Source organism: Streptomyces sp. NPDC033165 (assembly GCF_055577965.1).
In genome coordinates this window covers 1-57,671 of the sequence record NZ_JBVIPK010000004.1, presented here as the reverse complement: position 1 = coordinate 57,671, position 57,671 = coordinate 1, and the positions used below count along the sequence as shown (strand labels likewise).

Annotated in this window: 43 protein-coding genes and 2 pseudogenes (1 of these 45 running past the window's edge); 13 read left to right on the top strand and 32 right to left on the bottom strand. The window is 72.0% G+C overall.

Annotated features, from left to right (window positions below):
- On the top strand, positions 1–352 hold the 3' end of the coding sequence (locus ACZ5WC_RS11485) for a DNA gyrase/topoisomerase IV subunit A (RefSeq protein WP_468540596.1). It extends 2,102 nt beyond the left edge of the window; 352 of the gene's 2,454 nt are visible here — the last part of the coding sequence; its start codon lies off the left edge, out of view; it ends in the stop codon at positions 350–352.
- Positions 353–388: 36 nt separating this feature from the next.
- Here the strand turns inward: ACZ5WC_RS11485 and ACZ5WC_RS11480 are convergent, their stop codons facing one another.
- Positions 389–1,537, bottom strand: a complete 1,149-nt coding sequence (locus ACZ5WC_RS11480; RefSeq protein ID WP_468540967.1) for a CobW family GTP-binding protein — start codon at positions 1,535–1,537, stop codon at positions 389–391.
- 174 nt (positions 1,538–1,711) lie between these two features.
- Positions 1,712–1,914, bottom strand: a pseudogene (locus ACZ5WC_RS11475) (substrate-binding domain-containing protein); the annotation flags it as partial.
- 396 nt (positions 1,915–2,310) lie between these two features.
- On the opposite strand from ACZ5WC_RS11475, the gene ACZ5WC_RS11470 reads away from it, so the two are divergent.
- Positions 2,311–3,990 (top strand): ATP-binding protein, encoded by a 1,680-nt coding sequence (locus ACZ5WC_RS11470; RefSeq protein WP_468540595.1) that lies wholly within the window; start codon positions 2,311–2,313, stop codon positions 3,988–3,990.
- Entirely contained in the window at positions 3,987–4,661 is a 675-nt protein-coding gene (locus tag ACZ5WC_RS11465; RefSeq protein ID WP_468540594.1) for a response regulator, read from the top strand. Before ACZ5WC_RS11470 ends, ACZ5WC_RS11465 begins: the two co-directional genes overlap by 4 nt.
- Before the next feature lie 75 nt (positions 4,662–4,736).
- Here ACZ5WC_RS11465 and ACZ5WC_RS11460 read toward each other — a convergent pair whose 3' ends face one another.
- The 3 genes from ACZ5WC_RS11460 to ACZ5WC_RS11450 form a co-directional block, all read right to left on the bottom strand.
- Positions 4,737–6,329 carry a solute symporter family protein gene (locus ACZ5WC_RS11460; protein ID WP_468540593.1) on the bottom strand — a complete coding sequence of 531 codons (1,593 nt, stop codon included), beginning with the start codon at positions 6,327–6,329 and terminating at the stop codon, positions 4,737–4,739.
- Positions 6,326–6,784, bottom strand: coding sequence for a DUF485 domain-containing protein (locus ACZ5WC_RS11455; RefSeq protein WP_468540966.1), 459 nt, complete (start codon positions 6,782–6,784; stop codon positions 6,326–6,328). Before ACZ5WC_RS11455 ends, ACZ5WC_RS11460 begins: the two co-directional genes overlap by 4 nt.
- A gap of 230 nt (positions 6,785–7,014) precedes the next feature.
- Positions 7,015–9,141 (bottom strand): DNA gyrase/topoisomerase IV subunit B, encoded by a 2,127-nt coding sequence (locus ACZ5WC_RS11450; protein WP_468540592.1) that lies wholly within the window; start codon positions 9,139–9,141, stop codon positions 7,015–7,017.
- 447 nt (positions 9,142–9,588) lie between these two features.
- Between ACZ5WC_RS11450 and ACZ5WC_RS11445 the strand changes: the two genes are divergently transcribed.
- Complete coding sequence (locus tag ACZ5WC_RS11445; protein WP_006128079.1) at positions 9,589–9,822, top strand: DUF7455 domain-containing protein; 234 nt, start codon at positions 9,589–9,591, stop codon at positions 9,820–9,822.
- Positions 9,823–9,981: 159 nt separating this feature from the next.
- Here ACZ5WC_RS11445 and ACZ5WC_RS11440 read toward each other — a convergent pair whose 3' ends face one another.
- From ACZ5WC_RS11440 to ACZ5WC_RS11410, 7 genes are all read right to left on the bottom strand, one after another.
- The gene (locus tag ACZ5WC_RS11440; protein ID WP_468540591.1) at positions 9,982–10,812 is read right to left on the bottom strand and encodes a S1 family peptidase; all 831 of its coding nucleotides are present in this window, start codon (positions 10,810–10,812) and stop codon (positions 9,982–9,984) included.
- A gap of 171 nt (positions 10,813–10,983) precedes the next feature.
- Positions 10,984–12,531 carry an RNA polymerase sigma factor gene (locus ACZ5WC_RS11435; protein WP_468540590.1) on the bottom strand — a complete coding sequence of 516 codons (1,548 nt, stop codon included), beginning with the start codon at positions 12,529–12,531 and terminating at the stop codon, positions 10,984–10,986.
- Between the two features lie 324 nt (positions 12,532–12,855).
- Entirely contained in the window at positions 12,856–13,743 is an 888-nt protein-coding gene (locus ACZ5WC_RS11430; RefSeq protein ID WP_468540589.1) for a FadR/GntR family transcriptional regulator, read from the bottom strand.
- 160 nt (positions 13,744–13,903) lie between these two features.
- The gene (locus tag ACZ5WC_RS11425) at positions 13,904–15,829 is read right to left on the bottom strand and encodes an ABC transporter ATP-binding protein (RefSeq protein ID WP_468540588.1); all 1,926 of its coding nucleotides are present in this window, start codon (positions 15,827–15,829) and stop codon (positions 13,904–13,906) included.
- Positions 15,830–15,982: 153 nt separating this feature from the next.
- Positions 15,983–16,741: an NUDIX hydrolase gene (locus ACZ5WC_RS11420; protein WP_468540587.1), complete on the bottom strand. Its 759-nt coding sequence runs from the start codon at positions 16,739–16,741 to the stop codon at positions 15,983–15,985.
- 159 nt (positions 16,742–16,900) lie between these two features.
- Entirely contained in the window at positions 16,901–19,000 is a 2,100-nt protein-coding gene (locus tag ACZ5WC_RS11415; protein ID WP_468540586.1) for a glycogen debranching N-terminal domain-containing protein, read from the bottom strand.
- A 171-nt stretch (positions 19,001–19,171) separates the two neighbouring features.
- Positions 19,172–20,593 (bottom strand): DUF4192 domain-containing protein, encoded by a 1,422-nt coding sequence (locus tag ACZ5WC_RS11410; protein ID WP_468540585.1) that lies wholly within the window; start codon positions 20,591–20,593, stop codon positions 19,172–19,174.
- Positions 20,594–20,924: 331 nt separating this feature from the next.
- Here ACZ5WC_RS11410 and ACZ5WC_RS11405 point away from each other — a divergent pair, with 331 nt between their 5' ends.
- A complete protein-coding gene (locus tag ACZ5WC_RS11405; RefSeq protein WP_468540584.1) occupies positions 20,925–21,326 on the top strand; it encodes a hypothetical protein in 402 nt (133 codons plus the stop codon).
- 50 nt (positions 21,327–21,376) lie between these two features.
- Here ACZ5WC_RS11405 and ACZ5WC_RS11400 read toward each other — a convergent pair whose 3' ends face one another.
- Entirely contained in the window at positions 21,377–23,536 is a 2,160-nt protein-coding gene (locus ACZ5WC_RS11400) for a RecQ family ATP-dependent DNA helicase (RefSeq protein WP_468540583.1), read from the bottom strand.
- A 318-nt stretch (positions 23,537–23,854) separates the two neighbouring features.
- Between ACZ5WC_RS11400 and ACZ5WC_RS11395 the strand changes: the two genes are divergently transcribed.
- A complete protein-coding gene (locus tag ACZ5WC_RS11395) occupies positions 23,855–24,496 on the top strand; it encodes a hypothetical protein (RefSeq protein ID WP_468540582.1) in 642 nt (213 codons plus the stop codon).
- Positions 24,497–24,572: 76 nt separating this feature from the next.
- On the opposite strand, the gene ACZ5WC_RS11390 is transcribed toward ACZ5WC_RS11395, so the two are convergent.
- The 6 genes from ACZ5WC_RS11390 to ACZ5WC_RS11365 all read right to left on the bottom strand — a co-directional run bounded on the left by ACZ5WC_RS11390 (position 24,573) and on the right by ACZ5WC_RS11365 (position 30,397).
- Positions 24,573–25,211 carry a hypothetical protein gene (locus ACZ5WC_RS11390; protein WP_468540581.1) on the bottom strand — a complete coding sequence of 213 codons (639 nt, stop codon included), beginning with the start codon at positions 25,209–25,211 and terminating at the stop codon, positions 24,573–24,575.
- Positions 25,212–25,275: 64 nt separating this feature from the next.
- Positions 25,276–25,986 (bottom strand): ribonuclease HII, encoded by a 711-nt coding sequence (locus ACZ5WC_RS11385; protein WP_468540580.1) that lies wholly within the window; start codon positions 25,984–25,986, stop codon positions 25,276–25,278.
- 96 nt (positions 25,987–26,082) lie between these two features.
- Positions 26,083–27,795 (bottom strand): DUF4153 domain-containing protein, encoded by a 1,713-nt coding sequence (locus ACZ5WC_RS11380; protein ID WP_468540579.1) that lies wholly within the window; start codon positions 27,793–27,795, stop codon positions 26,083–26,085.
- Between the two features lie 225 nt (positions 27,796–28,020).
- Positions 28,021–28,929, bottom strand: coding sequence for an ADP-ribosylglycohydrolase family protein (locus ACZ5WC_RS11375; RefSeq protein ID WP_468540578.1), 909 nt, complete (start codon positions 28,927–28,929; stop codon positions 28,021–28,023).
- A gap of 12 nt (positions 28,930–28,941) precedes the next feature.
- Positions 28,942–29,601 (bottom strand): histidine phosphatase family protein, encoded by a 660-nt coding sequence (locus ACZ5WC_RS11370; protein ID WP_311121846.1) that lies wholly within the window; start codon positions 29,599–29,601, stop codon positions 28,942–28,944.
- A 190-nt stretch (positions 29,602–29,791) separates the two neighbouring features.
- Positions 29,792–30,397 carry a YdbC family protein gene (locus ACZ5WC_RS11365; RefSeq protein WP_468540577.1) on the bottom strand — a complete coding sequence of 202 codons (606 nt, stop codon included), beginning with the start codon at positions 30,395–30,397 and terminating at the stop codon, positions 29,792–29,794.
- 98 nt (positions 30,398–30,495) lie between these two features.
- Between ACZ5WC_RS11365 and ACZ5WC_RS11360 the strand changes: the two are divergent.
- The 3 genes and pseudogenes from ACZ5WC_RS11360 to ACZ5WC_RS11350 all read left to right on the top strand — a co-directional run bounded on the left by ACZ5WC_RS11360 (position 30,496) and on the right by ACZ5WC_RS11350 (position 32,631).
- A pseudogene (locus ACZ5WC_RS11360) lies at positions 30,496–31,455 on the top strand (DUF1152 domain-containing protein).
- Positions 31,456–31,643: 188 nt separating this feature from the next.
- On the top strand, positions 31,644–32,180 hold the full coding sequence (locus ACZ5WC_RS11355; protein WP_468540576.1) for a TerD family protein: 537 nt from the start codon (positions 31,644–31,646) through the stop codon (positions 32,178–32,180).
- 271 nt (positions 32,181–32,451) lie between these two features.
- Positions 32,452–32,631, top strand: a complete 180-nt coding sequence (locus tag ACZ5WC_RS11350; RefSeq protein ID WP_468540575.1) for a hypothetical protein — start codon at positions 32,452–32,454, stop codon at positions 32,629–32,631.
- A gap of 94 nt (positions 32,632–32,725) precedes the next feature.
- On the opposite strand, the gene ACZ5WC_RS11345 is transcribed toward ACZ5WC_RS11350, so the two are convergent.
- Both ACZ5WC_RS11345 and nrdR read right to left on the bottom strand, forming a co-directional pair.
- Positions 32,726–35,623: a vitamin B12-dependent ribonucleotide reductase gene (locus tag ACZ5WC_RS11345; protein WP_468540574.1), complete on the bottom strand. Its 2,898-nt coding sequence runs from the start codon at positions 35,621–35,623 to the stop codon at positions 32,726–32,728.
- Between the two features lie 170 nt (positions 35,624–35,793).
- Positions 35,794–36,306, bottom strand: coding sequence for a transcriptional regulator NrdR (gene nrdR / locus ACZ5WC_RS11340; protein WP_096628540.1), 513 nt, complete (start codon positions 36,304–36,306; stop codon positions 35,794–35,796).
- Positions 36,307–36,785: 479 nt separating this feature from the next.
- Between nrdR and lexA the strand changes: the two genes are divergently transcribed.
- Positions 36,786–37,583: a transcriptional repressor LexA gene (gene lexA, locus ACZ5WC_RS11335; protein WP_026242273.1), complete on the top strand. Its 798-nt coding sequence runs from the start codon at positions 36,786–36,788 to the stop codon at positions 37,581–37,583.
- A gap of 125 nt (positions 37,584–37,708) precedes the next feature.
- On the opposite strand, the gene ACZ5WC_RS11330 is transcribed toward lexA, so the two are convergent.
- From ACZ5WC_RS11330 to ACZ5WC_RS11310, 5 genes are all read right to left on the bottom strand, one after another.
- Positions 37,709–39,679 carry an ATP-dependent DNA helicase gene (locus ACZ5WC_RS11330; protein WP_468540573.1) on the bottom strand — a complete coding sequence of 657 codons (1,971 nt, stop codon included), beginning with the start codon at positions 39,677–39,679 and terminating at the stop codon, positions 37,709–37,711.
- Between the two features lie 38 nt (positions 39,680–39,717).
- Positions 39,718–41,733 carry an IucA/IucC family protein gene (locus ACZ5WC_RS11325; protein ID WP_468540572.1) on the bottom strand — a complete coding sequence of 672 codons (2,016 nt, stop codon included), beginning with the start codon at positions 41,731–41,733 and terminating at the stop codon, positions 39,718–39,720.
- A 60-nt stretch (positions 41,734–41,793) separates the two neighbouring features.
- On the bottom strand, positions 41,794–42,621 hold the full coding sequence (locus ACZ5WC_RS11320) for a GNAT family N-acetyltransferase (RefSeq protein ID WP_468540571.1): 828 nt from the start codon (positions 42,619–42,621) through the stop codon (positions 41,794–41,796).
- Positions 42,622–42,704: 83 nt separating this feature from the next.
- Entirely contained in the window at positions 42,705–44,609 is a 1,905-nt protein-coding gene (locus tag ACZ5WC_RS11315) for an IucA/IucC family protein (protein WP_468540570.1), read from the bottom strand.
- 28 nt (positions 44,610–44,637) lie between these two features.
- Entirely contained in the window at positions 44,638–46,032 is a 1,395-nt protein-coding gene (locus ACZ5WC_RS11310; protein ID WP_468540569.1) for a diaminobutyrate--2-oxoglutarate transaminase family protein, read from the bottom strand.
- Positions 46,033–46,333: 301 nt separating this feature from the next.
- Here ACZ5WC_RS11310 and ACZ5WC_RS11305 point away from each other — a divergent pair, with 301 nt between their 5' ends.
- Both ACZ5WC_RS11305 and ACZ5WC_RS11300 read left to right on the top strand, forming a co-directional pair.
- Positions 46,334–47,557 (top strand): trypsin-like serine peptidase, encoded by a 1,224-nt coding sequence (locus tag ACZ5WC_RS11305; RefSeq protein WP_468540568.1) that lies wholly within the window; start codon positions 46,334–46,336, stop codon positions 47,555–47,557.
- A gap of 198 nt (positions 47,558–47,755) precedes the next feature.
- Entirely contained in the window at positions 47,756–48,931 is a 1,176-nt protein-coding gene (locus tag ACZ5WC_RS11300) for a trypsin-like serine peptidase (RefSeq protein ID WP_468540567.1), read from the top strand.
- Between the two features lie 94 nt (positions 48,932–49,025).
- On the opposite strand, the gene hflX is transcribed toward ACZ5WC_RS11300, so the two are convergent.
- The 6 genes from hflX to miaA form a co-directional block, all read right to left on the bottom strand.
- Positions 49,026–50,546 carry a GTPase HflX gene (gene hflX / locus ACZ5WC_RS11295; RefSeq protein WP_311121836.1) on the bottom strand — a complete coding sequence of 507 codons (1,521 nt, stop codon included), beginning with the start codon at positions 50,544–50,546 and terminating at the stop codon, positions 49,026–49,028.
- A gap of 131 nt (positions 50,547–50,677) precedes the next feature.
- Positions 50,678–52,123 carry a M1 family metallopeptidase gene (locus ACZ5WC_RS11290; RefSeq protein WP_468540566.1) on the bottom strand — a complete coding sequence of 482 codons (1,446 nt, stop codon included), beginning with the start codon at positions 52,121–52,123 and terminating at the stop codon, positions 50,678–50,680.
- Between the two features lie 84 nt (positions 52,124–52,207).
- Positions 52,208–54,457 (bottom strand): RelA/SpoT family protein, encoded by a 2,250-nt coding sequence (locus tag ACZ5WC_RS11285; RefSeq protein ID WP_468540565.1) that lies wholly within the window; start codon positions 54,455–54,457, stop codon positions 52,208–52,210.
- A gap of 177 nt (positions 54,458–54,634) precedes the next feature.
- Positions 54,635–55,507, bottom strand: coding sequence for a diaminopimelate epimerase (gene dapF, locus ACZ5WC_RS11280; protein WP_468540564.1), 873 nt, complete (start codon positions 55,505–55,507; stop codon positions 54,635–54,637).
- A 93-nt stretch (positions 55,508–55,600) separates the two neighbouring features.
- The gene (locus ACZ5WC_RS11275) at positions 55,601–56,050 is read right to left on the bottom strand and encodes a hypothetical protein (RefSeq protein WP_096628521.1); all 450 of its coding nucleotides are present in this window, start codon (positions 56,048–56,050) and stop codon (positions 55,601–55,603) included.
- A gap of 107 nt (positions 56,051–56,157) precedes the next feature.
- A complete protein-coding gene (miaA, locus tag ACZ5WC_RS11270; RefSeq protein ID WP_468540563.1) occupies positions 56,158–57,096 on the bottom strand; it encodes a tRNA (adenosine(37)-N6)-dimethylallyltransferase MiaA in 939 nt (312 codons plus the stop codon).
- A gap of 125 nt (positions 57,097–57,221) precedes the next feature.
- Here miaA and ACZ5WC_RS11265 point away from each other — a divergent pair, with 125 nt between their 5' ends.
- The gene (locus ACZ5WC_RS11265) at positions 57,222–57,464 is read left to right on the top strand and encodes an antitoxin (RefSeq protein WP_468540562.1); all 243 of its coding nucleotides are present in this window, start codon (positions 57,222–57,224) and stop codon (positions 57,462–57,464) included.
- The last annotated feature ends 207 nt before the right edge of the window (positions 57,465–57,671 follow it).

Genomic DNA, 57,671 nt, shown 5'->3' with positions numbered 1-57,671 from the left:
GCTGGGGGCCGGGGCCGAGGTGCTGTCCTTCACGGCGGTGGACCCGGCGGCGGACGCGGTCGTGTTCACGGTGGCCGGTTCGCACGGCACGCTCGACGACTCGGTGCTGACGTGCAAGCTCACCCCGTTCGACCAGTATCCGCGCAAGGGCCGGGCGACCGGCGGGGTGCGCTGCCAGCGGTTCCTGAAGGGTGAGGACGTCCTGGTCTTCGCCTGGGCGGGCGCCACCCCGGCGAGGGCCGCCCAGAAGAACGGCTCCCCGGCGAAGCTGCCGGAGCCGGACCCGAGGCGCGACGGTTCGGGCACGCCGCTGCTCCAGCCGGTGGCCGTGATCGCGGGTCCCCCGCTGTAGGCCCCTCTTCGTACGGTGGGAAGCGGCCCGGGGGTGTCACACCTCCGCGGCCGCTTCTCGCACGTCCACGGGATCGGAAGCGTCCGGTACGTCCACGGGGTCCGGCTCCTGGTGTACGTACCGGAGCACGCCCCACATGCCGCGTTCGGCGTCAGAGGTGTCCAGGCCATCGGCCAGGGCCTGCTCCGGGTTCTCGACCCGGCAGGCGGCCAGCCCCCTGCGGAGCGCCTCGGCGTCGATACCCGCGCCGATCATGACGAGCTGGGTGAGCCGCTGTTCGCCGCGCGCCCACGGCTGCGGCACGAACCGGAGGAACCGGCCGACCGCGTGCAGCGCGTACTTGTTGTCCCGGTCGCCGGCGCCGAAGTCCGCGAACCCCTTGATCCGGTAGAGGCCTTCGGGCCGGGAGTCCAGGAACGCGATGAAGCGGCGCGGGTCCATGGGGACGTCCGAGGTGAACTCGACGCTCTCGTACGCCGCGTGGAGGTGGCCGGCGTGGCCCTCATGCCCCTCGCACTCCTCCTCCCGCAGCAGATCCTCGAAGGTCAGCTGACGGATCTTCTCCTCGCCGTCGGGCCGCAGCGCGGGGTCGAAGAGCAGCTCGGGATCGATGCGGCCGTGCTCGGCGGAGATCACGGCGGCGGGCCCGCTCAGCGCCGCGACCCGCTCGCGCAGCTCCTCGTGTTCCGTCGCACCGATCCGGTCGGTCTTGTTCAGGACGACGAGGTCCGCGACGGTGAGATGACGGTCGAGCTCGGGGTGGCGCTCCCGGGTGCGGTCGAACTCCGCCGCGTCCACGACCTCGACGAGACCTCCGTACAGGATGTGCGGGTTGTCGCTGGCCAGCAGCATACGGACGAGTTCCTGGGGTTCGGCCAGGCCGCTCGCCTCGATGACGATCACGTCCAGCCGGGCGGAGGGCCGGGTGAGCGTCTCCAGGAAGGTGTCGAGTTCGCTCGCGTCGACCGCGCAGCACAGGCAGCCGTTGCCCAGCGAGACCGTCGAGCCGACCTGCCCCGAGACGGTCATGGCGTCGATCTCGATGGCCCCGAAGTCGTTGACGATCACACCGATCCGGGTGCCCGCCCGGTTGCGGAGGAGGTGGTTGAGGAGCGTGGTCTTGCCGGAGCCGAGGAAGCCCGCCAGGACGACGACCGGGATCTGCGGGATACGGGGCGGGGTCAACGGGAGAGCCTTCCTGGGTTTCGTCGGTTTCGTCGGTTTCTTCGTCCGGGCGCGGAGGCCGGTCCGCCGCACATCAGCGACGGATCTCCGGGAATTCCCGCGCGGCGGCCGGGCGGTGGAGCCGCGCACCACCAGCTCCGGTTCAAAGAGCAGCTCGTCCGAGGGTACGGTCCGGCCGCCGATCTGCGCCGAGAGCAGCTCCACGGCTGCCCGCCCCATGGCCTCGATGGGCTGGCGCACGGTGGTCAGGGCGGCTCGGTGCAGTTCATGAAGGCCGAGTCGTCGTTGCCCACGACCGACACGTCTCCGAGCACGGAGAGCCCGCGGCGGCGGGCGGCGCGCACGGCGCCCAGCGCGAGCGGGTCGCCGGCGCAGATGATGCCGGTGACGCCCCCGGTCCAGGAGGCGCGTCGCGGCGGCCTGGCCGCCCTCCAGCGAGAACATCGCCCGGGCCACCCACTCGTCCGGCACGCTGGTGCCCGCCTCCTCGGCGAGCGCCCGGGCCGCGGCCAGCTTGCGCCGCGAGGGCACGTGGCCCGAGGGACCGAGGACCGGCCCGACCAGCCGGGCCCGTTCGCCGCGCAGCTGGGTCGGGCGCTCGTATCCGAGGACGTCCAGCGCCGAGAGAACGGCCTGCCCGGTGGCGTCGGAGACGCCCGGCATACCGTGAGAGACGCCGGTGGGCAAGGGGGTACGCCCGTCGAATGCGGGGCCCGGCCTCCGCCTGCCCCTCGGATTTCTGCCGCGCCGATTCGGCCTCTACCGTTCGTACGATGAACGCCCCACCGACCCCTGGCCGGGGACCGCTCCGGTTCGGCTGGCCGCAGCGGGTCTTCTCCCAGGTGCTGCTGATGCAGCTGGCCATCATCACCGGTGTCACCGTCCTGGTCACCGGCCTGTTCCTGGCCCCCCTGAGCGCGCAGCTGGACGACCAGGCGATGCGCCGCGCGCTGGCCATCGCCCAGAGCACGGCCGCCCAGCCGGGGACCGCCGAGGGCCTGAGCACCACGGATCCGTCGGAGCGGGGGCGTGTGCAGCGGGCCGCCGAGCGGGTCAGACGGGCCACCGGCGCGGAGTACGTCGTCGTCATGGACCGGCGGGGCGTGCGCTGGTCGCATCCCGAGGCCCGGCGGATCGGGGAGGTCGTCTCCACCGACCCCGGTGACGCGCTGCGCGGCCGCGAGGTGATGGAGATCGACAGCGGGACCCTCGGCCGCTCGGCGCGGGGCAAGGTGCCGCTGTTCGGCCCCTCCGGCGAGGTGGTCGGCGCGGTGTCGGTCGGCATCGAGTACGACAGCGTCCGCGCCCGCCTCCTCGGGGCGATCCCGGGGCTGCTCGCGTACGCGGGCACCGCCCTGGCCGTGGGCGCCCTCGCCGCGTACCTGATCTCCCGCCGTCTGCAACGGCAGACCCATGACCTGGCGTTCTCCGACATCTCCGCGCTGCTGGCCGAACGCGAGGCGATGCTGCACGGCATCCGCGAGGGCGTCGTCGCGCTCGACGGGACCGGACGCATCCGGCTGCTCAACGACGAGGCGCAGCGGCTGCTCGGCCTCGGCCCGGAGGCGGCGGGGCGGCCGCTGGACGAAGTGCTGCACGGCGGCCGGACCGCGGACGTGCTGGCCGGGCGCGTGGTCGGCGACGATCTGCTGGCGGTACGGGGCAGCCGTGTGCTGCTGGCCAACCGGATGTCCACGGACGACGGCGGAGCCGTGGTCACCCTGCGCGACCGGACCGAGCTGGAGCGCCTCGGCCGGGAACTCGACTCCACCACCGGGCTGATCGACGCCCTGCGCGCCCAGGACCATGAGCACGCGAACCGGCTGCACACCCTGCTCGGGCTGCTGGAGCTGGAGATGCACGAGGACGCGATGGAGTTCGTCACGGAGGCGGTGGGCGTTCACCGGGCGACGGCGGAGCAGGTCACCGAAAGGGTCCGGGACCCGTTGCTGGCGGCCCTGCTCGTCGGCAAGACCACGGTCGCCGCCGAGCGCGGCGTCTCGCTGCGGGTGGCGCCCGGCACGCTCCTCCCGGACCGGGTGATCGACCCCCGGGGCCTGGTCACGGTGGTCGGCAACCTCGTCGACAACGCCACGGACGCGGCAGCCGGATCGGACGGGGCGAGGATCGAGGTCGGGCTGCGCGCCGAGGGCCGTACGGTAGTGCTGCGGGTGCACGACAGCGGCCCCGGCATCCCGCCGGAGCGGCATACGTCGATCTTCACCGAGGGCTGGTCCACCAAGGACGTCCCGGCACACGGCAAACGCGGCCTGGGGCTCGCCCTCGTACGGCGGCTGGCGGAGCGGCAGGGAGGCAGTGTGACGGTCTCCGGGGCCGAGGAGGGCGGCGCGGTGTTCACCGTCGTACTCCCGGAGGCACTGGCCGAACCGGAACCCGGGCCGACGGCTCCGGGCACGACCGCCCGCACAGCCACGACGGGAGAGAACCGGTGATCCAGGTGCTGATCGTGGACGACGACGTCCGGGTGGCACAGATCAACGCGGCGTACGTCGCCAAGGTCCCCGGGTTCCGGGTGACCGCGCGGGCCCACTCGGCCGCCGAGGCGCTGGCCGGGGTCGAGGAGGTCCCGGTGGACCTCATCCTGCTGGACCACTACCTCCCCGACCGCAACGGACTCGCCGTCGTACGGGAACTGCGCCGCCTCGGCCGTCAGGTCGACGTGATCATGGTGACCGCCGCGCGCGATGTGGCCACCGTGCAGGACGCGATGCGGCACGGCGCGCTCCAGTACCTGGTGAAGCCGTTCACGTACGCGGGCCTGCGCTCCAAGCTGGAGGCGTACGCGGCCCTGCGGCAGGCGCTCGACGGGGGTGGGGAGGCCGAACAGGCTGAGGTCGACCGGCTGTTCGGCGCACTGTGGGCGGCGGGCGAGCCGGACCTCCCCAAGGGCCACTCCCCCACCACCGCGGGACTCGTGAGGCAGGCCCTGCGCGGCGCCGATGGTCCGCTCTCGGCTCAGGAGATCGCGGACAGCGCCGGAATGAGCCGGCAGACGGCCCAGCGCTATCTGAAACTGCTGGAGCGCACCGGCAAGGTCCGGCTGACGCTTCGCTACGGCGAGACAGGCCGCCCGGAACACCGCTACGCCTGGTGCGCGAGCTGAAGCCCCTCCCTGGGCTGCGGGTTGTGCCCTGCCCCGGCGGCGTAGACCGGGGGGCCGGGCCCGCCCGGCCCCGCGCTACGCCGCGCCCGCCCCCGTCAGCGCCCGGACCTCCGCCTCGGCGTGCTTGGCCGCGTCCGGCTTCTCGCGCGAGGTGACCGTACCGAGCCAGCCCGCCAGGAAGCCGAGCGGGATGGAGACGAGGCCCGGATTCTCCAGCGGGAAGAGCTGGAAGTCGGCTCCGGGGAACAGGGACGTGGGGCTGCCCGAGACGACGGGCGAGACCAGGACCAGGACGACCGCCGGGACCAGGCCCCCGTACACCGCCCAGACCGCGCCCCGGGTGGTGAAGTTGCGCCAGAACAGGGAGTAGAGCAGGGCCGGGAGGTTCGCCGACGCGGCCACGGCGAAGGCGAGGCCCACCAGGAAGGCGACGTTCAGATCCTGGGCGAGCAGGCCGAGGCCGATCGCCACCACGCCGATGACCGCGGCGGCCACGCGTGCCACGGCCACCTCGCCGTACTGCTTGCGCCCCGGGCGGTGGAGCGAGGCGTAGAGGTCATGGGCGACGGAAGCGGAGGAGGCGAGCGTGATCCCGGCGACGACGGCCAGGATCGTGGCGAAGGCGATGGCGGCGACCACGGCGAAGAGAACCGTTCCTCCGGTGGAACCCTCGCCTCCGCCCAGGTTCAGGGCGAGCAGCGGGACGGCGGTGTTGCCGGCCCCGTTCGAGGCGCGGACCTCGGCGGAGCCGACGAGGGCGGCGGCGCCGAACCCGAGCACGATCGTCATCAGGTAGAAGCTGCCGATGAGGCCGATGGACCAGACCACCGACCGGCGGGCGGCGCGGGCGGTCGGCACGGTGTAGAAGCGCGACAGGATGTGCGGCAGCCCCGCCGTGCCGAGGACCAGGGCGACGCCCAGGCTGATGAAGTCGAAGCGGGAGGTCCAGTCGCCGCCGTAGCGGAGGCCCGGGGCGAGGAAGTCCTTGCCGTGGCCGCTGCGTTCGGCGGCGGTGTTCAGCAGGCTGTTGATGTCACCGCGGAAGTGGACCAGGACGAGGACCGTAAGGGTGACGGCCCCGGCCATCAGCAGGACCGCCTTGACGATCTGGATCCAGGTGGTGGCACGCATACCGCCGAACGACACGTAGACCACCATGAGTGCGCCGACGCCGACGACCGTCCAGGACCGGGCCGTGCCACTCGTCCCGCCGAGCAGCAGGGCCACCAGGGAGCCCGCGCCGACCATCTGGGCGACGAGGTAGAGCACGGAGACGGTGACGGACGAGGTGCCGAGCGCGGTGCGCACCGGGCGCTCCGCCATCCGCGCGGCGACGACGTCGGCGATGGTGAACCGGCCGCAGTTGCGGACCAGTTCGGCGACGAGCAGCAGGACCACCAGCCAGGCGACGAGGAAGCCGACGGAGTAGAGCATGCCGTCGTAACCGAAGAGTGCGATCAGGCCGGAGATCCCGAGGAAGGAGGCCGCCGACATGTAGTCGCCCGCGATGGCGAATCCGTTCTCCATGGGCGAGAACAGCCGTCCGCCGGCGTAGAACTCCTCGGCGGAGCCCTGCCGGTTGCGGCTGACCCAGGTGGTGATGAAGAGCGTCACCGCGACGAACGCGCTGAACAGGAGCAGGGCCAGTGTCTGGTGGTCGCCTCTCAACGTACGGGCCCTCCCGTCATCTCCTGGCCCAGACCGCTGGCCGTGTTCTGTCCGAGGCCCCTCGTCATCTCCTGGGTGTCCCACCGCAGGTCGAGTGCGGCCCGGTCCCTGCGGAGCCGCGCGTGCCGTGCGTACGCCCAGGTCAGCAGGAAGGTGGTGAGGAACTGGCCGAACCCAGCCACCATCGCCACATTGACCGCGCCGGCGACCGGGCGGGCCATCAGCTCGGGCGCACTGGTCGCGGCGACGACGTAGGCGAGATACCAGAGGAGGAAGGCGAGGGCGGCGGGCACCACGAAGCGGCGGTAGCGGCGGCGCACCTCGCGGAAGGCGGCGCTGCGGTGCACCTCCAGATAGATGTCGGCCGCGCTGGGGGCCGCATCCGGCCCCGCCGCGCCGTCCTCGTCGCCCCAGCCCGAGACCGGCACGTCGTCCCACGGGTCGTCGAGCCGCACTCCTGCGGCCTCCGGCCCTGCTTCCTTCTCCACCGAGCAACTCCCCTGGTCCGCGGACCTTTTCGGCCACATACCCAACCATGGGCCGTTCGGGAAGATCCCCGGCGCGCCATTCGCCCGGCTTCACCCCTTCAGGTGACAGAAGTCCCGGACGGCTGCGCGAACCCCGGGAACGCGCCCGGCCCCCGCCCCGGTGGTCCGGGAGCGGGGGCCGGGCGGGCCCACGAGGGTCAGGCGTCGATGCGCGAGCGGTCCAGGGTGGCCGCCGAGCTGGTGATGAACTCCTTGCGGGGCGCGACCTCGTTGCCCATCAGCAGGTCGAAGACCTGCTCGGAGGATTCCAGGTCCCCGATGTTGATGCGCCGCAGGGTGCGGTGGCGCGGGTCCATCGTCGTCTCGGCCAGCTGGTCGGCGTCCATCTCGCCCAGGCCCTTGTAGCGCTGGATCGATTCCTTGATCCGGACGTTCTTGCGCTGGAACTCCAGGAGGGTCTGGCGCAGCTCGCTGTCGGAGTAGGTGTAGACGTACTTGTCCTGGCCCTTCTTGGGCTGGACCAGCTCGATCCGGTGGAGCGGCGGCACCGCGGCGAAGACCCGTCCGGCCTCGACCATCGGGCGCATGTAGCGCTGGAAGAGGGTCAGCAGCAGGCAGCGGATGTGGGCGCCGTCGACATCGGCGTCCACCAGCAGGACGATCTTCCCGTAGCGGGCGGCGTCGAGGTCGAAGGTCCGCCCGGACCCGGCTCCTATGACCTGGATGATCGCACCGCACTCGGCGTTCTTGAGCATGTCCGATACGGACGACTTCTGTACGTTGAGGATCTTTCCGCGGATCGGCAGCAGCGCCTGGAACTCGCTGTTCCGGGCCAGCTTGGCGGTGCCGAGCGCCGAGTCGCCCTCGACGATGAAGAGCTCGCTGCGCTCGACGTCGTCGCTGCGGCAGTCGGCGAGCTTGGCGGGCAGCGAGGAGGATTCCAGCGCGGTCTTGCGGCGCTGGGCGTCCTTGTGCTGCCGGGCCGCGATCCGGGTGCGGGCGGCGGCGACCGCCTTCTCCAGGACCGCCCTGGCCTGGGCCTTGGCATCCCGCTTGGTGGAGGTCAGGAAGGCCTTGAGCTCCTTGGCGACGACGTTGGCCACGATCCGGTTGGCCGCCGAGGTGCCGAGCACCTCCTTGGTCTGCCCCTCGAACTGCGGCTCCGCCAGCCGTACGGTGACGACGGCCGTGAGCCCTTCGAGGGCGTCGTCCTTGACGACGTCGTCCTCGGCGACCCGCAGCATCTTCGCGGAGCGCAGCGTCTCGTTCACCGTCTTGGTGAGGGAGCGCTCGAAGCCGCTGACGTGGGTGCCGCCCTTGGGGGTGGCGATGATGTTGACGAAGGACCGGACGGTGGTGTCGTAGCCGGTGCCCCAGCGCAGCGCGATGTCGACGCCGAGCTCGCGGGTGACCTCGGTGGCGGTCATGTGGCCGAGGTCGTCGAGGACGGGAACGGTCTCCTTGAAGGTGCCCGTGCCGGTCAGCCGCTGGACGTCGCAGACGGCCTTGTCCTGGGCGAGGTACTCGCAGAACTCGCTGATGCCGCCGTCGAAACGGAACGTCTCCTCGGTCTTGCCCTCGCCGTCGAGCCCCCGCTCGTCGCGGACGATGATCGTGAGGCCGGGGACGAGGAAGGCCGTCTGGCGGGCCCGCTGGTAGAGCGTCTCCAGGTTGAGCTTGGCGTCCTTGAGGAAGATCTGGCGGTCCGCCCAATACCGCACCCGGGTACCCGTGCGGGTCTTGGGGACGCGCTTGCCCTTGCGCAGGCCGTTGGCCGGGTCGAACGGGCTGTCCGGCCCCTGCTCGGTGAACATGCCGGGGACGCCGCGCCGGAAGCTGATGGAGTGGGTCGCGCTGTTGCGGTCGACCTCGACGTCCAGACGGGCGGAGAGTGCGTTGACCACGGAGGCGCCGACACCGTGGAGGCCCCCGGAGGCCGCGTAGGAGCCGCCGCCGAACTTGCCTCCGGCGTGCAGCTTGGTCATGACGACCTCGATGCCGGAGAGCCCGGTCTTGGGCTCGACGTCGACCGGGATGCCGCGGCCGTTGTCCCGGACCTCCACGGAGGCGTCGTCGTGGAGGATGACCTCGATCTGGTCGCAGTAGCCGCCCAGCGCCTCGTCGACGGAGTTGTCGATGATCTCCCAGAGGCAGTGCATGAGACCGCGGCTGTCGGTGGACCCGATGTACATCCCGGGGCGCTTGCGGACGGCCTCCAGCCCTTCGAGGACGAGGAGGTGCCGCGCGGTGTAGTTGGAGCTGTCCCGGTCGCCGCCTGCTGCGGCCAGCATCGCGGTGGACGGCACGGACGTTTCGGCGGTCACGCGGTTCGCTCCTCGCTGAATTTCATCTGGGGCCCCGGTGGGTATCGGGCTGGGCTTCGGTTGCCGCTGAGAGCCTACAGAGGCCTGGTAGAGCGGTTGTAACGCCACCCTCGGGGAATCCTCATGCTAGACGAGCCTCATCCAGGCTCGCATGGATGTTCGATCATTCGTTGGAGTGACGTGCACATCACGTTCCCTTCGACGCATGAACCATTTAGGCTCCGGGCACGTCCTCATGAACAAACCGGCAAGCCGGCCGGCGGGACACACCCCCAAGACAAGCAATGCGAAACCGTAGCGCTCCGCATACGGCACATTCGCCGCCAACCGGCAACAGACAGCCACACCGAGAAGAAGTTTCGAAGAAAAGCCACGAGCGGGAACGTTTTCGGCCTGGTTGGATGTTGACCCTGGTACGACAGCTCGTCGAGCTAGAGAAGAGGCGACGTGACTACTGTTCTGACCCCCGCGAGCCCGCTGACCGCAGCAGACCGCTGTGACCGTTGCGGCGCCCAGGCCTATCTGCGCGTCGTCCTGATCAGCGGCGGTGAACTGCTCTTCTGCGCCCACCACGGGCGCAAGTTCGAGCCGGAACTCAAGAAGATCGCCGCGGAAATACAGGATGAGACGGATCGGCTCACCGCCGTGCAGACGGCCGCCGCCGACGAGGACCAACACTGACACCTCGCATCCACGACGAGCCAGGGGCTGGTCCAGGACCAGCCGACGGGCGGCTCCCCCACCGGGGAAGCCGCCCGTTCTCGTCGTATCCGCGTATCCGCAGTTCTCGCTGTCTGCGCGTCTGGCCGGTCGCACCGCCTCCGCGCCGGGCGGGCCGCTTCAGATGCGGCCCGCGGCCCACTCCAGGGCGGCGGAGACCCGCGTGTACACCCCGGGGCTGCCCGCCCGCCCGCAGCCGCTGCCCCAGGACACCAGGCCGATGAGCCGCCCACGGGCCACCAGCGGCCCTCCGCTGTCCCCCTGGCACGCGTCCCGGCCCCCCAGAGGTTCACCCGCGCAGAGCATCGCCGAGGCGTCGTACGTACCCTCCCTGCCGCCCGGGTAGGCGCGGGCGCAGTCGCGGTCCGGCAGGACCTGGACCCGCGCGGAGCGCAGTACGGAGGAGTAGGTGCCGCTGCCCGTCGTGTCACCCCACCCGTAGACGTCCGCGGCCGTCCCGGCCCGATAGGCGGCGTCCCCGGCCGGCGCCATCGGGATGACGCTGCTCCTGGGCAGCGCCCGGGCCAGGGTCAGCACCGCGAGGTCGTCGGCGTTGGAGCCGGGGTCGTACGCCGGATTCACCCAGATGTCCCGGACCGGGGTCTCCAGGCCGCCGGAATCGCTCAGCCGCTCGCGCCCCGAGATGACCAACAGGTCCTTCACCCGGTTCGCCGGCCCGCCGAGCGCCTCGTCACCCAGACAGTGGGCGACCGTCAGGATCTTCGTGGGCGCCACGGCGACCCCGCCGCAGAACTGGCCGGCCCGCGCTCCCCCGAACCTGTCACGGCTCGACAGGGCCACCGCCCAGGGGCTGTCCGCCACGGGCGTGGGCTGCCCGCCGACGATGATGCTGTCCGCGACGGCCGGAGCGGGCGAGGCGAGCGGCAGCACGGCCGCCGCGGCGGCCAGGGCCAGCACCCCGGTCAGGGCACGGACTACGGAACGGGGCATGGAGGCTCCTGACGCTGAGGTGAAAGACAATCCACCCAGCGTGATCCAGGCCCTCGCTGTCCGCACCCGAGGACACGCCGGAGGGCCCGGATCCCCTGGGGGGTTCCGGGCCCTCGGCCGGTGATTCCCGTGCTCGGCCGTCCTTGCGCTCGGCCGAGGTACTCGCGACTCCTAGTCGAGGTAGTCGCGCAGAACCTGCGAGCGAGACGGGTGGCGAAGCTTCGACATCGTCTTCGACTCGATCTGACGGATGCGCTCGCGCGTCACGCCGTAGACCTTGCCGATCTCGTCCAGCGTCTTGGGCTGGCCGTCGGTGAGACCGAAGCGCATCGAGACCACGCCGGCCTCACGCTCGGAGAGCGTGTCCAGCACCGAGTGCAGCTGCTCCTGGAGGAGCGTGAAGCTGACCGCGTCCGCCGGGACGACGGCCTCGGAGTCCTCGATCAGGTCACCGAACTCGCTGTCGCCGTCCTCGCCGAGCGGGGTGTGCAGCGAGATCGGCTCGCGGCCGTACTTCTGGACCTCGATGACCTTCTCGGGGGTCATGTCGAGCTCCTTGGCCAGCTCCTCCGGGGTGGGCTCACGGCCCAGGTCCTGGAGCATCTGGCGCTGCACACGCGCGAGCTTGTTGATGACCTCGACCATGTGCACCGGGATACGGATGGTGCGGGCCTGGTCGGCCATGGCGCGGGTGATCGCCTGACGGATCCACCAGGTGGCGTACGTGGAGAACTTGTAGCCCTTGGTGTAGTCGAACTTCTCCACCGCGCGGATCAGACCGAGGTTGCCCTCCTGGATCAGGTCCAGGAAGAGCATGCCGCGACCGGTGTAGCGCTTGGCCAGGGAGACCACCAGACGGAGGTTGGCCTCCAGGAGGTGGTTCTTGGCGCGGCGGCCGTCCTCGGCGATGATCTCCAGCTCGCGCTTGAGCTTCGGCGCGAGCTTGTCGGCGTTCGCCAGCTTGTCCTCGGCGAAGAGACCGGCCTCGATGCGCTTGGCGAGCTCGACCTCCTGCTCGGCGTTGAGGAGGGGAACCTTGCCGATCTGCTTCAGGTAGTCCTTGACCGGGTCGGCGGTGGCGCCGGCGACGGCGACCTGCTGGGCAGGTGCGTCGTCATCGTCGTCGTCGGAGAGGACGAAGCCCTTGTTCTCGCCCTCGCCCTCCTCTTCCTCGCCCTTGCCGGCCTTGACTTCCTCGACCGCCTCGTCGCCGTCGAGGAGCTCGTCGTCCTGCTTGCCGGACTTCTTCGCCGCTGTCTTCTTGGCCACCGTCTTCTTCGCGGCGGTCTTCTTCGCAGCCGTCTTCTTGGCTGCGGTCTTCTTGGCCGGAGCGGCCGCGACGGCGTCATCGGCCACCGCGCCCGCACTCTCGGCCGCCGGGGCGGCGGTGGCCGCGACGGTCCTGGTCACGGCGGTCTTCGCCGCGACAGTCTTGGTGGCGGTGCGCTTGACCGGGCTCTTCGCTGCGACGCTCTTGCGGGCGCGCTTCGGCGACTCCGCGGCACTGACCATCAGCGTCACACCCTCTTCCTCGAGGATCTGGTTGAGGCTGCGCAGAACGTTCTTCCACTGGGTTGGCGGAATCTGGTCAGCCTCGAAGGCCCGACGCACGTCATCGCCGGCGATCTGCCCATCAGCCTTTCCCCGCTCGATGAGCGCCATCACAGACTCGGACTCGGCGATCTCCGGCGGGAGCGTACGGGATGTGCTGGCCGACACGAACAACCTCTCGGAACGATGGAAACGGCTTCCGGCCCCGCCCTGGAGAGGGCTGGAACCGACGACCGTCGACTGGGGATGTCGCCGACGGCGCGGGTTTGGCCTCAGAACTGCACAGCGCCCTCAGGGCCTGCTGTATTCCTTCCGCGGCGGTCACCTCTTAAGTCATCGCGCTGCTTCGAGGAGTGTTACGCCCAATCCGCGTGGCCCGAGTCACACCTCATTCGCGACGAACCGACCCAGGGATGACATCTCCCCACAATTGTGCCGCCGGACCCGTGCGGTCCGGCGGCACAGGGCCCCGGCGCCCCGGCCGTGCTTCGGTCAGTGCTCGCGCGGCGCGGGCACCACACGCTCGACGTCGGGGTGGACGACGAGCAGCTGCCGCATGGCCGACTCGGCGGCCGCGGCGTCACCGGAGGCCAGGGCGTCGGCGATCCGCGCGTGGTGGGCGAGGGAGGACTCACCGGGGCGGTCACAGCCGGTGACCGGACCGCCGGAGACATGCAGGGCGGCCGAGACGATGCCGGAGAGGTGTTCGAGCATCCGGTTGCCCGCGGCCTGGATGAGCAGGGAGTGGAACTCCGCGTCGGCGCGGGAGAAGGTGATCGCGTCTCCCTGCCCCATCGCGTGCCCCATGATCTCCACCATGTCGCCGAGGCGCTGCTGGATGTCGTCCCGGCCGTGCCCGGCCGCGAGGCGGGCGGCGAGCGGTTCGATGGTCCAGCGGAGCTCGGCCAGCTCGCGGCGCTGATCGTCGCGCTGGGGGCCGAAGGCCCGCCATTCGATGATGTCGGGGTCCAGCAGATTCCAGTCGCTGACCGGGCGGACCCTCGTCCCCACATTGGGGCGCGCGCTGACCAGCCCCTTGGCTTCGAGCACGCGCAGGGACTCGCGCACGACGGTGCGGGAGACCTCGAACCGCTGGCCGATCTCCTCGGGCACGAGGGGGCGGTCCGCGCCGAGGTCACCGGAAACGATCATCTGGCCCAGCTGCTGGACGAGTTGGCCGTGGAGACCGCGCCCCCGACTGGCAGCCCCCCGTCGGCTCGCCCGTCCCAGCTCGGAATCGGAACCGCCCCAGGGCCGGGAAGCAGCTCGCTCGCCGGCCGGCGCCTCCGTGTAGGGATAGCGGTCGAGTTCGCCCGGACCGGCCAGGCCGGAGTCGGCGGAGCGGGCGGCGGTCATCATGGTGTGCGCAAGGGTACTCACGCATCCTTTGTCGGCCCGGCTCGCCCGCCCCTTGAGGTCTTTGCTGAAAAGCACACGAAAGGGTGATCGGCGCTGGCTCCACAATTGACGCCATATAGCTACAAATCGGCCATTTCTCAGGGGGCTTCGCGACCCCGCTCCCGGCGCGGGACGGCGGCGATCACCAACGCACCTTTCCTCGAAGGCCGGTGAACAGATACGCACAGATCAGGACGGACAACGACAGAGCGAGCGCGGCCCCCACGGGCTGAGCCACGACCTGTGCGACAGCGAGGACCCAGCGGTCGGCCTCCTGCGGCAGCTGCCACCAGGCCAGCTCCCGCAGCCGCCCCGGAAGCCCGGCGACCGACCTCGCGGACGGCGCCTCGAAGGCCTTCTGGACCAGCGGAACGACCAGCACCGGAACGGCCAGCACGGCGGCGATTCCCGCCCCGGCTACCCGGAAGACCCCGGCGGCCAGCAGCCCCGCCCAAGCGCAGCCGACGGCCAGACCGGCCCAACTCGCTCCGAGCGCGAGGGAGTTCTCCGGGACCTTGATCAACTCCGGTCCGTACACGAGCCGCAGGGCCTGTGCGTCGCACCCCACAGCGAGGCCCGCGAGCAGGAGCGCGAAGCTCGCGGTCACGAGAAGTTTCGCCAGCAGCAGCCCGAGCCTCCGGGGCACGGTGCCGCGACCGGCGGCGAGCGCGGGGTAGCGGAACTCGTCCCCGAACGACAGCGCTCCGAGCAGGCCCGCGCCCAGCGCAGCGGGTGGCAGCGGCAGCAGTTCGGGCCAGGCGGCGAGCAGGCGCGGCAGCGCGGCGCCGTCCGTGCGGGCGAGCAGGACGGACAGGGCGGCGGACGTCAGCAGAACGGCCGCCATGATCGCGGCGGTTGTCCTGACGCCGAGGGAGCGGCGCAGTTCGTACCGGAGCGGGCGCAGTGGGCCGCGCGCGGGGCGTACGCGAATCGGGGGCGGCAGCTCGGACAGGGCGACGTCCGAGGCCCGGCGCGGCCCGTGGACGGCGAGGGCCCGGCGCACACCGTGGGCGGCGGGGGCTTGCTGTGCCCCGTTGGAGCCGGGCGCTAGCCGCGCACTGCTGGAGCCGGGATTCGGCTGGGCACCACGGGCGCCGGAAGTCGGCCGTCCACCGTGGGCGCCGGGATTCGGCTGAGCACCGTGGGCGCCGGGAGTCGGCTGGGCAACGCGCTCCGCTTCCGGCGGGGCGGCGGGTCCCGTGTCGCCGATCTCGTCGGCGAGCTGGTGCAGCGGAACACTGTGCCGGTACGCGATGTCGCCGACCTCCGCGCAGTTGCTGCCGTACACCGCCAGCCGGCCACTCGCCTCCTCGACGACCTCGACGGAGCGCTGTGCGGCCCGCGCCTCCCTCCCGACCACGGCGGCCAGCCGGGCCGCATGCGGGGTGCGGACGACGACCCGGGGGCGGAGCCGGGTGCGGGCGAAGTCGGCGACGCCCTGGTCCGCGACGAGGCGCCCCGCGTCGATGGTGACGACGTGGTCGGCGGTGCGGGCCGCCTCCTTGGGGTCGCCGGTGGCGTACAGAACCGTTCCGCCCTGGGCCGCGTGGGCTCGAAGCAGCCCGTACAGCCAGCTGATCTCGCGCGGCGACAGCCCGTCGGCGGGTTCGTCGAGGACCAGGGTGTGCGGGTCCCCGAGCAGGGCGCAGGCGAGCCCGAGCCTGCGGTCCATACCGACCGAGAGGGTGCCCAGACGCTGGTCGCCGAGCCCGGCGAGGCCGACGGCTTCGAGCACCTCGTCGGCCCGGACGGCGGGCACACCCGCGGCCGCGCAGAGCATCCGGAGCTGCCCGCGTGCCGTCCGCGACGGATGGCCCGGTACGTCACCGAGGAGCACGCCCACTTCACGCGCCGGATGTGCGATGCGGTGCAGCGGCCGACCCCGGAAGTAGGCGACGCCCCGCCCCGCGTCGAGTTCGAGCATCAGGCGCAGGGCCGCGGTCTTGCCCGAACCCGTGGCGCCCAGCAGGGCCGTGACGCGACCGGGCGGGGCCTCGAAGGTCAGATCGTTGACGGCGGGCGGAGCGTCGCGACGGGGGGTGCTGGTGAGTCCGATGGCCTGGAGCATCGCTTCTCTCGCGTCTCTCGCGGAAGGTGAGACCGCTCGGCGGCAGGTGGGTACCGCAGCAACATAACGCGACATTTCCGACTTTTGGTGCAGGGATGGGCCGACGGGCGTTCCGCAGGGCCATCACAGCGGCTTCGCCCGGGTTACGGAGGCTCAGACCTCGGGCCGCAGCATCGGCGGATTGAGCACCGTGGCAGCCCCGGCCCGGAACAGCTGCGCGGGGCGGCCGCCCTGACGTGTGGTCGTCCCGCCGGACGGCACCAGAAAGCCGGGGGTGCCGGTCACCTTGCGATGGAAGTTACGGGGGTCGAGGACGACGCCCCACACCGCCTCGTACACCCGGCGCAACTCGCCGACCGTGAATTCCGGCGGGCAGAACGCCGTGGCCAGCGAGGAGTATTCGATTTTGGAGCGGGCTCGCTCCACGCCGTCGGCCAGGATCTGCGCATGGTCGAAGGCCAGCGGCACGGCCTGCTCGCCCTCCCGCCCGGCGCCGGGGTGCAGCAGATCCTCCACCGGCGCCCAGCGCGCGCTGTTGGCGTCGCCGCCCGCCCGGGGCGCGGGCAGATCCGGCGCGAGGGCCAGGTGCGCGACGCTGACCACCCTCATCCGGGGGTCGCGCGCCGGGTCGCCATAGGTCGCCAGCTGTTCCAGGTGAGCACCGTTGCCGAGGGACGGCTTCGCCGGATCGTGCGCGGATAGGCCGGTTTCCTCGACGAGTTCACGCGCCGCCGCGGAGCCCAGATCCTCGTCCGCCCTGACGAAACCGCCGGGCAGCGCCCACCGGCCCTGGAACGGAGCCTCTCCGCGCCGCACGACCAACGCACAGAGCGCGTGACGGCGCACCGTGAGCACGACCAGGTCGACGGTGACAGCGAAGGGCGGGAAGGTCGACGGGTCGTAGGGCGGCATGCCGTGATCATAGTCGTCTGCCTGACGATAAACACTCCCTTCCGCGTCCTCGCGATCAGGAAATCCGCCGGGCCGAGGGGCCGGGCCGGGCCGGTCCGGGCCTGGGGCTCCCCCCTCCCCCCTCCCTCCCCCTCCCCCCAAGTCCCCAGTTGCCCGCCCTCATCCCCCCAGCCGGAGTCCCGCGGCGGCTTCCTCGATCATGCCGAGGCCCAGTCTGCTGATCCGGACCGAGAAGGGCTCTCCGCCGACTCTCAGTCCGGAGAGCTGGACCGCGCCGAGCGGGGCGCTGCGCAGGGGGTGCAGGCGGACGGTCGCGGACGGGGTGTCGGGGCGGATTCCCGCCAGGGTCGCGACCAGGTGGATGCCGGCGGCGGCCGAGAGCGCGGCCGGGCGGCAGGCCGCCGGATGCGGCGCGGGGAGGCTGCCCGCACGCCGTTGCTCCCCCGCGTACATTTCCGGCAGCCGGTAGTCGAATGCCTCCGCGGCCCCGAGTACGCCCCGCAGCAGGGCGGCGGCTGCCTGTTCGTGTCCGGTGGCCGCGAGACCGGCGCAGGCGACCGCGGTCTCGTGCACCCGCACCGCTCCGGAACGGTGGCCGAAAGGGTTGTGCCCCAGCTCCCCGGAGCCCAACGTGCGCAGGCCCCAGCCCGAGTCCAGGTCGGGCCCGGACAGGAGTCTGGCCAGCCGGTCCGCCGAGCCGCCGTCCAGCAAGCCCTGGGCAAGCCGTCCCCCGCCGAGCAGTCCCGTGTCGAGCAGGTGGGCCGCGCTGCTCCCGAGATACCGGACGGGCTGTCCGGCTCCGGTGCGGGCGGCCGCTGGGCAGCCGCCCGACCGGTCGTCGACCCAGAACCGGTCCCGGAACCGGGCCCGCAACCCGGCCGCCCACTCCCGCCACGCGTCACCGCCGCCGCGGCCGCAACCGTCGAGCAGATCCGCGCCGAGCAGCGCCGCCCGGTGCGCATGCGCCTGGGTGTCCGCCCGGCGGTACCCGGCGGGCCCGCCGTCGGGCACGAACCCGTCCTCGGACGCGGCCTCCCGCAGCCACCGGAGGCACCGCTCAGCCGTCGGCAGCAGGTCGGCCACCTCGGCCTCCGGCAGTCCCCAGCGGCGGGCCTCGGCCAGCACCGCCGGGTATCCGAGCGTGGCCTCGGTCCCGGTGCAACTGGGCGGCAGCACGGGCCCGGTGTCCCGCAACGGGCCGGGAATGCGCCCGAAGTCGTCGCCGGGCCCCTTCAGTTGCCTGCCCGCCAGCATGCGCAGGGTGGATGCCGCGAGCCCCGTACCGAGCGGCAGCGCCATCCGCGCGGCCCACAGCGACTCGGCCGGTGACGGGGTGCAGCGCCAGGGGACCCCCGCGGCCAGGGCCGGTCCGCCGGCCCCGCGCTCGTCTGCCGTGAGCAAGGCCCTCAGGTCGCCCAGCCCCGCGCGGACCAGCGGCTCCGCCCTCGGGTCGTCCGCCTCGGCCCGTGCGTCGGACAGCAGCCGGGCCCCGGGCCTCATGAGCGGCCTGCTCATGATCTGCCCGCGGTGCTCCGGGCGGACGGTCAGCTCGATCCGGTACGTGGCGCCGGGCCTGAGCTCCACGTTCCAGCGCAGCAGGCCCGCATGGGCCAGAACGTCCTGGGGCGGCGGGTCCGCGGTGACCGCCGATCCGGCTCCGCCCGGTGCGGTCCACCGCAGTCCCGAACCGTGCACCCCTGCGCCGCGCTCCGGCCCGCCGTGTCCCGCCGCGACGGCGGCGAGGTCTGCCAGGTCCGTCGCCAGGGAGACCTCCACGACGAGGCGGACCGGGCGGAGCGCCGCACTGCGCAGGGCGATCCGTTCGGTGCCTTCGGCATGGCGCCGGCGCTCCACCGTGATCTCCGGGTCGGGGCCCGTGTCCTGGGAAGTACGGACGGCGCCCAGGAAATAGGCACGCTCCGAACTCTCCAACCGACCCTGCACCGGCAGTGGTTCGCGGCCTCCCACGCGAAGCCGGCACTGCGACAGGAGCCGTCGGCCCGACCGGTAGAAGCCTTCCAGGCCCTGGCCGGTGATCTGTCCGTGGTGCGCGGAGACCGCCATGCAGGGCAGGGCCACGCAGATGATCGCCTGGTGCACGGGCGGCAGTTCGCCGGAGCGGGGGCTGGGGCGGGGGCGGGCGGCGGCGGGTGGCGGTCCGCCGGGGGCAGGCGGAGGTACGAGCGATGGGACGTTCGGCGGGGTGGGCGTTTCGGTGGGGGCTGGCGTGGGGTCCCGGGGCGGGACGGTGAGGGCCATGGGGGTCTTCCGTGCCTTCCCTGCACTCGGGGCAGCCGCCGCATCCGCGGTGCCACGGGCCGTACGATTCCGACACCACCGTGAACGGCTCCGCATGCCCCGGGGTCACGCCCGTCACCTGCGCACCCGTCACCGGCGTGTTCGTCATCGGCGCGCTCATCCGCGTGCTCGTCATCGGCGTGTCCTGGTGCCGCGTCGGCCGTACCTCCGGGTCTCCCGTGTGCGCCGCCTGGCCCCGGGCGGCCCGGGCCGTGTCGTGTCGGGGAGCGGTGCCCTCCGCCCGGCGTCCGGGGGCCTGGGCACCCCGCCTCGCCGCCGTCCCCCGTTCGGCAGCGTGCGGGCCCGGCGGATACGGAGGGCGGTGGCCTGACCGGCGGCGGTGTCAGCCGACGTTCCGGTGGTCCCGATGGTCCCGGTAGTCCCAGCGGCCCCGGTGGTTCCGTTGGTCCCGGGTCCGGAGTCCGCCCCCTCGTCGCGCGCTTCGCGCAGGCAGCGGCGGATGGCTTCCGGGTCAATGCCTTCGTTGCAGGCACGGTGGAGCAGATGGGCGAAGGTGTAGCCGGGGTCTGCGCGCAGAGCCATGGCCAGCGCGACCCGCGCACCCGGCTCGTCGCCCGTGGACCAGGACACCCAGCCCGCCAGGGTGAGCGGGGCGGCGGCGTGCTCCCGGTACGACCCGACGCAGCGCCGGGCCAGTGTCCGCCAGAGGCGCAGCGCCGCATGCGCTGTTGGTCCTTCCATCCAGGCGGCGGCCTTGTCCCGGGTCTCTCGGTCCTGGAGCCCCAGGATGACGGCGGCGGCCTCGTCAGGGGCGATCAGCTGGTCGTCGCCGGCGTCCGAGAGGGCCGGAGGCGCGGGCTGCGCCTCCTCGATGCGGGCCATGAGTGTGCGTGCCCGTTCAAGGGTCTCCGCCGCGACCGCTGGCTTGGCCTGCTCGTCGAGCATCCTGATCATCAGCGACGGCCCTGCCTCGTCCAGCGCCCTTTCCTGGGCGGATACCGCTGCCGGGGCCTGCCAGGGCCGAAGCCGTGCTTCCATGTCGCGCAGCGTGCCCCGGACGTGGACCCCCGCGTAGGTGGCGGCCGCGGCCATGACCGTCGTGCCGGGCATGGCCAGGGGTTTTCCCTGTTCGGGGCAGCACCGGGGGTCGGGGCAGCAGTAGGACCAGTAACGGCCGTCGGAGATGCAGAGCGCTTCGAGCACAGGTACGTCCAGGGCTCCGCACGCCGTGCGCAGGCGCTGCGCGAACGGCCTGAGGCGCTCCATGGTCCGCTGTCCGCCCGAGCCGTCCGGCGAGTCCTGACAGAGGAAGATCACGATCGCGTCAGGCCGTCCTTCGCGGCGCTCGCTCCCCGAGATCAGGCACTCCGCGAGCTGATCGGCGACCGGCCCCCATTCGCCGGGCGCCTGCGGAATGCCGAGCCGCAGACGGCCGCCGAACCGGCCGCGGCCGCCGTGCAATGCCACCATCACAACGCTGTCGTTGGGGTAGAAGCCCATCAGATACGGCAGGGCGTCGGCGAGTTCGGCGGGGCCGCGCAAGGTGATCTGCTGTTCGTCGGCCGGGCCGGTGGATTCGTGGTGCTTGTTCATGGCTCGACGATCCCGCGCTCCGCCACATCCGAAAACCCCTGTGGATAACGTTATCCACAGCCTGGCCCGGCCGTTCGCGGTCTGTCGGGCCATCGAGTTCCATGGAGAGCTGTTCCTCGGCGAGCGAGCCGTTCCGCGGGGAGCTTTTCCGCGATGAGCTGTCCTCGGCAGGCCGTCGGCGGGCCGGGGCAGCGAAGGTCTCGCCGCATCTCTTTCCTCCCGCGGTGCACGTCAGGAGCTCGACGGGACCAGCCGGTCGGGACACCTGCGGATCCGGGCGTTCACCAGCGGGGAGGGCCGGTCGTGGGCCTCCCACCGCAACCTGGATCGGGTGCGCGGCACGACTTCCAGTGGCGGGCCCTCCACGGCACCCGAGACGACCACCGTGCCCACGCAGGCCGATCCAGCGGCAGGGGAGACAGCCGCCACCGCGAACGACGAACTCGACTCGGCATTCCTGAGCATGGCCGGTGTGGTCCTGTTCAACCTGCCCATCGGACTGTTCGCCCCGCTGCTCGCGCTGCGCACCCTGCCCACCGGCCGGTACGCGGGGCCTCCCGAGGAGCGCCTGGCCCTTCCCGTGGCCTGTGCCCTGTCCCCGTGCCCTGGTTCGGCCAGGAGGCCACGTCGACCGGCAATCTTCTCCTCGGGCCGTCCCCTTCCCCGTCCCCGGCCCGCACCCCGCGCCCGCCCGAGCCCGCCCGAGCCCGACCCCGTCGGCCTGTCCCGGTAGGCCCGCGTCCGCGGGACCCGAGCGGCACCAGGCCCCGGGGCAGGCCCTTCTCAGCCCGCCGTGGCGAGAACCAGGGGAAGGACTTGGTCGCCGCCCGCCTGCCGGAGCAGCCGGGCGGCGACCGCGAGGGTCCAGCCGGAGTCGGTGCAGTCGTCCACGAGCAGGACGGGGCCGGGCGTGCGGGCCAGGGCGGCGGCCAGCTCCTCGGGGACCGCGAAGGCGCCGGAGAGCGCCCTGAGGCGTTGGGCGGAATTGCTGCGGCGGGCCGTGTGCGCGCCGTCCGGCCCCGTGTACGCCAGGGTGCCCAGGAAGGGGAGACGGCCGACGGCCGCGATCCCCTCGGCGAGGGAGCCGACCAGCTGCGGGCGGGACAGCGACGGAACGGCGACGACTCCCACCGGGCGGGCGGAGGCCTCCGGAGCCTGGGACGCCCAGCCGCCCGGTGAACGCGCCCAGTCGGCGAGGACGGCCACCGCGGCCTGGAGGACATCGTCGGGGACCGGACTGTCGGGAGCGTTGTCGGCCAGCAGAGGGCGCAGGCGGTTGCCCCAGCCGATGTCCGAGAGCCGCCCCAGGGCACGCCCCGTGGAACACTGCTCCTTGGCCGGAATGCGTCCCTTGAGGTCGATGCCCAGTGCGGACATTCCCGTCGGCCACATGCGACGCGGCTCGATCTCGATCCCGGGGCGGTCCAGCTCCTTCGCCGCTCCCGTCAACGCCTCGGGCGATACGGCGGAGTCGGCCCAGGCGCCCGCGCAGGTGTCGCAGCGGCCGCACGGGGCGGCGCCTTCGTCGTCCAGCTGCTGCCGCAGGAACTCCATGCGGCACTGCGACGTGCTCACGTAATCGCGCATGGCCTGCTGCTCGGCCGCCCGCTGGCGCGCCACCCAGGCGTACCGCTCGGAGTCGTAGACCCATGGCTCGCCGGTGGCGGTCCAGCCTCCCTTGACCCGTTTGACCGCCCCGTCCACGTCGAGGACCTTGAGCATGGTCTCCAGCCGGGTGCGCCGGAGCTCCACCGCCGCTTCCAGGGCGGGTACGGACAGCGGCCGGCCCGCGTCGGCGAGGGCCGCGAGGGTCTGGCGGACCTGGGTCTCGGGCGGGAAGGCGGTGTCCGCGAAATAGCGCCAGATGGCCTCGTCCTCCTTGCCCGGCAGCAGCAGGACATCGGCGTGGGCCACTCCGCGACCCGCGCGCCCCACCTGCTGGTAGTAGGCGATCGGCGAGGACGGCGAACCGAGGTGCACCACGAACCCCAGGTCGGGCTTGTCGTAGCCCATGCCCAGGGCCGAGGTCGCGACGAGCGCCTTGACCCGGTTCTCCTGGAGGTCGACCTCGGCCTGGAGCCGGTCGGCGTTCTCCGTCTTCCCGGTGTACGAGGCCACCGGGAAGCCGCGCTGCCGGAGGAAGGCGGTGGCCTCCTCGGCCGCGGCGACGGTGAGGGTGTAGATGATCCCCGAGCCCGGCAGCTCGTCCAGGTGCTCGGCGAGCCAGGCCAGGCGGTGCGCCGCATCCGGCAGCCGCACGACACCGAGCCGCAGGCTCTCCCGCTCCAGCGCACCGCGCAGCACCAGGGCCTCACCGGCACCGGTACCCAGCTGCTCGGCCACATCCGCGGTGACCCGCGCATTGGCGGTCGCGGTGGTGGCCAGCACCGGGACGCCTGCGGGCAGCTCGGCCAGCATCGCCCGCAGCCGGCGGTAGTCGGGGCGGAAGTCATGGCCCCAGTCGGAGATGCAGTGCGCCTCGTCGACCACCAGCAGACCGGTGGTGGCCGCGAGCCGGGGAAGCACCTGATCACGGAAGTCGACGGAATTGAGGCGCTCCGGGCTGACGAGGAGAACGTCCGTCTCGCCGCGCTCGACCTCCCCGTAGATGGTCTCCCACTCCTCCGGATTGGCCGAGTTGATGGTGCGCGCCCGGATTCCGGCCCGCGCCGCCGACTCGACCTGATTGCGCATCAGGGCCAGCAGCGGCGAAATGATCACCGTGGGGCCGGAGCCGCGCCGGCGCAGCAGGGCGGTGGCGACGAAATACACGGCGGACTTGCCCCAGCCGGTGCGCTGCACCACCAGCGCCCGTCGGCGCTCCTCGACCAGCGCCGCCACCGCCTGCCACTGGTCCTCGCGCAGACGCGCCGAACCTTCCTGGTCGCCGACCAGCTCAGCGAGGATGGCGTCGGCCTCGGCACGCAGCTCCTGGTTGCTCATACCCCCATGCAACCTCACGGCACTGACAACGGCACAATCCGCGGCCCGGCGCACCGGTGGGTGTTTCCGCTGGTCCTCGCGGTTCAGGGGTGACAGGTGGAGTCATCGGGGGCGCGCCTGGGCAGGGATAGCAGGGATATCGGTGTCATTCCGGCTGATTCCCGTCAGTCACAGCAATTGCTCGTTGCCGCCTGCCGGTAGGCCAGGAAGAATTGGAGTCGCCCCCGCACAGTTCCTGATCGGGCCCGGAAGGGCTGTGTCGCGGCGCGCCCTCACTCGACCCTGCCCGCACCATGGGCGCGTAGCGAAGGGAGGACCGTGACCTTCGGATTCGCCCCGTCCGCAGCCACGTCGACAGCGGCGTCCTCGGTTGCCGGGGACTCCGCCAACCGCCTTGCCCGCATGCTGGAGCCGGCCGAGTGGGCCTCGGCGGGCATTCCTCTGCTCCGCAGTCCCCGGGAGGTCGTCAGCGGCCTGCACTCCCGGCACCGGCCGACCCCGGCCACCGCGGTGGTCGCGGTCCTCGACCACGAGGAACGGCTCACCGCCAGCGCCTCGTTCGCCCGCCGGGCGACGGTGGCCGCGGACGGCTGGGAGTTCCGTAACGCCCTGCTGGCCCAACTCCGGCGGGTCGTTCCGCACGATCTGCGTCGCCGCACCCCGGTGCGTACGGCCGTCCTTCTGTACTGCCGCGAGGGCGACGAACGGTGGACGGAGGAGGACGGCGCGTGGATGTGGGGCCTCCGGGACGCCTGCACCCTGCACGGGCTCCGGTGCGGGGCCTACATCACGCTGACGCGTGGGGGCTGGCAGGTGCTCGGAGAGGGCAGGGGCGGGCGGCGGCCCAGTTCGCTGTCCGAGCCGTCCTTGCTGGCCGACACCGTCGCCGAGACCCGGCAGACTCCGTCGCGGACCGGTGGCGGAGCGGTGGAGGTGCTGCGGCGCACCGCCGCCCGCTGACCGGGAGCCGGCCGACCGCACTCCGCCCGGTTCTCCGGCTGCCCGCAGAGGAAGCCGGAGAACCGGGCGGTACGGATCAGACCCCGGCGCCCAGCGCGGAGTTGATCGTCTGCGGGTCGCCGCAGACGATCAGCAGGGCGGCGGCCCGGTCACGCGCGACGGGCAGGGCACGGGCCACCGACTCGTCGGCGTCGCCGTTGACCGCGACGACGACCACGGGGCGGGAGGCGGCGCGGCCCACGGCGGCGGCGTCAGCGAAGAAGACGTCGTCGCCCGCGTCGTGCTGGGCCCAGTAGGCGGCTTCGCCGAAGGACAGCTCGTGGGCGGCCCACGGGTGGAGTTCGCCGGTGGTGAGCACGAGGATGTCGCCCGGTGCCCGGCCGGACTCCAGCAGTACGTCGACCGCTTCCTCGGCGGCGTCGAGGGCGCCCGCGGCCGGGGCCGGGATCAGCTGGAGCTGCGGTGCGGAACGATTCTCCGCCGGCTTCGGGCGGTTGGGCGCCGGAGCGGCCGGAGCCGCGGGGGCGGGGTGTGCGCGCTGTGCCGGGGGCGCGGGGCGCGCGGGACCGGGGCCGGGACGGCCGGGACGCGGTGTGGCCGCGGAACGCGGACCGGGTACGGGACGGGGGGTCGGCGCGGTGCGGCCGGCGGCCGGACTGACGCGGGGACCCTGGGCGCTCTCGGGAATCTGAGGCTCCTCGGAGATCAGAGGCATGACGGTGGTCTGTGTGTCGGACGCCGATGTCGTCGGCGTCGGGAAGAGGGGCGCGCGTGCGCGATCAGAATTCGAAGCCGAGCTGGCCCCCGCTTTCGAGTGCGGCCGCCTCGGCGGAAAAACGGACCTTCTTCAGGTGCTGCCACCGGGGCAGCGCGTCCAGATACGACCAGGAGAGGCGGTGATGGGGCGTGGGCCCCCGCTCCTCCAGCGCGGCCCGGTGCACCGGCGAGGGATACCCCGCGTTGGCACCGAAGGCGAAGTCGGTGTAGTCCTCGGAACCGCCGCCCAGTTCGGCCATCATCCGGTCCCGGTGCACCTTGGCGATCACCGAGGCGGCCGCGACCGCGATGCAGGACTGGTCGCCCTTGATCACGGTGCGGACCTTCCAGGGGGCGCCCAGGTAGTCGTGCTTGCCGTCGAGGATCACCGCGTCGGGCCGTACCGGCAGTCCCTCCAGGGCCCGCACGGCGGCGAGCCGGAGCGCGGCGGTCATCCCGAGGTCGTCGATCTCCCGCGGCGAGGCCTCGCCCAGCGCGTGGGCGGTGACCCAGCTCTCCAGCACGGGCGCGAGCTCGGCACGCCGCCGGGGGGTCAACAGCTTGGAATCGGTGAGGCCTTCGGGCGGTCGACGCAGGCCGGTGACCGCCGCGCACACGGTGACGGGTCCGGCCCACGCACCGCGTCCGACCTCATCGACACCGGCGACGGTCCTGGCACCGGTGGTAGCGCGAAGCGAGCGCTCGACGGTGTGCGTGGGTGGTTCGTACGGCATGGCGCCAGCCAGCGTACGCCGAGTGCCCCGGCAGCAACACCCCGGGGCACCGTGCACACTGCGAATCAGCCATCGAAGGCTCGTTCACCTGGGGGATCAGTACGGGTCGTAGCCGTCGTCGTCCGGGTCGTAGCCGTCGCGGACGCCGTCACCGCCGAGGGCGTAGCAGTCGCGGCCCTCCGCGGTCGCCGGGCGCTTCTTCAGGATCTCCTCGGCCCGCGTCTCTCCCCAGCTGGTGGCGTACCAGGGGGAGTCGGCGGAGCGGATGTCGCTCTGGATGATCCGCAGCGCGCAGGAGCGCTGCGGTTCGGGCAGCCGGTCCAGGGCTGGTACGGCGTCGGCGGACAGATCCTTGACGTAGTCGATGTCGATCGTGCCGCGGTCGCCGAAGCGCTGGACGTTCTGCTCGGCGATCACTCCGTCCGGCGAGATCAGACCGAAGGCCAGGACCCCGGCCGCCGCGCTGACCGCGATGGCCCGCGGCAGGAATCGTGCGCCGAAGACCCCGGCCGCCAGGATCAGGAGCAGCACCACGCCGAGCCAGAGTTCCATCGCGGCCACGGAAATCCGGAGCCGGGTCAGGCCGTACTCCGCTACGTACAGGTCCATGCGGCGCAGCGCGGAGGCGACCACGACGAGGGTGAGCACGCAGAGGCTGCCGAGGACGGCGCGCACCAGGGTGCGGTCCCCGCGGCCGCCGCGCGGTGCCCAGCGCAGGGCCAGGGCGATCACGAGGAGCGTGAGGAGGGTGGCCCAGAGCAGCTGCCAGAAGCCCTGGCGGGCGTACTCCGCGTGGCTGAGCCCGGTCACCTCCCGGACCTTGCCGTATCCGCCGAAGAGAACGACGAGCTGAAGGGTGATGAACGCGGCGAAGAGCAGGTTGAGCACGATCAGCGGAAGGGCCCACTCCGCCCGCCCCCGGGGCTTTCCGGGCCGTACGGTGATCCCGTCCCAGCGCACCGGGGCCGCGGCGGTGTGGGCGGCCGCCAGCGCACCGGCCAGGCCGAGGCCGAGCAGGAAGCCACGCCACGGCCCGTCGCCGAGCGAGACGTCGGGTACGAGGCTGCCCAGCAGATCGGCGAAGGCGGCGTCGGCGCTCGCGAAGAGGGTTCCGAACACGATCAGCAGCACGAGTGCCACCGCCGCGGTGCGCAGCGCGGTGCCCCAGCGCACCCGGGAACCGCCGACCCGTTCCCGTACGCCCCGCCAGCCCCAGCGGACACCGGGGACGACCGAGTCGACCAGGCCCAGGGAGCCCATCAGTACGCCCGGCCAGCTCCGGCCGCCGTGCAGCGCGAGCGAGCCGAGAGCGAAGGCCGACACCACCGCGAGGAAAGTCGGCCAGCCGGCGTCCCGGAGCGCCGGCACCGCGAGCAGCGCGAGGCCCCCGACGGCCCAGGTCGCGGTCCAGGGCCGCAGCCGACGGCCTGCCGAGCGCGCGGCGAAGCAGGCGGCCAGCGCGGCGGGCACCGCCACGATCAGGAGGTTCAGCCCGAGGCCGTCGCCCAGGAGGAGCGCGCTGAGGACCGCGGTGGCCAGGACCGCCCAGAGGGCCGCGGGGAGGATCGGCGGCGGGGCGGCGGGGCGGAGCCGGGCCGTCATCCCGGCGGTCTTGGCGCCGGGCGCCCCCGCGCGGTGCGCCCAGGGGTTGGCGGGCTGAACGGCGGGCCGGCCCGGTTGTGCCGCCGGTCGGCTCTGCGCCTCGGGCTTCTCCGTGCCCGTGGCGGCGGCCGGCTGATCAGCGGCCACCCGGGACTTCTCCGGCGGACTGGATGCCTCGGACGGCTGATCGGACGGCTGATCGGACATGGAACCCCTCCCCCACCGGTCTCGGGCGCGGCCCTCAGGCCCTGCGCCCGCCCCGGCGTCTCATTCGGCGCACGCCCGTCAAGATCAACCAGGGGCGGCGTGGCCGAAAGAGTAGTGCCGAACCCACGTTCGCCGACACGCAGAGTGATGCTGTGGCAGGACCGTGACAGTTCACGGGCGGCCGACGCGCGATCAGTGCGCGGTCGGCGGACGATCAGCGGGCGATCAGCGCAGGGACGGGGACAGCCAGCCCGGCGGTTCCTCCGTCTGCGCGAGCCAGTCGGCAGGCGGAGCGCCGGTCGTACCCGAGGCGACCACACCACCGACGATGGCGCAGGTCGTGTCCACGTCCCCGCCCGCCTGGGCCGTCACCCAGAACGCCTCCTGGTAGTCCCCCAGGCTCCTGGCGGCCGACCAGAGCGCGAACGGAACGGTGTCGTGGGCGCTGGTGCGGCGGCCGTTGCCGAGGACCGCGGCGACCGTCCCCGCGTCCCGGTAGTCCAGCATGTCGCGGGCCCGGCGCAGCCCCGCGCCGACAGCGCTGCGGGGGACGAGCGCGATGACGCCGTCCAGCAGGTCCTCGGGGGTGGGCGGCCCACCCGGGGCGGCGGCGAGCGAGGCGGCGGCCGCGACGGCCATCGCGCCGACGACGGCCTCGCGGTGCTGGTGCGTGGTGTACGAGGAGATCTCGGCCTGGTGCGTGGCCTGCTCCGGGTCGTCCGCGTACCAGGCGCCGAGCGGGGCGATGCGCATGGCCGAGCCGTTGCCCCAGGAGCCCTGGCCCTTGAACAGCGCCGAGGACAGCTCCCGCCAGTCCCCTCCTTCCCGGACGAGCCTGAGCAGCCGGTTGACGGCGGGACCGTAGCCCCGGTCGAAGTCGTGGTGCTCGGCGAAGGAGCGGGCGAGGACGTCCTGGTCGATACGGCCGTGCGAGGCGAGCACGGCCAGGACCGAGCAGGCCATCTCGGTGTCGTCGGTCCACTGCCAGGGCCCGGGCGGCAGCGCCCGCTGTTTCAGCAGGGGATAGTTGGCCGGGACGAAGAACTGGGAGCCCAGGGCGTCTCCCACGGACAGCCCACGCAGGCTGGCCAGGGCGCGTTCGAAGCGCCGCTCGGAAGCAGAATCAGCGGTCATCGCCCTGCCACTCTAACCGGTGATGCCGTACGGCTCAGGGGTGCGCCAGCGCTGGAACGGCCGGTCGAGGGTGTATCGCCCGTTCGCGCCGAGGAGCAGGGTCCTCGTCTCGCCGTTGCCCGGGTTGGACAGGGATTCGAACTCCGCGACCGACCAGTGGAACCAGCGCATGCAGAACAGCCGCATCGTCAGCCCGTGGGTGACCAGGAGGACGTTCTCCGGGTGGTCCGACTCCTCGAAGCTCCGATGCAGGCTCTCCAGGAACGCCCCGACCCGGTCGTAGACGTCGGCACCGGACTCGCCCTGGGCGAAGCGGTAGAAGAAGTGCCCGTAGGCGTCCCGGTAGGCCTTCTGGAGCCGCACGTCGTCGCGGTCCTGCCAGTTGCCCCAGTCCTGTTCGCGCAGCCGGGGCTCCTCACGGACGCGGACCCGTGCGGGGTCGAGGCCGAAGGACCGGAACGTCTCGTGGGTGCGCCGGTAGGGCGAGATGTAGGCGCTGACCCGTTCGTCGCCGAACTGCTCACGCAGCCGCTCCCCGGCCTCCCGGGCCTGCCGCAGGCCCGTGGCGGTGAGCCGGAGCGCGTGGTCGGGCTCCCGCTCGTACACCGTGTCGTCGGCGTTGCCCTCGGACTCGCCGTGCCGGACGAGGACAATGCGCTGCGGTCGTGCCATGCACCGACCCTAGATCAGGTGCGGTGATCAAGTCCGGTGGCCAGGTCAGACCGGTCAGGTCGGGCGGATCACGTCAGACAGGTCGGGTCGGGTCGGGTCGGGTCGGGTCGGGTCGGGTCGGGTCGGGTCAAGCGGATCAGGCGGTCAGGTCGGGCTCGAAGACCAGGTTCAGCGATTCGGGCCCAGCGGGTCAGACCGTCCAGGACGGTTCGAGCTCCACCACGTCTCCCGTCAGGGCGGCCACGTCCGTGTCGGTCTGCGCGCGGGTCGCCAGGCGCTCCGCACCGTCGGCGCGGTACTTCCCGCGCTCGGCGCTCGACTTCCACAGGGACAGCACCAGGAACTCGTTGCCGGGGGCCTCACCGAAGACACCGCGCAGCATCCCGGGCGATCCGGCCATCGCCGGATTCCACACCTGCTTCTGCATCAGCACGAAGTGTTCGGCACGGTCCTCGTGCACCCGGCTGTGCGCGACCCGGGCGACGTCCGCCTCGTCGAAGTGGGGTTCGAAGCCCGTCTTCACATCGAAGCGGCGCTCGAACAGCGTGACCTGCATATCCCGGAACATGCCCGACTGCCCGGCTGCCAGCCGGTCGTGCCCGCGGGCCATGAAGGAGTCGTAGAAGACCCGGTTCTCCCAGAACGCGAAGACATGGGCGACATCGGGGCGCGTTCGGCTCCAGCCGCCGCTCTGCCCCCTGAACCCCGGCTCGCCGAGCAGCCCCGCCCACTTCCGCTGCCCCCGCTCGAAACCATGACGGTCCACCACGGAGCAGCGAATCCACTTCACCAGCACCGCGCCATCGTACGGGGCGGAGCGTGGCGCGGGTCACGCTCCCGGGGAGTGCGCCCGAACCGGTCGTTCCGCAAGGCACCCCGAACACCATGACCGTCATGACTATGTTGCGCGCCCACCCCCTGTTCAGTCGGCTGGAATCCGCCCGGAGCATTCTCGTGGCGGGGGGGGCGGCGGGGGCTTCGACATCTACGCCGGGCTGCCGTTGGCGCTCTCCCTGCTTCACCGGGGCAAGGAGGTCCAGCTCGCCAACCTCACCTCCAGTGCGATCGAAGGCCTCCCGCGGGACGCCCGGGTGGCACCCGACCTGGCCGAGGTCACCCCCGGCACCGCTCTCCACCAGCCCTACTTCCCCCGAGCGCACCCTCGCCCAGTGGCTCGCCCTGCACGACTACCCGAGCACGGTGCACGCGCCGGCCCAGGTCGGGGTCCAGCCGCTGCGCGCCGCGTACCGGGCCCTGATCGAGCGGTACGACGTCGACGCGGTGGTCCTCGTGGACGGCGGCACGGACATCCTGATGCGCGGGGACGAGGCGGGGCTCGGCACCCCGGAGGAGGATCTCGCCTCCGTGGCCGCGCTCGCCGGGATCGAGGGGCCCGAACGCCTCGTCGTCTCCATCGGTTTCGGGGTCGACGCCCACCACGGCGTGAGCCATGGCCCGGTCCTGGAGAACATCGCCGCTCTTGAGCGCGCGGGCGCCTACCTGGGGGCGTTCTCCGTTCCCCGTACGACGCGGGAGGGCGCGCTCTTCCTCGACGCGGTCGCCCACGCCCAGCACCACACGTCCGCGCGTCCCAGCATCGTCAACGGTTCCATAGCGGCAGCCGTACGCGGGGAGTTCGGGGATGTACAGTTCACCTCGCGCACCAAGGGGAGCGAGCTCTTCGTCAATCCGCTGATGGCCCTGTACTTCGCCTTCGAACTCGACGGGCTGGCCGAGCGGTGCCTGTATCTGGACCGGATCGAGCACACGCACCTGATGCGTCAGGTCAGCAGTGCGATCGAGGCTTTCCGTGACGAGGTCCGGCAGCGGCCGCCGATCCGGATTCCGCACTGAGGCACGGAGCAGCGCAGGGCCGCACAGAGCGGCGAAGGACCGCACATGGCCCGAATCAGTCGTCCGCTCAGTCGTCCGCCACCGTCGTAGTTGGCTCCGGGGCCGGTTCCGTACATGATCAGGTGATTCGGGTAGCGCGTATCGGTGACAAGAACGGTCCAGAGGCCGTCCGCCGGGAGGGAAGTCCGTTGAGCACTCCGAACAAGGACATCGAGAAGGTGGAAGTACGGGTCAAGTGGGACCCGAGCGCGCATGGGGAAGCCGCCAACGACCTCGACATCATCGCCGCGACCTACGTGGCGCGGGAACCGTACGGCAGCCCCGCGTACCTGGTGCACTTCGACAGCCGCTCGCCGGACGGCACCATCACGCTGAACCGCGACAGCAGGACAGGGCAGGGCTTCGGCTTCGACGAGGTCATGACCATCGAGCTGAACCGGCTGGCGGACACCTACACACGGGTGGTGGTCGGGGTCGCCATCCAGCAGCGCGACGGACACAAGACCTTCGGCGACATCGCGAACACGGCGGTGGAGATCCTTGAGGGCTACACGAAGCTGGTCGAGAACGACTTCTCGGACGTCCTCTGGGCAACCGCGGCAGTCGTCGGCGAGTTCGTCCGTGACGGCTCGGGGCCGTGGGTGTTCCACCCGTCCGTACGCGGATTCGACGGCACCCCCGACGCGTTCGCCGCGGTGATGGGCAGCCGGTCCGCGGAGGCCTGACCGCCAAAGGGGAGGCCGACGCGCCGTGTCGGCCTCCCCCCCCATACGTCACCCTCGGGAGCGGCAGCGCAGCATCTCCAGGGGCGGGTTGGGGTGGACTTCCGCCCAGAAGTCCGCGCCGAACTCACGCACGCCGGCTTCCAGCGGAAAACCAGCGCCATGGCGAGCGCCAAGAACTCGCCGCCGGGCTTCAGGCTCCGGTGAACGTTGCGGCGCATCCGCTCCATGGCGCGGGTGTCCTGCGCGTCGTTGAGGAGGTGAGGAGGCCGTGATGCCGGGCCGCCACCGCTCCGTCGAAGCGCCGCCCGCGGGGGCGCAGTTCGGCCACATCGCCGACGTCGTATCGCGCCCCCGGCGGATCGCGGTCCTCCAGCTCCTGTGCCGCGGCGACCATCTCACCGGCGATGTCGATGCCGAGGACCTCCGTGCCATCGCCCGCGGACGAGCCTGATCCCTTGCGGTAGGCGGTGGGGGGACAGAGCGATGAGGGAGGGGCGTCGGCACCGGGCCGACGCCCCTCCCTCACTGAGAACACTCGCCGGGTGTCAGCTGCACCCGCTCGTCGAGCCGCAGCCCTCGCAGATGTAGCAGGAGCCGGCGCGCTGCATCTTCGTACCGCAGGAGAAGCAGAGCGGAGCGTCCGCGCTGATGCCGAGCTGCATCTCGACCAGTTCGGCCGAGGTGTGCGCCGTCGCCGGGGCGGGCTTCTCGGCGGACTCGCGGGGAGCCGCCACCGCCTTCAGCGGTTCGGACTGCACCGGGGCCGACTGGGCCAGGCTCTCGGAGTCCAGGCCGTCGGCCTCGTAGGACGGCTCGTAGGAACCGGTGTCCAGGTGGCGCTGGCGCTCCTCGGCGGAGTGGATGCCGAGGGCGGAGCGGGTCTCGAAGGGCAGGAAGTCCAGCGCCAGGCGGCGGAAGATGTAGTCGACGATCGACTGCGCCATCCGCACGTCCGGGTCGTCCGTCATACCGGCCGGCTCGAAGCGCATGTTGGTGAACTTCGAGACGTACGTCTCCAGCGGGACGCCGTACTGCAGGCCGACCGAGACGGCGATGGAGAAGGCGTCCATCATGCCCGCGAGGGTCGAGCCCTGCTTGGACATCTTCAGGAAGACCTCACCGAGACCGTCGTCCGGGTAGGAGTTGGCGGTCATGTACCCCTCGGCGCCGCCCACCGTGAAGGAGGTGGTGATGCCGGGGCGGCCCTTGGGGAGGCGCTTGCGGACCGGTCGGTACTCGACGACCTTCTCGACCGCCGTACGGATGGTCTCCTCGGCCTTCGCGGTGACCTCTTCCTTCTCCTTGTCCTTGGTCTTGGCGGAGAGAGGCTGGCCGACCTTGCAGTTGTCGCGGTAGATCGCGAGCGCCTTGACGCCCATCTTCCACGCCTCGAAGTAGACCTCTTCGACGTCCTCGACGGTGGCCGTCTCGGGCAGGTTGACCGTCTTGGAGAGGGCGCCGGAGATCCACGGCTGGATGGCCGCCATCATCCGGACGTGGCCCATCGCGGAGATGGAGCGCTCGCCCATCGCGCAGTCGAAGACCTCGTAGTGCTCGGTCTTCAGGCCGGGGGCGTCGACCACGTTGCCGTTCTCGGCGATGTGGGCGACGATCGCCTCGATCTGCTCCGGCTGGTAGCCGAGACGGCGCAGGGCCTGCGGCACGGTGCCGTTGACGATCTGCATCGAGCCGCCGCCGACCAGCTTCTTGAACTTGACCAGGGCGAGGTCGGGCTCCAGGCCGGTGGTGTCGCAGGACATCGCGAGACCGATGGTGCCGGTGGGGGCGATGACCGAGGCCTGCGCGTTACGGAAACCGTTCTTCGCGCCGAGCCGGATCACGTCCTGCCAGGCCTCCGTCGCGGCGGCCCAGACCGGGGAGTCCAGGTCGTCGATGTGGACGGCCTGGGCGTTGGCGTCGGCGTGCTGCTTCATGACGCGCTGGTGCGGCTCGGCGTTGCGGGCGTAGCCGTCGTACGGGCCGACGACGGCGGCGAGTTCGGCGGAGCGCCGGTAGGAGGTGCCGGTCATCAGCGAGGTGATGGCACCGGCCAGGGCGCGGCCGCCGTCGCTGTCGTACGCGTGGCCGGTCGCCATCAGGAGGGCGCCGAGGTTGGCGTAGCCGATGCCCAGCTGACGGTAGGCGCGGGTGTTCTCGCCGATCTTCTGCGTCGGGAAGTCCGCGAAGCAGATCGAGATGTCCATCGCGGTGATGACCAGCTCGACAACCTTGGCGAAGCGCTCGGACTCGAAGGACTGGTTGCCCAGACCGTCGTCCTTGAGGAACTTCATCAGGTTCAGCGAGGCGAGGTTGCACGAGGTGTTGTCCAGGTGCATGTACTCGCTGCACGGGTTCGAGCCGTTGATCCGGCCGGACTCCGGGCAGGTGTGCCAGGCGTTGATGGTGTCGTCGTACTGGATGCCGGGGTCGGCGCAGGCCCAGGCGGCCTCGGCCATCTTGCGGAAGAGGGACTTGGCCTCGACCTCTTCGATGACGTCGCCGGTCATCCGGGAGCGGAGCCCGAACTTGCCGCCCGTCTCGACGGCCTTCATGAACTCGTCGTTCACCCGGACGGAGTTGTTGGCGTTCTGGTACTGGACGGACGTGATGTCGTCGCCGCCCAGGTCCATGTCGAAGCCCGCGTCGCGCAGGGCGCGGATCTTCTCCTCCTCCTTCACCTTGGTCTCGATGAAGGCCTCGATGTCGGGGTGGTCGACGTCGAGGATGACCATCTTGGCCGCACGGCGCGTGGCGCCACCGGACTTGATCGTTCCGGCGGACGCGTCGGCGCCACGCATGAACGAGACCGGCCCCGAGGCGTTGCCGCCGGAGGAGAGGAGCTCCTTGGAGGAGCGGATACGCGAGAGGTTCAGGCCGGCGCCTGAGCCGCCCTTGAAGATCATGCCCTCTTCCTTGTACCAGTCGAGGATCGACTCCATGGAGTCGTCGACGGCCAGGATGAAGCAGGCGGAGACCTGCTGCGGCTGGGGCGTGCCGACGTTGAACCAGACCGGGGAGTTGAAGCTGAAGACCTGGTGCAGGAGGGCGTAGGCCAGCTCGTGCTCGAAGATCTCGGCGTCCGCGGGGGAGGCGAAGTAGCTGTTGTCCTCGCCGGCCTTCCGGTACGTCTTCACGATCCGGTCGATCAGCTGCTTGAGGCCGGTCTCGCGCTGCGGCGTGCCGACGGCCCCGCGGAAGTACTTGCTGGTGACGATGTTGACCGCGTTCACCGACCAGAAGTCGGGGAACTCGACGCCACGCTGCTCGAAGTTGATCGAGCCGTCGCGCCAGTTGGTCATGACGACGTCACGGCGCTCCCACGCCACCTCGTCGTACGGGTGCACGCCGGGGGTGGTGTGGATGCGCTCGATACGCAGACCCTTGCTCGCCTTGGCGCCCTTGGTGCGGGAACCTCGTGCCGGGCCGCTCGCCGTCTCTGTCATGCCGCCTCCCATATGTGGGCAAAAACGCCCTGAAGTGCCCGGATCTTCCCAGGCACAGTGTGTGTCCGATGCCCCGGACGCCGTACGCGGCCTCCGGATGCAAATCTCATGTCGCCCCGCCGCCGGTCCGCGGAGATGTCGCGGGCACGGGCGGTCCGGGCGGGTGCCGCTCAGTCGGCGGCGATGGCGGGCGCGGGGACCTCAAGGGTCTCGCCGCTTCCGCAGTCCTCCGCGGGAGGCCGCTGCGCACGCAGTTCCACGATGGCGGCCTCGAAGTCTTCCAGGGAATCGAACGCCCGGTACACGGACGCGAAGCGCAGGTACGCGACGAGGTCGAGTTCCTGCAGGGGGCCGAGTATGGCCAGACCCACGTCATGGGTGGTCAGCTCGGCACTGCCGGTGGCGCGCACCGCCTCCTCGACCCGCTGGCCGAGCTTGGCGAGGGCGTCCTCCGTGACGGGCCGTCCCTGGCATGCCTTGCGGACGCCGGAGATGACCTTGGTACGGCTGAAGGGTTCGGTCACGCCGCTGCGCTTGACCACCATCAGCGAGCAGGTCTCCACCGTGGTGAAGCGGCGGGAGCAGTCGGGGCACTGCCGGCGGCGACGGATCGACGTCCCGTCATCGGTGGTGCGACTGTCGACGACCCGGCTGTCGGGGTGCCTGCAGAAGGGGCAGTGCATGGCTCCCAACCCTCCTTACACAGCACGACTGAATAGCCTCTTCGAGGCCCTTCGCACGGGCCTCTGGAGGCAGTCCCCAGCATAGGCGATGACCACGGCCCGGATGAACCGAGACCACAACTTCTGGGCGGCCGAGACAATCCAACCACTAGATCTAGGGTTGGTTCGCGTTTTCGGCCCCATCGCGTGTCGCGCGCCGATCGGCGACCGGGGGAGCGCGGGCCAGGGAAGAGGGTACGGGAAAAGCGGGGCCGCCGAGCCGCCGGGGCCTCCGGCTCGCGCTCGCGGATGAAAGACTGGCCCGCGGCGGCGCGCCGCCCTGCCACGGGGCCGCACACCCCATCGCCTGGATTCTCATACACCTGCCGGGAGCACTGCGGCAGCCCTTTATTCGTTTTTCACTCGAACGTGTGTTTGGCGCAACCTTTCGAAAGCTACTACCGTTGTCCAGCTAGGGAGAACATTCGAGAGGGGCCGACGTGACCACCACCGCAGACAGTGCCACCATCACCGCCCGGGACCACCGCTCCCAGAGCCGACTTGAGCCGGTGCATGCCATGAATGACTCAGTCACGAACACGGACGGGCCCGAGCCCGCGCGCCCCGGACGTTCCTTGCCCGGGAGGCCGCCAGGCATCCGGGCGGACAGCTCGGGGCTCACGGACCGCCAGCGGCGCGTCATCGAGGTCATCCGCGACTCCGTGCAGCGCCGGGGCTACCCGCCGTCGATGCGGGAGATCGGTCAGGCGGTGGGCCTCTCCAGCACCTCGTCCGTCGCCCATCAGCTGATGGCCCTGGAGCGCAAGGGCTTCCTGCGCCGCGACCCGCACCGCCCCCGCGCCTACGAGGTACGCGGTTCGGACCAGCCCAGCACCCAGCCCACCGACACCACGGGCAAGCCCGCCGCTTCCTACGTGCCGCTGGTGGGCAGGATCGCCGCCGGTGGGCCGATCCTCGCGGAGGAGTCCGTCGAGGACGTCTTCCCGCTCCCCCGCCAGCTCGTCGGCGACGGTGAGCTGTTCGTCCTGAAGGTCGTCGGTGACTCGATGATCGAGGCCGCGATCTGTGACGGCGACTGGGTCACCGTGCGCCGCCAGCCCGTCGCGGAGAACGGGGACATCGTCGCCGCGATGCTCGACGGCGAGGCGACGGTCAAGCGCTTCCGCCGGGAGGACGGGCATGTCTGGCTCCTCCCCCACAACGCCGCGTACCAGCCGATCCCCGGCGACGAGGCGACCATCCTCGGCAAGGTGGTGGCGGTGCTGCGCCGGGTCTGAAGCCCGGGCGTCTGTACAGCGCATCGGCCACGGCATCCGCCCCGGGGTCCCTTCCTAGGACGTCGATCATGACGTCGGTTCCGGGGCTTTGCCGTGCCGCCTCCCCGCCTGGTGGCAGGCGGGGGCTACGCGCCCTCCGCCTTGGCCTTGGCGTCGATGGCGGCCAGTGAGCGGCGCGCCTGATTACGGTCCGTGGTGTACCAGAAGTCCGGCAGTGAGGCGCGCAGATAGCTGCCGTACCGCGCATTGGCGAGCCTGGGGTCGAGCACGGCCACGACTCCCTTGTCGCCCGTCGCCCGGACCAGTCGGCCCGCACCCTGGGCCATCAGCAGGGCCGCGTGCGTCGCCGCCACCGCCATGAAGCCGTTGCCGCCCGCCTCCTCGACCGCCTTCTGCCGGGCGCTCATCAACGGGTCGTCCGGCCGGGGGAACGGAATCCGGTCCATGACCACCAGCTGACAGCTCGGGCCCGGGACGTCGACGCCCTGCCAGAGCGACAGGGTGCCGAAGAGGCAGGTCTCCGGGTCGGCCGCGAAGTTCTTGATCAGCTCGCCGAGCGTCTCCTCGCCCTGGAGCAGGATCGGCTTGTCCAGCCGTCCGCGCAGCTCCTCGGCTGCCGCCTTGGCCCCCCGCATCGAGGAGAACAGCCCCAGGGTGCGGCCGCCCGCCGCCTCCACCAGCTCGGCAAGCTCGTCCAGCATGTCCGTACGGGAACCCTCGCGTCCCGGGGTGTTGAGATGCCGGGCCACATACAGGATGCCCTGCTTCGGGTAGTCGAACGGGGAGCCGACGTCCAGCCCCTTCCACTGCGGTACGTCCTCGCCCGCCGTGCCCTCGGGGGCCAGGCCCAGGGACGCGCCCACCCCGTTGAAGTCACCCCCGAGCTTCAGCGTGGCCGAGGTGAGCACCACGGAGCGCTCGGCGAAGAGCTTCTCGCGCAGCAGTCCGGAGACGGAGAGCGGAGCCACCCGGACGGAGGCCCCGAACCGGTCGTGCTGCTCGTACCAGACGACGTCGTACTCAGATCCCTGGGTGATGCGCTCGGCGACGCCGTGGATGGACTCGACCGAGGCCAGCGCCTGCTTGCGGACGGCGTTCTCGTCCTCGACCGACTTGTCGCGGGTGGCGCCGATCGCGGAGATCACCGTACGTGCCGCGTCCCGCAGCGCCATCAGTGCGTACCCGAGGTCCTCGGGCACCTCCTCAAGCCGCCCCGGGAGGGCCAGCTCCATCACCCGCTCGAAGCCTTCGGCGGCCGTCTGGAGGGCGTCGGCCGCCTTCTCGTTGACCAGCTTCGCCGCCCGGCGGACCGCCCGGTTCACCTGGGCGGGGGTGAGCTCGCCGGTGGCGACGCCGGTGACCCGGGAGACCAGCTCATGGGCCTCGTCGACGATCAGCACCTCGTGCGACGGCAGGACCGGTGCGCCCTCGATGGCGTCGATCGCGAGCAGCGCGTGGTTGGTGACGACCACGTCCGCGAGCTTGGCGCGCTCGCGGGCAGCCTCGGCGAAGCACTCCGCTCCGTACGCGCATTTCGTCGCGCCCAGGCACTCGCGCGAGGAGACCGAGATCTGTGCCCACGCCCGGTCCGAGACGCCGGGGGTCAGGTCGTCCCGGTCGCCCGTCTCCGTCTCGTCCGACCAGTCCCGCAGCCGCAGCAGGTCCTGCCCCAGCTTGCTGGAGGGCGCGGCCGCCTCGAACTGGTCGAAGAGCCCCTCCTCCTCGTCCTGCGGGACACCTTCGTGGAGCCGGTGCAGGCAGAGGTAGTTCGACCGGCCCTTGAGCATGGCGAACTGGGGGCGCCTGCGCAGCAGCGGGTGCAGCGCGTCGACCGTACGCGGAAGGTCCCGCTCCACGAGCTGCCGCTGGAGGGCGAGGGTGGCCGTGGCCACCACGACCCGCTCCCCGTGCGCCAGGGCCGGCACCAGATAGCCGAGCGACTTGCCCGTACCGGTGCCGGCCTGGACGAGGAGGTGGGACTGGTCGTCCACGGCCTCGGCGACGGCCTGGGCCATGGTGGCCTGGCCGGGCCTTTCCGTACCGCCGACGGCGGTGACGGCGGCGTGCAGGAGTTCGGGGAGGGATGGCTTCGTCATAGCCCGACCACCCTACGGCGCACCACTGACAACGGCGATCACTCCCGGACGCGTGCGGAGGGGTGCAGGGGGTTCGGCACCGTGCCGTGGATGGCCGCGTGCGGGCGGCTGGCCCGGTCACGGTAGCCGTCCACATGCAGACGGTTGCGGTTCAGGCAGAGGCGCTCGATCTCCGGGGTGAGCATGTCGAACAGCTCGAACCGCTCCTTGAGCTCCGGGAAGCGGGCGTGGTGGCGCACGATCTCCGCCCGGACGAGTGACCAGAACTCGTCCTCGGAGACGCCGAGCTGCTCCTCACACAGGGGGGAGAGATAGCGGAAGACACCGACGAAGAGGCCGGAGTGGATGAACTGGGTGAGGAAGGACGGCTCCTCGGTGAGGAGGACGGCGCGCACCTCCTCGGGCATGGTGGCGTGCTCCGGCAGCGGGTGGGCGCTGATGTTGACGTCGTCGACGAAGTCCTTGATCGCGAGGCGTACGGGCACGTCGTTCTCGTCGAAGACGACGATGGCGTTCTCTCCGTGCGGGGAGAAGACGGTGCCGTAGCGGTACAGGAAGTGCAGCAGGGGCGGCAGCAGGGCGGCGAAGAGGCGCTTGAGCCAGGTGTCCGGGGACAGCCCGGAGCGCTCGACCAGCTCCGCGGTGAACGCGCGGCCCCCCGGGTCCGTATGCAGGAGGGAGGCGAGCGTCCGGGCCCGTTCACCCGGGGCGAGGCGGGGCGGCAGGGGCTCCCGCCAGATCGCGCCGAGGACTTCCTTGTACTGGTAGGGCGCTTCGGGAAGGTGGTCGTACAGCGGATGTTCGACGGTCACGGAGGCGACCTCGCCGAGGAGGATCACCCGGCAGGTGTCACGGAGGAAGGGGTCGCCCTCGCAGAGGCCCTGCACCCAGTCCGTGACGGCGGGGGCGGCTACGGTGCGTTCGGTCGGCAGACCGCGCCAGACCAGGGTGTTGAGGATGGAGAGCGGCAGCTTCACCGTGTGCCGCTCCGGTCGTGCCACGTTGGCGAACGTGCGGATCGACTGCTGCGGGAGCCGTTCGTCGCCGTCGGTGCGCAGCGCCACGATGTCGCCGTCGGCGATGGCGGGGGCGAAGAGCGGAACGATCCATTCGTCCCACTGCCAGGGGTGTACGGGGAGGTAGAAGTAGCCCTCGGGGTCGAGGCCCCGGGCCCGCAGTATCTCGGCGAAGGCCTCCCGGACTGCCGGATCGAGCTCTTCGGCGTAGAGGCGGCCGGGGGCGGTGAGGCGGCCGACGCCCCGGTACTGCGCGATGCGGGTGCTGACCGCGATCCACGGCAGCCGGAGCGGGACGCGGGTCTCGGGGGTGTAGCGGGCCGCGTCGGCGGCCGAGAAGCCGAGCCGCCCCTTGCTGGCCACCAGCCAGGGGTGGCCGGTCTGATGGCCTTCCAGATCCGCGTAGTCCAGGGCCGCGAGCCGGTCCGCGGTGAGCGCGGTGTGGTCGAGGCGGGCGTCGGCGGTGAGGGTGAGGGTCAGCTCGCGGATGAGGTGGCCGAGGGTCGCGCCGTCGAGTCCGAGGAGGCCGCGGGCCCGGGTGAGGAAGCGCAGCGGGTCGCGGAACGGACGCGTCGCGGCGGACGAACCGTTGGAGTGGGTGTCTGCGTGAGCGGCGGTGGGCCGGCCGTTGGACTGTGCGTCGGCGCCACCGGGGGCGGGCGCGCCGTTGGGGTGCGCGTCGGCGAGGGCGTCGGCAGACGCATGGGCGAGAGAGTCCGCCTGGGCGTCCGGGGGCCGACGGGTCTCCTCGACGGGCCGCCGGGTCTCCACGATCGACTCGGGGTCGACGCGCCAGCTGCCGTAGACGCCTCGGCGGGCCGTGAAGTGGAGCACTCCCCCGTCGTCGAGGGTCAGCCGGTGCAGTCCGCCGGGGCCGGGCCGGCGGACGGGCTCGATGATCTTCTCGTAGGCGAACTCGCCGAGCATCTTGGCGAGCAGCCGCGCTGCGGCCCGGTCCCAGATCTCCCGGTTCAGCTCCGGAGGGCTGAACAGCTGCGGGGTCTCGGCTGAATCATGGCTCGCGGGATATGTCGGCACGGGGACTCCTCCGGATGGAACCTATGAGGTTCGAGCGGTGTGGATGGTGCGGCGAGTTGGTCACAGCTGGGCTCGGTGCATACGGTCGCGGATCATCAGGGCGGCACGTTTGTCGGGGAGATCCACTTCGGCGGAGAAGCGGAAGCCGGCGCTGAGGAACGCGGATACGGACGGGGTGTTGCGCAGGTCCGGCTCGGCGACGACCCGTCCGCACTGCGGAAGGTTGTCCAGGACGAGGTCGGCGACGGCGCGGAGCAGAGTGGTCCCCACTCCCCGGCCACGGTTCTTCACGCCCCCGATGAGGAGGTGGACTCCGGTGTCATGGGGGCGGGCCGGGTAGTGGCGGGCCAGCGGGTCGAGGTCGGCGCGGTAGATCTCCCAGTAGCTCATGGGCGTTCCGTCGAGCACGCCGAGGCAGGGGATGCTGCGGCCGTCCCCTGCGAGCTGGGTCCTGAGGTGGCCGGCTGTGACGGATGCGGGGCCGGCGAGCTCCCAGAAAGCGGCCACGGCGGGGTCGTTCATCCACCGGGTGAGGAGGGCGAGATCGCGCTCCAGCCGGACGGGCAGAAGGCGGAACCCGCCCGCCTCCGTGGTCGCGGGCGGCCAGGTCACGGGGTCCCCCAGCAGCTCACGTACGCTGCCGGGCCGGGCCGCGCCAGCCCCCCGGGCCACCGTGGCCGGCTTCCCGCCCCGGTCCTCGCGTCGCCCCTCGCACTGCCCCTCGCCGGGTTCCTCTTCCTCGGCGATCAGGGCGAGGAGCTCCTCGGTGAGCTTGAGGTCGAGGGTGTCCTCGACTCCGGCGCTTCCACTCCTGCTGCCGTACGGTTCGGCCGGGTCCTGCTGCTCCGGTACGGCGTCGGGTTCCGCGGACGCGTCGGCGGGAGGCACGGTGGCGCTCTCCTCTCTGGACCGGGTGCGGTCGGTGAGTTTCTCCGGTGCGGGTGCGGTCGGAGTCTCTCTGGTGCGGGTGCTCAGCTGTACAGCGGGTTGGCGATGGTGACGTAGACGGACTGGGTGTCGACCGGTCCGACCAGCTCGTCGAGGCCGTGCAGCCGGGTCAGCAGATTGGCCTTGCAGCGCAGTTGGCGGTTCTCCAGGAGATACGCGGGCAGCGGCGAGCCCAGTTCCGCGGTCTCGGTGAGGAATTGGCGGAGGACGGTGAGGAGTTCCTGTTCGTCGGCCAGCCGCTGGGCTCCGAACGCCCCGATCAGGCCGAGGACGTTGTTGATGCCGAGGTAGTAGGCGAAGCGCTCGTCGGTGACCGGGTCGGAGACGAACGTGTCGCTGACCGTGCCGATGCCGGGCAGCCGCTGTTCCAGCTCGGCGCGGCGGGAGTCGCGGAAGTAGTAGCCCTGGTTGTCGCGGTAGCGTCCGCCGACGGGCCGGCCGTCCGGGTCGAGGAGGACCAGGGTGTTCTGCTGGTGGGCTTCGAGCGCGATGCCCGCGTGGGCGTCGAGCCAGAGGACCGGGCGTACGACGCGGTCCAGGTAGCGCCGGAACCATTCGGCCGAGACCTCGTGGGTGGCGCGGCCGGTGCGGGCGGACAGGCGGGCGACGACCTCGGCGAGCCGGGAGCGCATGCCCGGCTGTCCGGGCCGGGGGCGCTGGGCGGTGAGCCCGGCGACGCAGGCGGCGTCGTCGCCCGGGCCGAAGGGGTTGTGACGGAGCATCACGTCGAGCCCGGGGACGGGGTCGCTCTTGGCGTCGTCGACGGCGAGCCAGGCGGGGTCGCGGACGATGTCGAAGCCGGGGTGTTCCCGCTGCCAGCGCTCGGCGAGGCCGGTCGACAGGAGTCGGTGGACCTCGACGCCCCGGTGCAGCTCCTTGCGGAGGTTCTCACGGCGGGAGTTGGTGATGCGGACCCCGAGGGAGAGCTTGAGCATCACCCGCGCGCCGGGCCGGTGCACGGTACGGATGGAGGAGGTGGGGTGCCAGTGGTCGCCGTGCGGGCCGAGGTCGCGCAACAGGCCGGCCTCCGCGAGGGCCAGGACCTGGGGTCGGTGGAGCAGGTCGGCGGCCTGCCAGGGGTGTACGGGGACGGCGACGGTGCCGGGGGGCGGGCGGAGGCCTTCGGCGTGCGGGGCGAGCAGCTCCTCGGCGGTGGCCGGGCCGCCCTCGTCCCATGCGGAGTCGGTGGCGGTCAGCGACCGGTCGACGGCGAACCAGTGGAGCGGGAAGGAGCCGTGGAGCTCCGGTGAATAGCGGCGGGACTCTGTTTCGGAGAGGCCTTCGCGGCTCTTGGGGGTCGGGTGAAGAGGGTGGCCCAGCAGCAGCGACTGTTCGGCGGTGAGGAAGAGGTCGGCCTCGGCGGGGTCGGCCGGGCGGCGCCGCCGCTGCTCGATGAAGCCCGCGGTGTGGCGTACGGAGTCGGCGACCCGGCCGACCAGGTCGCCTGCCCCGCTCTCGCCGCCCTCGCGGGCGATGAGGGCGGCGACGGTGACGGCGTCGGCGGGCGGGGCTCCGGCGGGGGCGTTCTCCAGCGCGGGAGCACCGAAGCGGTGGGCGCCGGTGGCGGACCAGTAGGGCACGGGGACGAGGAGCGCGGTGCCGCTGGCGGGGAAGGCGATGCGCAGGGTACCGCCGTCGGGGCGGGGCAGGCCCGTCTCCCGGGTCCAGCACCGCAGAAGGCTCTCCGTGCCCGCCGCGTCGGCCGCCCGCCGCGGGTCGGGGTGATCGAGGGGGTCGGGCCCCCGGCCCTGGTCCTCCGGCGCCTCCGGTTCCGGACCCGGCCCGCACGAAGGGGGGTTCGGGTGGTGGGCGGCTTTCTGGCGGGGCACGGTCGTCGCCTCGACCGTGCCGGGGGCGGCCGGTCCGTCCTGCCCTCGGTGCTGGGGGGTACCGGGGCCGTCGGCCTCGGGCGCGGGGGTGGGGTTCACGGCGCTCTTCCTTATGAGGATTCCGGGATCAGATGATCGACCCGGCGGTGGTCCGACGGTGCGGCGAGCGTTCGGCGGCCGCCAGCGCGTCGGCGAGACGGTCGACGACGGCACTCGCCTGTTCGTCGGTGAGGGTGAGAGGAGGCAGGAGGCGGACCACGGCACCGTGCCGGCCGCCCAGTTCGACGATGAGGCCGCGGCGCAGGCATTCCTGCTGGACGGCGAGGGCGAGGGCCGGGTCCGGCGGCGGTGCCGGGTCGGGGTCGCCGGCCTCGGCGGGCAGGGGCGCGCTCTCGGGATCCACCAGCTCCAGGCCGATCATCAGTCCACGCCCCCGTACGTCACCGATCGCCGGATGGTGTGTCCGCAACTCCGTCAGGCGGGCGAGCATCCGGGCCCCCAGAACCGCTGCGCGGTCCGCCAGTTGGTTCTCCCTGACGTACGCGAGCGTCGCCGCGCCCGCCGCCATGGCGAGCTGGTTGCCCCGAAACGTACCCGCGTGCGCGCCTGGCTGCCAAAGGTCCAGCTCAGCGCGGTAGACGATGACGGCGAGCGGGAGGGAGCCGCCGATCGCCTTGGAGAGGACCATGACGTCCGGGACGATGCCGCTGTGCTCGACGGCCCAGAAGGCGCCGGTCCGGCCGACGCCCGTCTGCACCTCGTCCACGACGAGCGGAATGGACCGGTCCGCGGTGATCCTGCGCATGCTGCGCAGCCAGGCGTCGGGGGCGGGGTTGACGCCGCCCTCGCCCTGGACCGGCTCCACGATCATTCCGGCCGGGGTGGGCACGCCGCCCTTGCGGTCGTCCAGCAGGTGTTCGGTCCAGCGGGCGGCGAGGGCCGCCCCGCCCGCGCCGCCGGTGCCGAACGGGCAGCGGTAGTCCTGCGGGAAGGGCAGCCGGGTCACCCGGACGTCACTCGCACCGCCGGAGGCCTCCAGCGCCCCGGCGGTCATGCCGTGGTACGCGCCGGTGAAGGCCAGCAGGCCGCTGCGCCCGGTCGCGGAACGGACCAGCTTGAGCGCGGCCTCGACGGCGTCCGTACCGGCCGGGCCGCAGAACTGGATGCGGGCGTTGTCGGCGAACTGCCGGGGCAGGGTGGCGAAGAGCTCGGTGGTGAAGGCGTCCTTGACCGGGGTGGCGAGGTCGAGGACGTGCAGGGGTGCGCCGGAGTCGAGGACCTTCCTGATGGCTTCGAGCACGACGGGGTGGTTGTGCCCGAGGGCCAGGGTGCCCGCGCCGGAGAGGCAGTCCAGGTAGCGCCGTCCGTCCGCGCCCTCGATCGTGAGCCCGCGGGCCCGCACGGGGACGATCGGCAGGGACCGCGCGTAGGTGCGGGCCGCCGACTCGCGCAGCGACTGGCGGCGCAGGATGCCCTCGTGTGCGGGAGGCGGTGCCACCGGAGCGGGTTCGGTCACGGACACGGCTCTTGATCCTCCTGCGGTAACGGTTGCGTTGCACGTCGGTACGATTTCGCGCGGACGGACTGAGCGGGTGAACGCTGTCCTGGTGTTCCCCGTACGTACCAACGACGCCGAACGCGATGGATCACGGGTAAATCGGAACATCCTCGCGGCGGCGGAACCGTGGACCTGCCGCGCACCGTCACCATCGGCACCGGCATAGTGGGGGCCGCACAGCGGCGCGGAGCACCTGCTCCGGCGCCCGAAGTGTCCGTAAGGCAACACCGAGTACCGAGTGACGAAGTCCCAGGGGGATCACCAGATGCGACCCATTCGCCCGACCGAAACCGCACGCCCCGGGAGGCGCGCACGGCGCAGGCCTTCCGGTGTGTTCGCCGCGACGGCCGTCGCGGCCGTCCTCGCGCTCACCGCCACCGCCTGCGGTCCGGAGGAGGACAACGCGGGCCCCGCGCCCAGCGCCTCGGCGGACCAGTCGTCCGACGGCAAGGTCACCCTTCCGGACGATCTGAAGAACCGGCTCAAGGAGCACGGGATCGACCCGGACAAGTGGCGGGACGGCGAGTGGAAGAACTGGGACAAGGACAAGTGGCTGCGTGAGGCCAAGGACTTCATCAACCCGATCATCGAGGGCCTCTGGGACCCGGACCGGATGCGGGAGGCCGACAAGCCCCCGGAGAACCCGGTCGACAACGACATCTCCGGCGACGAGGGCGTGACGGACCCGACGCCCGCCCCGGTCCAGGCCGCCGGTGTCGCGACGCCGTACCACGACAGCGTCCCGGAGTCCGGGAAGCTGCTGTTCGACGGCCCGCAGGGCTCGATGGTCTGTTCCGCGACGGTCGTGAAAGACCCGGCGAACCCCGGCAAGTCCAACATGGTGTGGACCGCCGGGCACTGTGTGCACGCGGGCAAGAAGGGCGGCTGGTACCGCAACATCGCCTTCGTCCCGGCGTACAACAACGACGGTCTGTCGCTCAAGGAGTTGGAGACCGCCCCCAAGGAGAAGATCGCTCCCTACGGCGTGTGGTGGGGCGACTGGGCCCAGACCTCCGAGCAGTGGATCTCGCAGGGCGCGGCGGTCGGCGGGCAGGGTGCGCCGTACGACTTCGCGGTGCTGCATGTGACGCCGGAGAAGGGCGCTTCGGGCAAGTCGCTGGAAGAGACGGTCGGTTCGGCGCTGCCGGTCGAGTTCAACGCTCCCGCCGTGCCGGAGATCGCGGACATGACGGCGACCGGCTACCCGGCCGCACCCCCGTACGACGGTCAGAAGCTGCTCCAGTGCAAGGACGAGCCGGGCCGTCTGGCGCTCCGCAAGGACCAGCCGACCATGTACCGCATCGGCTGCACGATGACCGGCGGCTCCTCCGGCGGCGGCTGGGTCGCGACGGGCCAGGACGGCAAGCCCGCCCTGGTCTCGAACACCTCGATCGGCCCGGTCACCGCGGGCTGGCTGGCCGGGCCGCGGCTCGGCGAGGAGGCCGAGGGCGTCTACCGCGCGGTCAGCCAGAAGTACGCGGGCCAGTAGCGGCCCGGCCCCTCAGCGGGGCACGTTCGACGGCCCCCGGCACGGCAGTTGCCGGCCGGGGGCCGCTCCGTCCCGGCGTCCGGTTCCGCACCGGCCGCCACGTACGATCATGACGCGCGCATGCCAGAAGCGCGGGCATTGCCGACTACCCACGCATCACGTATTCCGAACCGATAACGCGTTCAGGGGGATTCTTCCATGCGATCGATACGTCCGCTGCTGGCCGCCACCGGCCTCGTCGCGGCACTCGCGCTGACGGCGACAGCCTGCGGCCCGGACGAGGACGGGGCCGCCGCGGCCAAGCCCCCGGCCACCGAGGGGTCCGGGGAGCAGGGTTCCACCGGGGGTCTTCCCGGAGACCTGGGTGAGGCCCTGGAGAAGCACGGGGTGGACCCGGAGAAGTGGAAGAACGGGGAGTGGAAGAACTGGGACAAGGACAACTGGCTCCGCAGGGCCGAGGACTTCGTCAACCCGGTCATCGACGGCCTGTGGAAGCCGGACCGGATGGCCTCGGCCGAGGATCCGGCCAAGACGATGGCGGCCGGTGACCTCTCCGCGGGCCGGAACGCCAGCGACCCCGTGCCCGCGCCGGTGCCCACCAAGCCCGAGAAGCTGCCCTACCACCGGCACGCCGCTCCGGTCGGCAAGGTCTTCTTCGACTCGCCCAAGGGCTCGATGGTCTGCTCGGGCACGGTCGTGAAGGACCCGAAGAACCCCGGCAGGTCCAACATGGTGTGGACGGCCGGACACTGTGTGCACGCGGGTGCCGGCGGCGGCTGGTACCGCAACATCGTCTTCGTGCCCTCGTACAACGACCAGGGCAAGTCGGCGGCCCAGCTGCGCACCGCGCAGCCGCACGAGGTCGCCCCCTACGGCACCTACTGGGCCGACTGGGCCGCGTCCTCCGGCGAGTGGATCTCCGGCGGCGGCCCCACGGGCGGCGCGGGCGCACCGTACGACTACGCGATCCTGCACGTGAAGCCGGAGAAGGGCACGAAGTCCCTGGAGGAGACGGTCGGCAACGCGCTGCCGGTCTCCTTCGACGCCCCCGAGATCCAGCAGATCAGCGGAATGGGGGCCTGGGGCTACCCGGCCGGCGCGCCGTACGACGGTCTGCTGATGCACCGGTGCGTCGACCGTCCCGGCCGGCTCTCCCTCGGCGCCGGGACCCCGACGATGTACCGGATCGGCTGCACGATGACCGGCGGCTCCTCCGGCGGCGGCTGGTTCGTCGCGGGACCGGACGGGAAGTCGATGCTGGTCTCCAACACCTCGATCGGACCGGTCACTTCGGGCTGGCTGGCCGGACCGCGCCTCGGTGAGGACGCCCGGCGGACCTTCGGGATGATGAGCGACAAGTTCGCCGGTCGGTAGCGGTAGGCCCGCTGCCGTACGCCGAAGGCCCGGCCCCCGAGCTCTCTGGAGAGTCCGGGGGCCGGGCCTTCGGATTCGCGGGGTCCCGCGAGGGTCAGTGCGCGGCGGGGACGAAGGTCCCGAGCTCGGCGGCCAGCTCCTCGTGGACCTGGGCCTTGAGCAGGGTGCCCTCGGCGGTGTGCTCCTCGAAGAGCACCTCGCCCTCGGCGTGCACCCGGGAGACCAGAGCCCCCTGGATGTACGGCACGAGCACCTCGATCTCGACGGACGGGCGGGGCAGCTCGGCGTCGATGAGCGCCAGCAGCTCGTCGATCCCGGCGCCGGTCCTGGCCGAGACCGCGATCGCGTACTTCTCGTTGCGCAGCAGCCGCTGGAGGACCAGGGGGTCCGCCGCGTCCGCCTTGTTGATCACGACGATCTCGCGTACGTCCACCGCGCCGACGTCCCGGATCACCTCGCGCACCGCGGCGAGCTGCTCCTCCGGTACCGGGTGGGAGCCGTCCACCACGTGCAGGATGAGATCGGACTCGCCGACCTCCTCCATGGTGGAGCGGAACGCCTCGACGAGGTGGTGCGGCAGATGCCGGACGAACCCGACGGTGTCGGCGAGGGTGTAGATACGGCCGCTCGGCGTCTCGGCCCGGCGGACGGTCGGGTCCAGGGTGGCGAACAGGGCGTTCTCCACCAGGACACCGGCCCCGGTCAGACGGTTGAGCAGCGAGGACTTGCCCGCGTTGGTGTATCCGGCGATGGCGACCGAGGGCACCTTGTTGCGCTTGCGCTCCTGGCGCTTGATCTCGCGGCCCGTCTTCATCTCCGCGATCTCCCGGCGCATCTTCGCCATCTTCTCGCGGATCCGCCGCCGGTCCGTCTCGATCTTGGTCTCACCGGGGCCACGGGTGGCCATGCCGCCACCGCCGCTGGAACCGCCGCCACCCATCTGACGGGAGAGCGACTGCCCCCAGCCGCGCAGCCGCGGCAGCATGTACTGCATCTGGGCCAGGGAGACCTGCGCCTTGCCCTCTCGGGACTTGGCGTGCTGGGCGAAGATGTCGAGGATGAGCGCGGTCCGGTCGACCACCTTCACCTTGACGACGTCTTCCAGATGGATCAGCTGGCCGGGGCTGAGCTCACCGTCGCAGACGACGGTGTCGGCACCGGATTCGAGCACGATGTCGCGCAGCTCCAGCGCCTTGCCCGAGCCGATGTAGGTGGCCGGGTCCGGCTTGTCGCGCCGCTGGTACACCGCGTCCAGCACCTGCGCGCCCGCCGTCTCGGCGAGTGCGGCGAGCTCCGCGAGGGAGATCTCCGCGTCGTGCACCGTCCCCGAGGTCCAGACACCTACCAGCACGACGCGCTCCAGGCGCAGCTGGCGGTACTCGACCTCGGTGACGTCCTCAAGCTCGGTGGAGAGGCCGGCCACGCGCCGCAGGGCGGCACGCTCGGAGCGGTCCAGCTGATCGCCGTCCCGTGCTCCGTCGATCTCCTGGCTCCAGGCGACGTCCTCTTCCATCAGGGCGTCGGCCCGAAGGCTTTCAGTGAGGCTCTCGGTGGTGTTCTCCGTGGCGCTCTGCGCGTTCCGCGCGTCCTGGGGAAGGGAAGAAGAGGAGGTCATTGGATCCTTACGTCGATAGAAGTCATTACGCCAGTCACAACGTGTGATCTTCCCGGATGATTCCCTGCCGGGAATCCCGGTGCGGTCCGCCGCGCCGACGCGTCGATAGTGGCACGGCCCCGGCGCACCCGTCACGCGGGTTTCGCGCTCGTCCAGTCGGGGTGCCCGGGCATCGGCGGCGTCGTCTTCCCGTACAGCCAGCCGTCGAAGAAAGCGGTCAGGTCCCGGCCCGCGATGCCGGAGGCGAGCCGGGTGAAGTCCGCGGTGGACGCCGTGGAGTCCCGGTGCGCCCGGACCCAGGCGCGCTCCAGGCGGCCGAAGGCGGCCGCGCCGATCTCCTGGTGCAGGGCGTAGAGCACCAGGGCGCTGCCGTCGTACATGACGGGGCGGAACAGGCTGAGCTTCTGGCCCGGGGCCGGGCCGTCCGGATGCGCCGGAGGGCCACCGTCCGCCCGCCAGCCGTCGGACAGCTTGTACGCCTCACGCATCCGCCGCTCCAGTGTTCCGCCGCCGTGCTCCTCGGCGTACCGGGCCTCGTACCAGCTGGCATGTCCCTCGTTGAGCCACAGGTCGGACCAGGTCGCGGGCGAGACGCTGTTGCCGAACCACTGGTGGGCCAGCTCGTGGATCATCACGGAGTCGACGTACCACTCGGGGTAGGCGGGCTCGGTGAAGAAGGACCTCCCGAACAGGGACAGGGTCTGGGTCTCCAGGGCGAAGCCGATGGGGCTGTCGGCGACGAGCACCCCGTACGTCTCGAAGGGGTAGCGGCCGACCTGCTCCTCCATCCACTCCAGCTGGGCCGGGGTCTTCGCGAGCCAGGGTTCCAGCCGCTCGCGGTCGGCGGCCGGGACGACGTCGCGCACCGGCAGTCCGTGCGGTCCGGTGCGGTGCAGGACCGCGGAGCTGCCGATGGAGACCTGGGCCAGTTCGGTGGCCATGGGGTGTTCGGTGCGGTAGGTCCAGGTGGTCGTGGAGCCGTGCCGGGTCTTTCCGGTGGGCAGACCGGCCGCGACCGCCGTCAGCTTGCGGGGGGCGGTGATCCGGAAGGTGAAGTACGCCTTGTCCGAGGGGTGGTCGTTGCCCGGGAAGACCCGGTGGGCGGCGTCGGCCTGGTTGGCCATGGCGAGCCCGTCGGCGGTACGGACCCACCCGCCGTCGTCCGCGGCCCCGGTCGGGTCGCTGGTGTGGCGGACGGTGATGTTCAGCGGGGCGCCGGCGGGGAGGCGGCGGGGCGCCTGGAGGACGAGGTCCTCGTTCTTGCTGCCGAAGTCGACGGACCGCCCGTTGACCTCGGCTCCCAGGACGGTGCCCCGGGCGAAGTCGAGGTTGATCCGGTCCAGCGGGGCGGTGGTGCGGGCGCTGATCTTGGTGACGGCGTCCAGCGGCTTCGTGTTGCTGCCGTGGTACGTGAGGGCGATGTCGTACGCGAGGACGTCGTAGCCGGGGTTGCCCAGCTCGGGGAAGAGCCGGTCACCGATGCCCAGGGGCTCGGGGGCGGGCAGTACGGCGGCGACGAGGGTGGCCGAGGCGGTCGCCAGCAGGGCGGCCCGCAGACGGCGGGAGAGGAGCGGCATGGACTACCGCTATCAGCGCGCGGCCGCCGGGCCGGGGAGCCGCGCGCCGCACCACCCGAACGAGGACGCGCCGTCCGTGGCGGCTCAGCCCGCCGGGGCCGGGTGCTGGGCGCGGCTGACGTCGTAGACCCCGGCCACCTCGCGCATGGCGCGCATCAAGGCGGGAAGTCCCGCGGCGTCGGGGAGCTGGAGGGTGTACGTGTGGCGGACGCGCTGTTCGCTGGGGGGCTCCACGGTGGCGGAGACGATCGCCGCCTCGGCGGTGGCGATGGCCTCGGTGAGGTCGGCGAGGAGCCGGGGGCGGCCGAAGGACTCGGCGACGAGCGTGACCCGGCAGCCCGCGGTGGACCCTCGGTGTTCTCCGTCCGCCCAGCGGGCCGCGACCGGGGCGCGGCCGATCTCCTGCATCGCGGCCACGGCGGAGCACTCCCGGCGGTGCACGGTGACCGCGCCGCCGCGGACGACGAAGCCGGTCAGCTCGTCGGGGGGCACCGGCGTGCAGCATCCGGCCAGGCGCACGGGGGCGTCCGGGCCGTCGACGACGACGTCGGCGCTGCGCGGCCCGGAGCGGGTGCGGGCCGGGGCGGTGGCGGTCCGGGGGACGGCGCGTTCGGGGGCGCCGCGTTCCTCGGAAGCGCCGCGTTCCCGGGTGGGGGCGGCGGGCTCGCCGGGCATGGGACCTGGGCCTGCCGAGCCTGGGCCGGGGCCGTGGCGGCCCGGGCCGCTCGCGTCCACGGTCTCCGGGTCGGGCTTCGCCTCGTCGGGGTGGTCGGTGAGCCAGCCGGTGATCGCGATCCGGGCGGCGGGGGTGCGGACATGGTCGAGCCAGTCGGGCGAGGGGCCCGAGGCGGTGTCCTGGGCGAGCAGCAGCTGCACGGTGTCGCCGTCGCTGAGGACGGTGCTGAGGGTGGCGAGGCGGCCGTTGACCCGGGCTCCGATACAGGCGTGGGCCCGGTCGCCGTACTGGGCGTAGGCCGCGTCGACGCAGCTGGCCCCGGCGGGCAGCCCGAGCGTGCCGCCGTCGGTGCGGAAGACGGTGATCTCGCGGTCCTGGGCGAGGTCGTCGCGCAGGGTGGTCCAGAAGGTGTCGGGGTCGGTGGCGGACTCCTGCCAGTCCAGCAGCCGGGAGAGCCAGCCGGGCCGGGTCGGGTCGGCGCGCTCGTCGGACGGCTCGGCCGGCTGGGCGGGGGCGGTGCCGTCCTGGGCGTACGGATTGCCGAGGGCGACGACGCCCGCCTCGGCCACCTTGTGCATCCGGTGCGTACGGATGAGGACTTCGGCGACGGCTCCCCCGGGGCCCACGACCGCTGTGTGCAGCGACTGGTACAGGTTGAACTTGGGGGCCGCGATGAAGTCCTTGAACTCGGAGATCACCGGAGTGAAGCAGGTGTGCAGTTCGCCGAGGACGGCGTAGCAGTCGGCGTCCTCGGTGACGAGCACCAGCAGTCGGCCGAAGTCGGTGCCGCGCAGTTCGCCGCGTTTCCTGCGCACCCGGTGCACGGAGACGAAGTGGCGTGGCCTGATGAGGACTTCGGCGCTGATGCCCGCGTCCCGCAGGGTGTGCCGTACGTTGTCGGCGATGGTTTCCAGGGGAGCGTCGGCGCGCGTCGCGGTGGCGATGAGGGCGCGGGTCTTCTCGTACTCCTCGGGGTTCAGGATGGCGAAGACCAGGTCCTCCAGCTCGGTCTTGAGCGCCTGCACGCCGAGCCGTTCGGCGAGCGGAATGAGGACGTCCCGGGTGACCTTGGCGATCCGGGCCTGCTTCTCCGGGCGCATCACGCCGAGGGTGCGCATGTTGTGCAGCCGGTCGGCGAGCTTGATCGACATGACCCGGACGTCGTTGCCGGTGGCGACGAGCATCTTGCGGAAGGTCTCGGGTTCGGCGGCGGCGCCGTAGTCGACCTTCTCCAGTTTGGTGACGCCGTCGACGAGATAGCAGACCTCTTCGCCGAACTGCTCCCTCACCTGATCGAGCGTCACCTCCGTGTCCTCGACGGTGTCGTGGAGAAGGGAGGCGGTCAGCGTGGTGGTCTCGGCGCCCAGCTCGGCGAGGATCAGGGTGACCGCGAGCGGGTGCGTGATGTACGGCTCGCCGCTCTTGCGCATCTGGCCGCGGTGCGAGGACTCCGCGAGGACGTAGGCCCGGCGCAGGATGGTGAGGTCGGCGTCGGGGTGGTGGGCGCGGTGCGCCTCGGCGACATGGCCGATGGCGTCGGGCAGCCGGTCGCGGGAGACGGGGCCGCGCAGTGCCACCCGGCCCAGTCTGCGCAGGTCGATCCGGGGGCGGCTCCGCCTGCGAAGGGGAGCGCCCGGATCGGCGGCCTCTGCACTCATGGGGGGGCACCTCCGACGTCGACCGGCGGGGCGAGGGCTGGATGCGCCTCGGGGCCGGTGCTTGATGCTATCGAGCCCACCACGTGGCGCAGTCCAGCTCTCGCCCAGCGTGAAACGGATCACCCATTCGAGCGAAGCTCTGACCGATCACCGTTTCGAGCGAAGCGACTCCGGCTGCTACCGCGCGGCGTCGTCGAGCCAGGCCGGGTCGATGACGCCTTCGGCGACGATCACCGCGGGGCCCGTCATGTCGATTCCGCCGTCGGGGTGCTCGGTGATGACCAGGGTGCCGCCGGGGAGATCCACCGTGTACGTCACGGGGAGGCCGGTCTCGGCGGGGTCGGTGCCGTCCCGGCGGGCGGCGGCGACGGCGACCGCGCAGGCGCCGGTGCCGCAGGAGCGGGTCTCGCCCGAGCCCCGCTCGTGGACGCGCATGCCGACGTGGTGCGGGCCCCGGTCGACGACGAACTCGACGTTGACGCCTTCGGGGTAGACGTCCTCGGGGCTGAAGGGCGGGGTGCTGAGCAGGTCGCCCGCGTGGTCCAGGTCGTCGACGAAGGCGACCGCGTGCGGGTTGCCCATGTTGACGTTGCGGGCGGGCCAGCTGCGGCCGCCGACGCTGACCGTGACGCCCGCCTCGGGCAGCAGGGCGCGCCCCATGGAGACCGTGACGTCACCGTTCTTCGCGAGGTGCACCCGCTTGGGGCCGCCCCGGGTGGCGACGGTGAGGTCGCCCTCCTCGACGAGGCCCGCACGCTGGAGATAGTGGGCGAAGACGCGCACCCCGTTGCCGCACATCTCGGCGACCGAGCCGTCCGCGTTGCGGTAGTCCATGAACCACTCGGCCGCGTCCGCCATGTCCCGTGCCTCGGGGTGCGCGGCGGACCGCACGACGTGCAGCAGGCCGTCGCCGCCGATGCCGGCCCGGCGGTCGCAGAGCCGTGCGACGAGGGAGGCGGGCAGCGCGACGGCGTTGTCCGGGTCGGGGACGATCACGAAGTCGTTCTCGGTGCCGTGACCCTTGAGGAAGGCGATCTGCGAGGTGCTCACACGTCAACTCTACGAGGCGGCGCCGACAGCCCGCCCGACCGGCCCCGGGCCTCGGGCTCCGCCGCGCGAGCCCCGCCCGGTGGCGTACGGCCGTCAGCGCAGTCGGGCGACGCGCCAGACGGCGAGAGCCACGAGTGCGGCGCCCGTCACGACGTACAGGGCGATCACCCGCCAGTCGGGGCGGTCACCCGAACTCCGGGAGGGCAGACCCGGCCAGGTGTGGCCGACGCGGCGGGCGGCCATCATGCCCCAGCCCGCGGCGCAGCAGCTGATCAGGAGGCCCAGCATGGCGACCACGGCACCGCCGTCGCCGAACTCGAAGGCGAGCGGGAAGGCGAACATCAGCGAGCCGACGGCGGCCAGCATGACGATGGGCGCGAGCTGCCAGATCCGCAGCCGGCGGGCGGGCCGGAGCTCGACCTCGACCTCGGGGGTCACGTCCTGCTCGTCGGGCCCGTCGGGGCTCAGCCCCGCGGTCTCCCGCGGCGGCGGTGCGTCGTGCTCTGTGTCGCGCTGTTCCGTGTCGCGAGGGCCGGCCTCCATCGCCACGCGCCCTCCCAACTCGGACTCCACTGGTGGATCGATGCTCGATGATGGCACGATCACGGGCGCTGAATTGACGGGCGGGGCTTCCCGATGCCATCACGTGATCAGGCTGTGACCGCTCGTTCGACCAACGTCAGGGCACGGTGCGGGAGTTCCCCCCGGTCGCGGTGTCCGCCGCCGAGCCACACGACGCGCGGGTCACGGCGGAACCAGGAGTCCTGACGGCGTGCGAAGCGCTTGGTTGCGCGCACGGTCTCGGCCCGCGCCTCGTCCTCGGTGCACTCCCCCGCGAGCGCCGCCAGGATCTGCTGGTAGCCGAGAGCCCGTGAGGCGGTGAGGCCCTCGCGCAGTCCGGCCGCTTCCAGGGCCCGCACCTCGTCCACGAGCCCCGCCTCCCACATCCGGTCGACGCGCACGGCGATGCGTTCGTCGAGCTCGGGGCGGTCCACGTCGACGCCGATCTGCACGGCGTCGTAGACGGGCCGGTCGCCGGGGAGGTTGGCGGTGAAGGGCTTGCCGGTGATCTCGATGACTTCGAGGGCGCGGACGATACGGCGGCCGTTGCTCGCCAGGATGGACCGGGCGGCATCCGGGTCGGCCTCGGCGAGCCGGGTGTGCAGGGCGCCGGAGCCGCGCTCGGCCAGTTCCGCTTCCAGGCGGGCGCGCACCTCGGGGTCCGTACCGGGGAACTCCAGGGCGTCGATGGCGCCCTTCACGTACAGCCCGGAGCCGCCGACCAGGATGGGCGTACGGCCTTCGGCGAGAAGCCGGTCGATCTCCCGCCGGGCCAGCCGCTGGTACTCGGCGACGCTGGCGGCCTCGGTGACGTCCCAGATGTCGAGCAGCCGGTGCGGCACGCCGCCGCGTTCGGGGAGCGTCAGCTTCGCGGTGCCGATGTCCATCCCCCGGTAGAGCTGCATGGAGTCGGCGTTGATCACCTCGCCGTCGAGCCGCTGGGCGAGATAGACCCCCAGATCCGATTTTCCGGCAGCGGTGGGGCCGACGACGGTGATGACGCGGGGGGCGGGGGCGGGAAGGATCACCGGGACAGTGTCCCAAATTTCCGGGGCCACCGAACGCGTGGAGTCGGCAGAAACGGACAGGTGACGGACAATGGGGGCGGGAGAACGCTCCCACGGACAGTCCTCACTGCACGGAAGGTGACCCAATGGGGTTCCTGGACAACCTGAAGGCCAAGCTGGGACCGGCCAAGGAAAAGGTCGGCGACCTGGCGCAGCAGCACGGGGGCAAGATCGAGCAGGGCCTGGAGAAGGCCGCGCGCACGGTCGACCAGAAGACCAAGGGCAAGTACAGCGACAAGATCGATTCGGGTACGCGGAAGGCCAAGGAAGCCGTGGACAAGCTGGGTCAGAAGGACGGCGGTACGCCTCCTCCGCCGCCCGCTTCCTGACGCGGTGGTCATGGCCCGGGGGGGGGGGGGGGGGGGGGGGGGGGGGGGGGGGGGGGGGGGGGGGGGGGGGGGGGGGGGGGGGGGGGGGGGGGGGGAGGGGGGGGGGGGGGGAGGGGGGGGGGGGGGGGGGGGGGGGGGGGGGGGGGGGGGGGGGGGGGGGGGGGGAGGGGGCGGGGGGGGGGGGGGCGGAAGTGGTCGATGTCGTCG

Bases quoted from the DNA above. Each gene is read 5' to 3' on its own strand.
- ACZ5WC_RS11470 (WP_468540595.1), top strand. From the start codon at position 2,311: ATGAACGCCCCACCGACCCCTGGCCGGGGACCGCTCCGGTTCGGCTGG.
- ACZ5WC_RS11440 (WP_468540591.1), bottom strand. From the start codon at position 10,812: ATGCCCCGTTCCGTAGTCCGTGCCCTGACCGGGGTGCTGGCCCTGGCC.
- ACZ5WC_RS11425 (WP_468540588.1), bottom strand. From the start codon at position 15,829: ATGCTCCAGGCCATCGGACTCACCAGCACCCCCCGTCGCGACGCTCCG.
- ACZ5WC_RS11420 (WP_468540587.1), bottom strand. From the start codon at position 16,741: ATGCCGCCCTACGACCCGTCGACCTTCCCGCCCTTCGCTGTCACCGTC.
- ACZ5WC_RS11415 (WP_468540586.1), bottom strand. From the start codon at position 19,000: ATGGCCCTCACCGTCCCGCCCCGGGACCCCACGCCAGCCCCCACCGAA.
- ACZ5WC_RS11410 (WP_468540585.1), bottom strand. From the start codon at position 20,593: ATGAACAAGCACCACGAATCCACCGGCCCGGCCGACGAACAGCAGATC.
- ACZ5WC_RS11400 (WP_468540583.1), bottom strand. From the start codon at position 23,536: ATGAGCAACCAGGAGCTGCGTGCCGAGGCCGACGCCATCCTCGCTGAG.
- ACZ5WC_RS11390 (WP_468540581.1), bottom strand. From the start codon at position 25,211: ATGCCTCTGATCTCCGAGGAGCCTCAGATTCCCGAGAGCGCCCAGGGT.
- ACZ5WC_RS11385 (WP_468540580.1), bottom strand. From the start codon at position 25,986: ATGCCGTACGAACCACCCACGCACACCGTCGAGCGCTCGCTTCGCGCT.
- ACZ5WC_RS11380 (WP_468540579.1), bottom strand. From the start codon at position 27,795: ATGTCCGATCAGCCGTCCGATCAGCCGTCCGAGGCATCCAGTCCGCCG.
- ACZ5WC_RS11375 (WP_468540578.1), bottom strand. From the start codon at position 28,929: ATGACCGCTGATTCTGCTTCCGAGCGGCGCTTCGAACGCGCCCTGGCC.
- ACZ5WC_RS11370 (WP_311121846.1), bottom strand. From the start codon at position 29,601: ATGGCACGACCGCAGCGCATTGTCCTCGTCCGGCACGGCGAGTCCGAG.
- ACZ5WC_RS11350 (WP_468540575.1), top strand. From the start codon at position 32,452: ATGCCGGGCCGCCACCGCTCCGTCGAAGCGCCGCCCGCGGGGGCGCAG.
- ACZ5WC_RS11345 (WP_468540574.1), bottom strand. From the start codon at position 35,623: ATGACAGAGACGGCGAGCGGCCCGGCACGAGGTTCCCGCACCAAGGGC.
- nrdR (WP_096628540.1), bottom strand. From the start codon at position 36,306: ATGCACTGCCCCTTCTGCAGGCACCCCGACAGCCGGGTCGTCGACAGT.
- ACZ5WC_RS11330 (WP_468540573.1), bottom strand. From the start codon at position 39,679: ATGACGAAGCCATCCCTCCCCGAACTCCTGCACGCCGCCGTCACCGCC.
- ACZ5WC_RS11305 (WP_468540568.1), top strand. From the start codon at position 46,334: ATGCGACCCATTCGCCCGACCGAAACCGCACGCCCCGGGAGGCGCGCA.
- ACZ5WC_RS11300 (WP_468540567.1), top strand. From the start codon at position 47,756: ATGCGATCGATACGTCCGCTGCTGGCCGCCACCGGCCTCGTCGCGGCA.
- hflX (WP_311121836.1), bottom strand. From the start codon at position 50,546: ATGACCTCCTCTTCTTCCCTTCCCCAGGACGCGCGGAACGCGCAGAGC.
- ACZ5WC_RS11290 (WP_468540566.1), bottom strand. From the start codon at position 52,123: ATGCCGCTCCTCTCCCGCCGTCTGCGGGCCGCCCTGCTGGCGACCGCC.
- ACZ5WC_RS11285 (WP_468540565.1), bottom strand. From the start codon at position 54,457: ATGAGTGCAGAGGCCGCCGATCCGGGCGCTCCCCTTCGCAGGCGGAGC.
- ACZ5WC_RS11275 (WP_096628521.1), bottom strand. From the start codon at position 56,050: ATGGAGGCCGGCCCTCGCGACACGGAACAGCGCGACACAGAGCACGAC.
- ACZ5WC_RS11265 (WP_468540562.1), top strand. From the start codon at position 57,222: ATGGGGTTCCTGGACAACCTGAAGGCCAAGCTGGGACCGGCCAAGGAA.